51 protein-coding genes (1 of these 51 only partly in view) are annotated in these 57671 nt (G+C 39.2%); 35 read left to right on the forward strand and 16 right to left on the reverse strand.

The genetic code is table 11. From position 1 onward, the window contains the following. Positions 1-621, forward strand: the 3' portion of a protein-coding gene (locus GQR39_RS10475) for a trimeric intracellular cation channel family protein (protein WP_004334621.1). Its footprint begins 15 nt before the window's first position; 621 of the gene's 636 nt are visible here — the last part of the coding sequence; the start codon falls outside the window, past its left edge; it ends in the stop codon at positions 619-621. A gap of 221 nt (positions 622-842) precedes the next feature. On the opposite strand, the gene GQR39_RS10480 is transcribed toward GQR39_RS10475, so the two are convergent. Next, positions 843-2309: a DASS family sodium-coupled anion symporter gene (locus GQR39_RS10480; RefSeq protein WP_165735566.1), complete on the reverse strand. Its 1467-nt coding sequence runs from the start codon at positions 2307-2309 to the stop codon at positions 843-845. Between the two features lie 286 nt (positions 2310-2595). Here GQR39_RS10480 and GQR39_RS10485 point away from each other — a divergent pair, with 286 nt between their 5' ends. The 13 genes from GQR39_RS10485 (at position 2596) to GQR39_RS10545 (ending at position 12789) form a co-directional block, all read left to right on the forward strand. Further along, positions 2596-3435 carry a DUF417 family protein gene (locus tag GQR39_RS10485; protein ID WP_165735567.1) on the forward strand — a complete coding sequence of 280 codons (840 nt, stop codon included), beginning with the start codon at positions 2596-2598 and terminating at the stop codon, positions 3433-3435. 15 nt (positions 3436-3450) lie between these two features. Next, a complete protein-coding gene (locus GQR39_RS10490; protein ID WP_165735568.1) occupies positions 3451-3702 on the forward strand; it encodes a Rho-binding antiterminator in 252 nt (83 codons plus the stop codon). A 455-nt stretch (positions 3703-4157) separates the two neighbouring features. Next, positions 4158-5225 (forward strand): hypothetical protein, encoded by a 1068-nt coding sequence (locus tag GQR39_RS10495; protein ID WP_165735569.1) that lies wholly within the window; start codon positions 4158-4160, stop codon positions 5223-5225. Positions 5226-5460: 235 nt separating this feature from the next. Further along, entirely contained in the window at positions 5461-5853 is a 393-nt protein-coding gene (locus GQR39_RS10500) for a hypothetical protein (protein WP_346774497.1), read from the forward strand. Between the two features lie 109 nt (positions 5854-5962). Further along, on the forward strand, positions 5963-6475 hold the full coding sequence (locus tag GQR39_RS10505; protein WP_165735570.1) for a hypothetical protein: 513 nt from the start codon (positions 5963-5965) through the stop codon (positions 6473-6475). 99 nt (positions 6476-6574) lie between these two features. Beyond that, positions 6575-6799 (forward strand): hypothetical protein, encoded by a 225-nt coding sequence (locus GQR39_RS10510; protein ID WP_007584351.1) that lies wholly within the window; start codon positions 6575-6577, stop codon positions 6797-6799. A gap of 87 nt (positions 6800-6886) precedes the next feature. Further along, positions 6887-7204 (forward strand): hypothetical protein, encoded by a 318-nt coding sequence (locus GQR39_RS10515; protein ID WP_101163244.1) that lies wholly within the window; start codon positions 6887-6889, stop codon positions 7202-7204. A 501-nt stretch (positions 7205-7705) separates the two neighbouring features. Further along, positions 7706-8002, forward strand: coding sequence for a YcxB family protein (locus tag GQR39_RS10520; RefSeq protein WP_007584346.1), 297 nt, complete (start codon positions 7706-7708; stop codon positions 8000-8002). 469 nt (positions 8003-8471) lie between these two features. Next, on the forward strand, positions 8472-10010 hold the full coding sequence (locus GQR39_RS10525) for a glucan biosynthesis protein (protein ID WP_165735571.1): 1539 nt from the start codon (positions 8472-8474) through the stop codon (positions 10008-10010). A gap of 488 nt (positions 10011-10498) precedes the next feature. After that, positions 10499-11503 (forward strand): hypothetical protein, encoded by a 1005-nt coding sequence (locus GQR39_RS10530; protein WP_165735572.1) that lies wholly within the window; start codon positions 10499-10501, stop codon positions 11501-11503. 334 nt (positions 11504-11837) lie between these two features. After that, entirely contained in the window at positions 11838-12200 is a 363-nt protein-coding gene (locus GQR39_RS10535) for a 2OG-Fe(II) oxygenase (RefSeq protein ID WP_024607240.1), read from the forward strand. Continuing rightward, a complete protein-coding gene (locus GQR39_RS10540) occupies positions 12194-12442 on the forward strand; it encodes a DUF1272 domain-containing protein (protein ID WP_121954394.1) in 249 nt (82 codons plus the stop codon). The genes GQR39_RS10535 and GQR39_RS10540 overlap by 7 nt, the downstream gene beginning before the upstream one ends. A 44-nt stretch (positions 12443-12486) precedes the next feature. Next, positions 12487-12789, forward strand: a complete 303-nt coding sequence (locus GQR39_RS10545) for a hypothetical protein (RefSeq protein ID WP_007584337.1) — start codon at positions 12487-12489, stop codon at positions 12787-12789. A gap of 138 nt (positions 12790-12927) precedes the next feature. Here GQR39_RS10545 and GQR39_RS10550 read toward each other — a convergent pair whose 3' ends face one another. The 7 genes from GQR39_RS10550 to GQR39_RS10580 form a co-directional block, all read right to left on the reverse strand. Continuing rightward, positions 12928-14211 (reverse strand): allantoate amidohydrolase, encoded by a 1284-nt coding sequence (locus GQR39_RS10550; protein WP_165735573.1) that lies wholly within the window; start codon positions 14209-14211, stop codon positions 12928-12930. Positions 14212-14225: 14 nt separating this feature from the next. Beyond that, entirely contained in the window at positions 14226-15455 is a 1230-nt protein-coding gene (locus GQR39_RS10555) for an alanine--glyoxylate aminotransferase family protein (protein ID WP_165735574.1), read from the reverse strand. Positions 15456-15457: 2 nt separating this feature from the next. Continuing rightward, on the reverse strand, positions 15458-16282 hold the full coding sequence (locus tag GQR39_RS10560; RefSeq protein WP_165735575.1) for a sulfite exporter TauE/SafE family protein: 825 nt from the start codon (positions 16280-16282) through the stop codon (positions 15458-15460). Beyond that, the gene (locus tag GQR39_RS10565; RefSeq protein ID WP_165735576.1) at positions 16270-17871 is read right to left on the reverse strand and encodes a gamma-glutamyltransferase; all 1602 of its coding nucleotides are present in this window, start codon (positions 17869-17871) and stop codon (positions 16270-16272) included. Before GQR39_RS10565 ends, GQR39_RS10560 begins: the two co-directional genes overlap by 13 nt. Continuing rightward, complete coding sequence (locus GQR39_RS10570; RefSeq protein WP_165735577.1) at positions 17868-19073, reverse strand: amidase family protein; 1206 nt, start codon at positions 19071-19073, stop codon at positions 17868-17870. Before GQR39_RS10570 ends, GQR39_RS10565 begins: the two co-directional genes overlap by 4 nt. 337 nt (positions 19074-19410) lie before the next feature. Further along, complete coding sequence (locus tag GQR39_RS10575; protein ID WP_165735578.1) at positions 19411-19893, reverse strand: putative 4-hydroxy-4-methyl-2-oxoglutarate aldolase; 483 nt, start codon at positions 19891-19893, stop codon at positions 19411-19413. Positions 19894-19896: 3 nt separating this feature from the next. Beyond that, positions 19897-20550, reverse strand: coding sequence for a TetR/AcrR family transcriptional regulator (locus tag GQR39_RS10580; RefSeq protein WP_024597735.1), 654 nt, complete (start codon positions 20548-20550; stop codon positions 19897-19899). Between the two features lie 182 nt (positions 20551-20732). Between GQR39_RS10580 and yddG the strand changes: the two genes are divergently transcribed. Beyond that, positions 20733-21647, forward strand: a complete 915-nt coding sequence (gene yddG, locus GQR39_RS10585) for an aromatic amino acid DMT transporter YddG (protein WP_165735579.1) — start codon at positions 20733-20735, stop codon at positions 21645-21647. Positions 21648-21708: 61 nt separating this feature from the next. Here the strand turns inward: yddG and GQR39_RS10590 are convergent, their stop codons facing one another. Together GQR39_RS10590 and GQR39_RS10595 are read right to left on the reverse strand one after the other, a co-directional pair. Next, positions 21709-22389, reverse strand: coding sequence for a LytTR family DNA-binding domain-containing protein (locus GQR39_RS10590; RefSeq protein WP_165721710.1), 681 nt, complete (start codon positions 22387-22389; stop codon positions 21709-21711). Next, a complete protein-coding gene (locus tag GQR39_RS10595) occupies positions 22383-23891 on the reverse strand; it encodes a sensor histidine kinase (protein ID WP_165721709.1) in 1509 nt (502 codons plus the stop codon). The genes GQR39_RS10590 and GQR39_RS10595 overlap by 7 nt, the downstream gene beginning before the upstream one ends. A 343-nt stretch (positions 23892-24234) precedes the next feature. Between GQR39_RS10595 and GQR39_RS10600 the strand changes: the two genes are divergently transcribed. After that, positions 24235-25098, forward strand: coding sequence for an ABC transporter ATP-binding protein (locus GQR39_RS10600; RefSeq protein WP_165735580.1), 864 nt, complete (start codon positions 24235-24237; stop codon positions 25096-25098). After that, the gene (locus GQR39_RS10605; RefSeq protein WP_240918199.1) at positions 25092-28247 is read left to right on the forward strand and encodes a M1 family aminopeptidase; all 3156 of its coding nucleotides are present in this window, start codon (positions 25092-25094) and stop codon (positions 28245-28247) included. The genes GQR39_RS10600 and GQR39_RS10605 overlap by 7 nt, the downstream gene beginning before the upstream one ends. Before the next feature lie 72 nt (positions 28248-28319). On the opposite strand, the gene GQR39_RS10610 is transcribed toward GQR39_RS10605, so the two are convergent. After that, positions 28320-28820 (reverse strand): ankyrin repeat domain-containing protein, encoded by a 501-nt coding sequence (locus tag GQR39_RS10610; protein WP_165735581.1) that lies wholly within the window; start codon positions 28818-28820, stop codon positions 28320-28322. Between the two features lie 134 nt (positions 28821-28954). Next, positions 28955-30481: a catalase gene (locus GQR39_RS10615; RefSeq protein ID WP_165735582.1), complete on the reverse strand. Its 1527-nt coding sequence runs from the start codon at positions 30479-30481 to the stop codon at positions 28955-28957. A gap of 427 nt (positions 30482-30908) precedes the next feature. Here GQR39_RS10615 and GQR39_RS10620 point away from each other — a divergent pair, with 427 nt between their 5' ends. From GQR39_RS10620 to GQR39_RS10640, 5 genes are all read left to right on the forward strand, one after another. Next, on the forward strand, positions 30909-31583 hold the full coding sequence (locus tag GQR39_RS10620) for an HAD family hydrolase (protein ID WP_165735583.1): 675 nt from the start codon (positions 30909-30911) through the stop codon (positions 31581-31583). Positions 31584-31793: 210 nt separating this feature from the next. Further along, positions 31794-33515 carry a membrane protein gene (locus GQR39_RS10625; RefSeq protein WP_024591939.1) on the forward strand — a complete coding sequence of 574 codons (1722 nt, stop codon included), beginning with the start codon at positions 31794-31796 and terminating at the stop codon, positions 33513-33515. A gap of 60 nt (positions 33516-33575) precedes the next feature. Next, positions 33576-35099: a mannitol dehydrogenase family protein gene (locus GQR39_RS10630; protein WP_165735584.1), complete on the forward strand. Its 1524-nt coding sequence runs from the start codon at positions 33576-33578 to the stop codon at positions 35097-35099. Positions 35100-35101: 2 nt separating this feature from the next. Next, a complete protein-coding gene (locus tag GQR39_RS10635) occupies positions 35102-36019 on the forward strand; it encodes a carbohydrate kinase (RefSeq protein ID WP_165735585.1) in 918 nt (305 codons plus the stop codon). 270 nt (positions 36020-36289) lie between these two features. Next, positions 36290-37759, forward strand: a complete 1470-nt coding sequence (locus GQR39_RS10640; RefSeq protein ID WP_165721703.1) for a carbon starvation protein A — start codon at positions 36290-36292, stop codon at positions 37757-37759. Positions 37760-37843: 84 nt separating this feature from the next. Here GQR39_RS10640 and GQR39_RS10645 read toward each other — a convergent pair whose 3' ends face one another. Then, the gene (locus tag GQR39_RS10645) at positions 37844-38362 is read right to left on the reverse strand and encodes a TetR/AcrR family transcriptional regulator (protein ID WP_024597781.1); all 519 of its coding nucleotides are present in this window, start codon (positions 38360-38362) and stop codon (positions 37844-37846) included. A 390-nt stretch (positions 38363-38752) separates the two neighbouring features. Between GQR39_RS10645 and GQR39_RS10650 the strand changes: the two genes are divergently transcribed. From GQR39_RS10650 to GQR39_RS10665, 4 genes are all read left to right on the forward strand, one after another. Beyond that, positions 38753-39373, forward strand: a complete 621-nt coding sequence (locus GQR39_RS10650; protein ID WP_165735586.1) for a glutathione S-transferase — start codon at positions 38753-38755, stop codon at positions 39371-39373. 49 nt (positions 39374-39422) lie between these two features. Beyond that, on the forward strand, positions 39423-40115 hold the full coding sequence (locus tag GQR39_RS10655) for a cupin domain-containing protein (protein ID WP_165735587.1): 693 nt from the start codon (positions 39423-39425) through the stop codon (positions 40113-40115). Positions 40116-40213: 98 nt separating this feature from the next. Beyond that, positions 40214-40594 carry an STAS/SEC14 domain-containing protein gene (locus tag GQR39_RS10660; protein ID WP_002960091.1) on the forward strand — a complete coding sequence of 127 codons (381 nt, stop codon included), beginning with the start codon at positions 40214-40216 and terminating at the stop codon, positions 40592-40594. A 157-nt stretch (positions 40595-40751) separates the two neighbouring features. Beyond that, a complete protein-coding gene (locus GQR39_RS10665; protein ID WP_165735588.1) occupies positions 40752-41204 on the forward strand; it encodes a nuclear transport factor 2 family protein in 453 nt (150 codons plus the stop codon). A gap of 84 nt (positions 41205-41288) precedes the next feature. Here GQR39_RS10665 and GQR39_RS10670 read toward each other — a convergent pair whose 3' ends face one another. Then, entirely contained in the window at positions 41289-42182 is an 894-nt protein-coding gene (locus GQR39_RS10670) for an AraC family transcriptional regulator (RefSeq protein WP_024593261.1), read from the reverse strand. A 162-nt stretch (positions 42183-42344) separates the two neighbouring features. On the opposite strand from GQR39_RS10670, the gene GQR39_RS10675 reads away from it, so the two are divergent. The 9 genes from GQR39_RS10675 to GQR39_RS10715 all read left to right on the forward strand — a co-directional run bounded on the left by GQR39_RS10675 (position 42345) and on the right by GQR39_RS10715 (position 51658). Next, complete coding sequence (locus GQR39_RS10675) at positions 42345-43865, forward strand: aldehyde dehydrogenase family protein (RefSeq protein WP_007584266.1); 1521 nt, start codon at positions 42345-42347, stop codon at positions 43863-43865. Positions 43866-44612: 747 nt separating this feature from the next. Continuing rightward, positions 44613-44960 (forward strand): DUF2282 domain-containing protein, encoded by a 348-nt coding sequence (locus GQR39_RS10680; protein WP_024591926.1) that lies wholly within the window; start codon positions 44613-44615, stop codon positions 44958-44960. Then, the gene (locus tag GQR39_RS10685) at positions 44950-45873 is read left to right on the forward strand and encodes a DUF692 domain-containing protein (RefSeq protein WP_165735589.1); all 924 of its coding nucleotides are present in this window, start codon (positions 44950-44952) and stop codon (positions 45871-45873) included. Before GQR39_RS10680 ends, GQR39_RS10685 begins: the two co-directional genes overlap by 11 nt. Further along, positions 45873-46700, forward strand: coding sequence for a DNA-binding domain-containing protein (locus GQR39_RS10690; RefSeq protein ID WP_165735590.1), 828 nt, complete (start codon positions 45873-45875; stop codon positions 46698-46700). Before GQR39_RS10685 ends, GQR39_RS10690 begins: the two co-directional genes overlap by 1 nt. A gap of 30 nt (positions 46701-46730) precedes the next feature. Beyond that, the gene (locus GQR39_RS10695) at positions 46731-47273 is read left to right on the forward strand and encodes a DoxX family protein (RefSeq protein ID WP_231616707.1); all 543 of its coding nucleotides are present in this window, start codon (positions 46731-46733) and stop codon (positions 47271-47273) included. Positions 47274-47462: 189 nt separating this feature from the next. Further along, on the forward strand, positions 47463-48701 hold the full coding sequence (locus GQR39_RS10700; RefSeq protein WP_165735591.1) for a sodium:proton antiporter: 1239 nt from the start codon (positions 47463-47465) through the stop codon (positions 48699-48701). 98 nt (positions 48702-48799) lie between these two features. Then, on the forward strand, positions 48800-49354 hold the full coding sequence (locus tag GQR39_RS10705; RefSeq protein ID WP_165735592.1) for a GNAT family protein: 555 nt from the start codon (positions 48800-48802) through the stop codon (positions 49352-49354). Between the two features lie 63 nt (positions 49355-49417). Further along, entirely contained in the window at positions 49418-50890 is a 1473-nt protein-coding gene (locus tag GQR39_RS10710; RefSeq protein ID WP_165735593.1) for a S41 family peptidase, read from the forward strand. Between the two features lie 48 nt (positions 50891-50938). Further along, a complete protein-coding gene (locus GQR39_RS10715) occupies positions 50939-51658 on the forward strand; it encodes a hypothetical protein (RefSeq protein WP_165735594.1) in 720 nt (239 codons plus the stop codon). A 90-nt stretch (positions 51659-51748) separates the two neighbouring features. Here the strand turns inward: GQR39_RS10715 and GQR39_RS10720 are convergent, their stop codons facing one another. Together GQR39_RS10720 and GQR39_RS10725 are read right to left on the reverse strand one after the other, a co-directional pair. After that, positions 51749-54682, reverse strand: a complete 2934-nt coding sequence (locus GQR39_RS10720; protein ID WP_076924249.1) for a TonB-dependent receptor — start codon at positions 54680-54682, stop codon at positions 51749-51751. Positions 54683-54747: 65 nt separating this feature from the next. Then, positions 54748-57408: a glycoside hydrolase family 16 protein gene (locus tag GQR39_RS10725; protein WP_165735595.1), complete on the reverse strand. Its 2661-nt coding sequence runs from the start codon at positions 57406-57408 to the stop codon at positions 54748-54750. Between the last annotated feature and the right edge of the window lie 263 nt (positions 57409-57671).

The following is a 57671-nucleotide window of genomic DNA, read 5'->3' on the forward strand; positions in this document are numbered from 1 at the left end:
TTTATGGTACTAGGGTTACTCGGTGTCGCATTTTTTGCTGTTGCAGGGGCATTGCTTGGGTATGAAAAAAACATTAGTGGCTTTGGCGTAGTAGTGGTGGCAACCGTTACAGCATTAGGGGGCGGTACCCTCAGAGATATACTTTTAAACAAACCGGTATTTTGGATTGCTACCCCGGAGTATTTATATTCGACCTATGGGGCCGTTATAGCAACAATTGCATTTATTCGATACTTACCGCGCGTTAATAATTACTACTTTTTATTGGTAGACGCTGTTGGTATGGCGCTATTTAATATTATGGGGATAGAAAAAGCACTCATTAATGGCTCTGGCATGGTGGTCGCAATTACCATGGGTATCACTACAGGTATATTTGGTGGTTTAATACGTGACGTAATTTGCCGTGAAGTACCAACTGTTATGCGCAGCGAACCTTACGCCTCTGCGTGTTTAGCGGGTGGTGCAGTTTATGCTGCTTTATTTAGCCTTAATGTAGATTACATTTGGTGTATTTTAGGATCATTTTTCACGACTATCTTTTTAAGATTAGGCTCTTTGCATTGGGGTTGGCATTTAACTATTTTCAGAAAAAAAGACTTCAGAGATCAAAGCGATTAATTTTAGCTAAGAGTAGCCCGCGTTTGCATGTGGTACTCGTAATTATCTTTATCAATAATGGTAATTACGAGTCGTTTCTAAAGCTTTAATGCTTCCTTATTATAGCCCTAAAGTTTATATTTTTAGGGCTATAGCGCTTTTAATTAGGTACGACTAAAACAAGCGCATAGAGTTAAACATGCTGGTTAAGCTAACAAAGACATTACTACCTATACACAGCACTACCAATACCCTAGTGCTTTCCACCAAAGCCCGCCAATAATTCCCCATACACTTAAATTAATAACGCTCATTATAAGGCCCATTACCCACCAGTCTTTTAACGATACATAGCCTGAGCCAAACACTATGGGTGATGTGCCTGTTGCGTAATGCGTTAACGACATCATGAGTGATGAAGCGCCAGCTAACAGTAAACCTAAAAATAAAGGCGGAGCGCCAAGCGCCAAACCTGCGGCGTAAAATGCGGCAAACATAGCAGTAATATGTGCTGTGGTACTGGCAAAAAAGTAATGAGCGTAAAAATACACAGCTACCAATATAATAGCCGATACAATCCAGTCAAAGCCCAGTTGCGCAATGTTGCTCTCAACAAGTGTTGAAAACCACGTTACCAAACCTAGTTTATTTAAAAAAGTGGCCATCATTACTAATGCTGAAAACCAAACAACGGTATCCCACGCAGACTTTTCTTTAAGTACATCGTCCCAACTTAATACACCAGTCACTAATAAAACCGATAAACCTAAAAAAGCCACTGCGGTTGTGTTAACTGCGTAGTCAGCCCCTAAAATCATTGCGGGTACGCCGGCCCATAAAACAAGCAGCATAGCAAAAACACCCACCATTATTTTTTCGCCGTAACTCATTGGGCCCATTTCAGTTAATTTAGATTCTGCATATTTTTTAGCGTCGGGCGTACTTTTAACTTCAGGTGGGTAAATGGCATAAACAACCAAAGGCACAAGGGCAATACATAGCAAACCAGGAACAAGCGCTGCGAGCGCCCACGTACCCCAAGTAATACTAATATTTGCACCGGTAGCATCAGCAATCAGCTTTACAATTAGAGGGTTTGGCGCAGTTGCCGTAATAAACATAGCTGATGTAATAGGGTTTATATGGTAGCTCACTAAAGCAAGGTAGTGCCCAATTTTACGAGATGTACCTTCCTCAGGGGACGAGCCAAAACTTGTTGCTATCGACTTCATTATTGGGTGAATAATAGCGCCGCCTCGTGCGGTATTACTTGGCGTTACAGGCGCTATAACAAGCTCAGAAAGTGCGAGTGCATAGCCAATACCAATAGTTTTTTTACCAAAAAAAGAAATAAAATTATAGCCAATACGATTACCTAAACCGGTTTTAGCTAAACCCCGAGATATGATAATAGCAATACCAATCAACCAAATTAATGAATTAGAAAAGCCACTTAATGCATCTTTAATAGCGCCAGATGGGCTGTCATTAGTTACGCCGGTTAACGCAACAGAAGTAATAGCTAAAATAGCAATGGCGCCGATAGGCATTGCTTTACCAATAATGGCAACTACAGTACCAATAAATAAAGCTAATAAATGCCATGCGTTTTCGGTAACACCTTGCGGAGGCGGTACAGCAAACCAAAGTAGTAAAACAATGGCTATAGAAATCAGTCCAGAGGTAACTCGAATATCAGTACCCTTCATTAAAAATGTCCCTAAGTTTTAGAAATGCATGCATTCTGTGTATTGAAAAGGCGACGTTATTCTACTTCATTTTATAATAAAAAAAATGACGCACATCATATGAATATTAGACTTATTTAATTTTATTAATAAAGAGGTAATAAACCATAAACTAAAGTGATTGATTACATTACCCTATGAGAGCTTACGTTGTGCTTAATCAACTCTTATATTTTTAAGAGTTAGCTTGAATTGTTTTATCGACTAGCAAGGTCTTTGTAAGTCTTAACGAATACTTGGAAATACAATGAACTTAAAATTAACCAACAACGTGATTACTTTTTTATTAGCGAGTAGCTTTTTGTTACTTGGCTTATCGTTTGCGTTAGGAGCAAACCCTAATACGTTAATGGCTACGTTTAGTTTTTATGGCGTTGATTCGCTAATGTCTGTATCTGCATTAGGTTTGATTAGTGGCTCATTTATGATTGCCTTAGCGTTTGCCACCGTGCTCGCTCGCCTTAAATTAATGAAACCTACACCAGCACTTTTACTTGCAGCAATTATAAGTTTAGTTGCATTACTTACCTTGTTTGCCAGTAACCGTTGGATGGCTCAACTTGGCGGCTTTCCAATCATTGGTAGTGGGCAGGGCATAATTAAATACTTTGCTGTAGTGCCTTTGTATTTGTTTTTATTTTATAAAGACAAACTTACCGACAAACAACACGTACTTTTAAACTTTATACCGGTTGCCATGGTTTTATTGTGGATTGGCGGCATGAAGTTTTATGAGTTTGAAGCAAAAGGCATTGTAAGTTTAGTAGAAACCTCACCGTTTATGTCGTGGTTATACACGGTATTTAGCGTACAAGGCGCGTCTAACGTGATTGGCGGGTTTGATGTATTATTTGCTGTGTTATTGGGCTTAGGGCTATTTTTAAATAATAAAAAGCTAATTATTGTAAGTGGCTTAGCGTGTTTAAGCGTATTTATGATGACCCAAACATTCTTAATTACTGCAACCGGTGCATTTAGCTCTTCCACTTTACTGGAACGCTTAGGGCAGTTTGTAATTAAAGATCTTTGGTATATAGCCAACCTTGTTGTTATTGCTTTTTTAATGATTTTTAAACCGACTAAATAATATAAAGAGGACGTTATGATCAGTTGCAACCAATACGACTACATCGAAATTGCCTGTATGCACCATTTAAGCATTGAGCTTATATTAAAAAATGGTGATGGTGTATGTGGCGTAGCAACTGACACAAAACGCAATTCTAATAGAGACGAATGCATAGTTGTTAACGTAAATAGCGAGCTGCAACTCATTGTGCTTACTACAATCAGCGTACTTAAAGCGCGTGAGAAAAATCCATACTTTGACCACGTGAAATTTGATGTAAAGTAAACACCTCACTCATTCGTTTTTATCATAAATATCTCTAGCGAGTCTGTATCATTAATATGTTAAGGCTCGCTTATCTCACCAATGCTTTAGCTAATTACGCGCTAAATACATAAAGCCAAAATTTTCCTACAACTTTCTTTTGTTCTTAACTCGAGTTTTTCACCGAACAAGGCTAAACGCCAACTATTGAAGCGTATAAAGCCCCTAACAAGTAGTAAGTAAACCTTCAAAGCGAGCTGTTTATATAAACAGCTATTTTAGTTTGTCCAATAACATTATTAAAAGTCGTTTTGGTGCAAAATAACAAAGGCTTTTCATTACATGCCTAATTACTTGTTTACATTGAAGTTACTTAGTGGAATTATTGAACAATGTAATATACGCCGTTTTGGGGTGTTATAAACCCCCAGAGTGGTGTTCAATAAGATGTTAGGCTTAAAATCAAAGTGGGTAACATGGAAGAAGTTAAAGATTTTATTTATTTGGATATGAGTAAGGTAAGCTCCCTTTATAGTCAAGTTTCAGGAGGGATTTTGCAAACGTATGAAGTATCGTCAAACTCTTCTGAAAATAGTAAAAATCTACGCAATTATAATTTTAAAATATTCAAACATGAAGCTGGTGGAACAGAGACAGAATCACAAGGTCTGAAAGAAGTCAGAGTGAGTCATCATGAGGTATATACGGAATTAGAACGAGAACTATTTAAGCATGGCTACATTGCTGAAATTGGAACGGATGTTACTAAAGAACATGTTGAGTCAGGTACTGCTACTGATATATTTGAAAGTGCTTTATGTGTAAAAGCTGAAGGACATATCGTTTTAGAAGATTATGAAAGAATAACTCGAATAGCTGATAATTATGAGGATGTCACTGGCTTTATTAATAATAGTATCAAGTCAAGTTTAAAAGAGGCTCCTGAGTTAGAGGGCTTTTTTGATAATATAAAAGTCATGAAAGAAGACATCAGCAAAATTAAAAATGGTTCACAAAAAAATAAGAAAATAAATGAGTTAAAAGAACTTGAAAACTCACTAGATACTTTAATCAGCACTAAGTTGGTTGGTAAAGTCGATGAGTGGATTATCGAAGGGCTTAAAACTTGGGTAAACGTATTTTTGCCAAATATATTTAATGTACGTCTTTACCCGTTTTCTGATTTTATGAACTTCCATGTCATGTCAAATGTTAAAAGGGAGTTTTTCCTCGATGATGATACTGAATCAGTACACTTTTTATTTGGCTCAAAGCCAACCATTAAAGTGACAATGTTAGGGGTAATCACTTCAATTCCTAAAAGAGATGACGAAGGTTTTGATCCTATGGAGGAATTTGATAGTGAAGACCTTGAGCAAGAAGGTAATGAGCATTTGTCAGTAGAAAGTGCTTTTCGAGGAATGTTTAGAGGATTTGACGGTTTAGAAGCAATGATTCGAACCTGTAGATATCCGAGGATTATGCTTCAGCCAATAGCTATATATCGCGCAATTAAGCCCAACAAGTTGCTTAAACGGACTTAAAACAGTTGGCTTGCGTTCATGCCTCACTAATTTTAGCCAACAATTTTACGCCGCTTAGCAAGGCGTTGAGGCTGTAGAATTACTCTTTTTTAAGAAAAACAGCTTGTTTTATGGGTTCCAAATGCATTACCTAATGCTATAAAAACGCTTAGAGTTAATTACAGGAACTCGTTTTTTAATTGAATCTGGCTGTTAGAGCTATTCTACAGCCTCGTTGTATTACTAAAGGATTATCGTGAAATACTCTAGGATTATACTCTTTTCAGTAGGGTTGTATTTATTGCTAGTTGCTTTATCAACAATAGCAACAAAGATTGTTGGCTTTGATGAGATGACTCAAAGTACCTCATTAGCTTTTACTTATTACGTCCTCGGATTTGTAACCCCTTTAATCGTGTATTGTTACTTAGGCTATAAGCAAACAGTGGGTCCCTATAAACAAGCCTTTTTAGTTTCGGCGGTTTATTGGTTTATTGATCTAAGTGTCGGTGCCTTACTATACATTTTATTAGAAATATCAATGGATCCTCTGATATATTTAATTCCAGCTTTTCTGCATGTTGTTGCTGTTTTATTAGGGACATTACTTGGTATTCAATTACGTCGTAAAAGAGTTGAGCGTAAATAAATAAACCGTAAAGCAGAACAAAAACAGCTGGTTTTTGCTTTTTCACCCTAACCTTAGATAACAACCTTACGGCCTATTTATTGGGCATAAGTAAAAAAGGAATTTGAATTTGCTATTCGATTGGTTTAGCTCTGAAAAACCCAATGTTTATTTAGGGTCGTTAGCTGTGGCTAATAACAGCCATTTTTCTAAAATAGAGTCGTTTTTTTATATAACGGGCGATTCCCTACAAGATCATATGCACAAGAAGCTTGAAGATATTTTTTGTCTTCACAGTATTTCGTCTATTAAAGAGCCTAAAAAATCAGATATTGGTTTAGATGTTGTTATAGTTACTTTGCATGGTGGTGATGCATTCACTATAGATTTTGATACAGCTGTTATTCCGCTATTTTGGCGACCAAAAGTTAAATTAGTGTCGCGCTTTTATAACATTAAACACAATAAGACGATTAAAACGTTCAGCGTTTCTAAATCTGTTACGTGGCGCGAATTCATAGCTAAAAAATTTAGCTTAAGAGGCTTTTTTCGTTGGGGTCCTTTGTACCATAACGAAGACATGGAAATACTGTTGTATAAAGCATGCTACGAGTTATTAAATAAAATGCGAAAGGTTATTTAACCAGTAGCCAATAAGAATAATTAAAATAAGATAAAAATACATTTTGCTCTTGGTGAGCATCATTACAAACAAAATTACTAATCATAAAAGGATTGAAGAATGAAAAAATTTATATACGCAGCTGCAGCTATTTTATTGCCTACCATTCTTGGGGTTTTATTTGGTGGCATTATAAGCGAGAAAAGTGGTTTTTTAGAAAGCTTTAAAGCATACGGTTTTATTTGCTTACCTATAGCTGCTGTAACCTATTTTGCAGGTTTACGTGCAAACCAAGGTAAAGCTAAATATGAAGTTAGCAATAAATTAACCAAGAACAAAAAGTAGTTCGCTTTGCTGCCACAATGCTTATTTTTACAAATATATTTTGCCTATTTAAGGCAGCACTAGATATAAAAATACAAGGATGCATAATTGAATTATTTAAATTGGTTACAAAATACATACCCAGAGCTAAATGAGATATCAAATGAAACTATTAACTCTCATATCGACAAAGCAAAGTCTGATACAGAGCTTTTTAGGGAATTCATTAAAGTATTAGGTAGCTTATTTTTTATTATCCCGTTCAACTTATACCTTTATATTTCGGGTATTCAGGCATCTAACAGCCCTTTATATTGGTTTTTGGTTGTGGCTTCAATTGCTGTTGGTGGTTTTATCGGGCTTTATTGCGAGCAAAAGGTCATTAAAAAACGTCTTAAAAAAATAATACAGTTAAAGGCGTTTTAAATGACTAATGATGAAGGGCAGTTAGGGTGACCTTATTCTAACCGTTACGGAAATTATCAATTATAGAATGGTAAACAACTTGGCTTTATTAAGCCTGATTCTCTTTAAAATAAAAAGCGGAATATTACGGTCAATAAATGCATGGGTAAATTGATTTTAAGTTGATAGGAACTCAGCTATGGTTTGTTTATCAATAAAAAATAAAAAACGAGTTAATCTACAGGCTAATTATACGTATCTCAGATTATGGAGAATCTTTTGAATCTTAAAATTAAAACATCTAAAGCCGACTATGACGCTTTTTACGCTCACACAGCATCTAAGGTGTTGAAATCCTATACATGGATACCCATGCTTAAAAATGTGTGTCTTTGGTTGGTGCTAACTTTTAGTTTTATGTCCTTCTTTCAGTTTCAGTCTGGCGGAATAGAAAATAAGTTGTTCTTTTCTGTTTTCACATTATCCATTTTATTTTTTATTTACGTCGCTCTCAGTAAATTTATGGAAGTGAAAATTGCACAATGTTTTACACCAAATGAAAATGGAATAATGATTGGTCCTAAAGAGTTTGAAATAAGCGCTGATGGTATAAAAGAAATCCACCAATATGGTTATAACTTTTATGACTGGGATGTTGTAGAGCATATCGAAGAAGTTAATGGTTCAATCTATGTATATGTTGATAAAGTACTTGCCATAATTTTCAACCCTGAGTCGTTGAAACCTGATAAATGTAAAGAAGATCTTTTAGCTACGATGAACAAACACGTAACAACACGCCCTGAGGTGGACGACTAGTCAAATTTAGCTATTAATTGCAAATTTTAAAAGTGGTGAGCCTCTTTGTTTTTCAACACCTAAATGTAATCCTTATCGATTTAAATACCAGAGTTCTATATAGGCTTACCCTTCACTTTTTACTGCTTATAATACGCTTTAGCCCAAATCAACTATGTAACTACAACGAATAGAAAAACCAGCCACTCTACAAATATTTGCCTTGGAATAGTGGGCAACTAAAACCTAAATATATCCATACCTCTTGACGGCTTCGTCCAATAAACAGCGCTATCCCACTTATTTTCACTTCAGCGATATCATCAAACGCGCCGCCCCAAAAACAAATTAACTAAGAGTCAAATAACAATACTTTAGTAAACGCTAGTTCATATTGCGTGACGTAATATCCATACAGAACTTTAAGTTAAACATACGTTCGTGCAGCGTTCCCATTTTTATTTGACTCAATTTATTGGACATTCTTTTTATGAAATTAAAGTTATTTATCGCAATTATTTTTAGCACTTCGATGTCGTCTTACGCGACAGAAGCAGTAGATAAAACGGAGTTTTCATTCGAAGACTTAAAAGCGCTGGCAAAAGCCTCAGCCGAAAAGCCCTATACGGCAACCAAGGTTCCAGCGCCGGAGTTAATCGATAAAATTACGTATGACGAACACTGGAAAATACGCTTTAAAGAAGATGAAACTTTATACCCAAGTGGAAAAAAGGCGCCTGTACAATTATTTTATCCTGGCCGATATTTCCCTGAGCCAGTAAGTATTTACATCAGAGACGATAAAAATCAGGTTCAAAATGTACCTTTTAGTAATGATGTTTTTGATATGCCTGATGACAGCCCAGCTCACGATCTCCCAGAAGGGCTTGGATTTGCAGGCTTTAGAATAATGCGCCCAGATATGAAACCAGATTGGATATCTTTTTTAGGCGCGTCTTATTTTCGTACCGATGGGCCAGAGGGGCAATATGGACTGTCGGCTCGAGGTATCGCGATTAATACGGGCATGAATCAACCAGAAGAATTTCCGCGCTTTTCTGCATTTTGGATTGGCCCCGCAGAGAAAAAAGGTGAAAGTGTGTCTGTTTGGGCATTGCTTGAAGGACCTTCTATCACTGGGGCTTATCGATTTGGTTTAAGCAAAGATAACAAAGAAGCTAAAGGCCATATTACCTCTGTAACGGCTAATTTGTATATGCGCGCCGATGTTGAACGCTTAGGCGTAGCACCGTTAACCAGTATGTATTGGTACTCACAAAAAGATAAAACAGAAGCTAAAGACTGGCGCCCTGAAATTCACGATAGCGATGGCCTAGCTATTCACACAGGATCGGGTCAATATGTTTGGCGTCCATTAAATAATCCTCAGTCGGTTTCGACCAATAGTTTTATTGATGAGAACCCAAAAGGGTTTGGTTTAATCCAAAGAGACCGTGACTTTAATAACTACCAAGACGACGGTGTATTTTACAATAAGCGTTCATCAGCGTGGATAAAACCTACTGACGATTGGGGCAAAGGCGCAGTTCAGTTAATCGAAATTCCAACAAAAGATGAAACGTTTGACAACATTGTTGCCTACTGGGTGCCTGAAAAAGAGGCGCGCAAAGGTGATGAGTTTACCTTTTCTTATGATATTGAATGGCGTCCACTCGATCCAAAATCAAAAACGCTTGCAAGCGTTGTAAATACTCGACAAGGCTTAGGCGGGATTCCCGGCCAGCCAATCCCTGAAGGTGTTAACAAGATGGTGATTGATTTTGAAGGCCCAGTGTTTAAAGGCTTAGATAACAAAAGTGGTATAAAGCCGATTGTTGAAGCCAGCAACGGTGAAATACTAGAACCTATTGGGGTTTATCCGGTAGTTGGTACAAACCAATGGCGATTAGCGTTTGACTACAAACAAGCTAACAATAATCCGGTGAACATACGCGCGTATTTAGTTGATAAAAATGATGAAGCTATAACTGAAACATGGGTAAGTGATGCAAAGGTAACGATTAAATAAGCCTTTAAATAGGCATTAAAGTAAAACGGGTGGCTATATTTTGATTTGCTAGGCAATTATAGCCACCATAATATTTACTTAATCGAACGTTACGAGTAAATATTAGTTAAAGTAACTGTTTAGCATATTGTTCTTAAATGAACTCAGGCGCTTTTTATCCTTATTCTTTTTATTGACCTAAAGCATTAAATAATTGTTTAGTTACTTTTTTAATGCTTGGCTTTATGTATGCTTTAATTAAATTTATAATTAAAGCATACAAATTACGTGCATAAAAAGTAATGGATACAAATTTTAGTGGAACTTAATATGACATTTTTAAAAAATGTAAAGCAACAAGCGGCGACTAAAACGCCTTCTGAATTGGAGCGTTTATGGCAGCGAATTGAAAACATACTAAGCGTAACGCAAACTTTGATATTAAAAAGCAGACCCTGTTTTCTCAATTTCAAGAACAAGTAGAGCATCATGAGCAACTTCAAGCTCAAATGATTGCAGAACAAATTATTCATTTTAGTAAGTTTATCCAACGTAAAAGTTTAACTATTGAACAGCGTAATGAACTTGTGGATTGGATAAATGAAGATTTAGATTATTTGTCAGAACATCCATTCATTGGCGAGTTGAATGTTGAGGAAGTGTCTCAAGTTTTTCAATCTTACCTAAATAAGTATAACCAAGATAAGGTTAGTACAATCCCTTCTTCAGAGTTAAATATATTACGTAATATGTTACAGCAAGATTTCCTCGGTTTAGAATTAACAGATGACGAACTAAGAGAAATAACAGCTGATCCTTCATTGCTTTATAAGCACCTTGACGAGCAAGGTTTTGGTGAGGAGAAAGATGATGAAGCGTTTAGTGCAGATAATATGCACTATGAACAAGATGAAGATTGGGATGACTTTTTTGACCAACACGAACGATTTGATCGCGATGAAATTAAACAACAAAAAAACAACTCAAAATTAGAAAAGTTATTTAAAGGCTCGCAGCTAAACAAAATGTATAAACGTTTAGCATCTAAGTTGCATCCAGATAAAGAATCTGATCTTGCAAAAAAAGCAGAAAAACACGAACTAATGCAACAGTTAGTACAAGCTCGAAAAGAGAAAGACGGTTTTACTTTATTACAACTTTACATAAGCCATTTTGACGACGATGTCGATTTTGATGAAGAAACCAAAGCAAACTTAATACCGTTACTGCAAAATAAAATAATCGAGCTAAATGAACAGCATCGCCAACAAAAAGAAAGTAATGACCAATATACAATTGTGTGGCGTAAGTTTAATGGTCGTAGTAAAGCGCAAATTAAAGATAATTTTGTAAACCATTTAGCGGCGCTAAATAATGAATGTGATGAAATTGCTAAACGTTTAGAGTATTGCACTACGGTTAAATCACTTAAAGAAGAGCTTAACAACCGAATTATGAATAAACGTCATATGCCCATGTCTTTAGAGGCGGCTCTCGAAAACATGTTCAATTGACGCCAGCCTAAGTTTTTTCATTAAGTTAGAATGGCTGTCCTGTTTAGCTGTTTCTTTACGCTGCGGCAACTGTATTGTCTTGTTCATAATGTAGAAAAACTGCAAAACGCGATGTATTAAGAAAGATAAGCCCTTAGTTCCTCAATAAAGTCACTCAAACACCAGTGTTCCCTTCTAAAATACTAATTAAAACAACACCGAACACTTTTTTGTATTTTACGTAAAAATACAGTAAACGATTGAATCAAAATATGAACTCGGCTATGGTTTGTTTATCAATAAAAATAAAAAAAACGAGTTAACTTACTGTTTGTTAGCTGTTTTGAGGGATTGTATGTTTTTTTTGAGTAAATTATTTTGTTGGGAGCGAGGCCGACAAAAATCAGGCTACGATAAAATGTTGATTTGTGGTGCTACGTGGCCAATTAAATTTGATACATATTTGCTTAAATTCCCACAAGGAAGTGAAATAGCACCACACACAGACAAAGTTGAATCTGGTAAACACTATCGATTGAATATAGTGCTTAAAAAAGCAGATTTGGGTGGTGAGTTTATTTGTAGTAATCCGATATTTGAAACAAAGCGGGTTAAGCTATTCCGCCCTGATGTAAGTGAGCATCAGGTATCAAAAGTTATAAAAGGTAATAGATATTTACTCAGTATCGGGTGGATAAAAAGGAGCTCTAAATGCTAGATTTAAGACCTAATTGTGAATGTTGTGATAAGAATCTACCTGCACAGTCCAGTGAGGCTTTTATTTGTTCATTTGAATGCACATTTTGTTCTGGCTGTGCTCAAACGGTGTTAAATAACGTGTGCCCAAACTGCTCAGGTAATTTGGTTCAGCGGCCAATTCGCCCTTTGGCTGCACTAAAAAATTACCCAGCATCGACTAAGCGGGTATTAAAAGAAAGTGGTTGTACGCCAAACACATAAAAACATAAAGTATAATAATTACATTTTCTGAATATGGAGATCTGATGAGAAAATCCTTTGAATTTACCGTTAAATCAATCAAAGTTAAAATAATTAACTCTTGGTTTAGTGGTGCTAAATTATATGTGAATGGTGACTTACGAGATACTGACAAAACTTTGTTAGCTATTAGGAATAATACTTTACTATCTGCAAATTTAGGTGAGTTGGGTGTTCTAGAAATCAAGCCATTATCGGGGCTAATTACCGTTGAAATGGATGCATATTTGGTCAATGGTACAAACATTCAACATGTATATAGCTCACATAAACGCCTTAGCCTAAAAGAGCAAAGGGCAGCTCGATAAAGCTACTTTAAATAACGTATATTCCTGCGTTTTCCTGCATTTACCTGCCTTCAGTAATAACCTCCAAATGACTTTGAGGAGGTTTAAATTCCTAAGCATACCAAGTTAATATATTTGGTTTACTCGATTCCTTTAAAATCACTCAAGCTCTTTCACATACAGTAAAAGCGCGCTGTACATTACACTGAGTGCCTTTGTTACATCGCTGTCGATAACCGCTTCTGCTGGGTGATGGCTTATACCGCCAGGGCTGCGTATAAACAACATGCCAACGGGGCAAATTGGAGCGATTGCCATTGCATCGTGCCCTGCGCCTGAGGCAAGTGAAGGCGATGCTTGGTTATTGAGTTTGCATGCATTGGTAAATAAATGCTGAATAGTGGTGTCGCACGCAACGGCACCGGCGGCATGAGTCCATTGCCAATCGAGTGTTAAATTGCGTTTGCTTGCTATAGATTGAGCGCTGCTTTGTATGGCGCTTAGTAAGTTAGCGAGATCGGTGTCGCTTTGTGCGCGTGCATCTAGGCTTATGGTCGTTTTGCCTGCAATCACGTTTGTAGCGCCGGGGCGCGACTGTATTTGCCCTACGGTGGCAACTTCGCCATTTTTAGCATTGTTTGCTAGTTTTTCGATTTCGGTTACTAATTCAGCGCAACCCGCTAGTGAGTCCTGCCTCAAGTTCATTGGCGTTGTACCCGCATGACCGCTTTGCCCTGTTAGGGTAAGCATAGCGCGTTTAGCACCTGCTATAGCCGTTACTACTCCGAGCGCCTGATTAACCGATTCGAGTACAGGGCCTTGTTCAATATGAGTTTCCCAGTAACCTAGTAATTCGTTTTTGTTTAGTGCGGCCTTTGCATAGTCGTTAGGGTTTAAGCCAAAGTCGAGCATGGCTTGGCGCATAGTTATACCGCTTGTATCTTGTATATTTAGCCACTGTGGGTCAAACTCGTTAGCGAGTGCTTTTGAGCCAATTAAAGTTGTGGCAAAGCGAGTGCCTTCTTCATCGCAAAAGCCCACTACATCTAAATGAAAGGGCAGGTCGAGCTTTAGCTTATTTGCAAGCGCTGCAATCTCTATCCCCAGTAGTACACCTAAAATACCATCAAATGCACCTGCGTTTGGTACTGTGTCGAGGTGCGATCCTATAATTAAACGTTTAGCATGTGGGTTTGATGATTTAAGCCGCCCCCAAAGGTTGCCCACTTCGTCTTGCCACGATTGCATGCCTGCCTCAACCATCCACGATGCAGTAACGTCGTTACACTCTTTGTGCTCTTTTGATAAGTACACTCGGTGAATGCCGCCTTGCATTTGCGATAGTGCGCTGAGAGTTTTACAGCGAGATAAAGCGCGTGCTGCGTGGGTATTGGCACGTTCTTTACCTAATAAAGGGCTGTGTTGTGGGCTTACAATCGTCATGCTAAATCCTTTTTTTATTTATAGTGAGCAAGGGCTGCAATGGCGGCCTCGCCTTTAGGGCCTTTGTAACCGTTGGCATGTAGGCAAGCGTCTAAACTTGCCAATGTTTGTAGTACGGTGTCTTTTCGGGCGTTGTAGCCCATAGTGCCAATACGCCAAATTTTGCCATGAAGTGGTCCAAACGAGGTGCCAATTTCTATTCCAAAATCGGTTAGCATTTGCCCGCGTACGTGATCGGCATTAATGCCCTCGGGTATATACACTCCTAGTACGTTGTTCATTTTATGTGTTAAATCGCCAAATACATTTAAGCCTAATGCTTGAATGCCTGTTAGCATTGCATCGCCGTGTAGTTTGTGACGCGCTACGCAGTTATCTACGCCTTCTTCAATGACTATGCGGGCGCATTCTGAGGCGCAATACAACATGCTGGTGGCTTCGGTATGATGATTTAGGCGCTCCTCGCCCCAGTAATTCATTATCATGCCTAAATCAAAGTAGTTTGAGCGTACAAATGGCTCTGTGCCGTCGGTATGATCGGCAGTGCGAATACCTGCTTCTACTTTCTTACGTTTTTGGATCCACTCGGCGCATTTGTCGCTGAGTGTTAAAGGTGCTGAACCAGACGGTCCGCCTAAACATTTTTGCAGGCCAACCGAAAGTGCATCGAGTTTCCATTCATCGGCAGGAAGTTCGTTACCCACAATAGATGCGGTGGCGTCGCAATAAAATAGTACATCATGCTTTTGGCAAATATCGCCAATATGCTCAAGAGGTTGGTTCATGGTGGTCGATGTATCGCCTTGTACCATGGCAAGTACATGAGGTTTTACATCAACAATGGCTTTTTCGATTTGTTCTGGCGTAAACACTTCGCCCCACGGTACTTCTATTGTGTGCACCTTTGCGCCAACGCGTTCTGCAATTTCAGCCAGTAAATGCCCAAAACGCCCCATAATTGGCACCAATACTTTATCGCCTGGGCGCAAAATAGAGCACAATACGGCTTCAATCCCTGCGCGCGATGTGCCATCTATTAGCATGGTCCATTCGTTTTTGGTTTTAAAAATTTCGCGATAGCGCGCCATGGTTTCGTTCATAAAGCCGGTCATTACTGGGTCGTATTGACCTATAAGCTGCGCCGACATAGCACGTAAAACACGAGGATCTGCATTAATAGGACCTGGTCCCATTAATAAACGCTGTGGTGGGTTTAAGGTTTGAACTTGCGTGTTATTAAACATGTTTAGGCTCCCAGAGTCTGAATAAGCATGCGTATGCCGGTTATCATTAAGACAACGGCAAAAGCGCGTTTTAGTTGTTTTTGATCCAGCTTGCTACCAATTTTTACGCCAATAGGTGCAAATAAAATAGTCAGCGGAATAATAAGAAAAAAGGCAGGGAGGTTAACTAACCCCCACGTACCTAGGGGAGCATCGGTTGGCGTTGCGCCAATACTTAATAAGGTAATAACACCTGGTAGCGCAATCAATAAACCAAAAACGGCCGCAGTACCTACTGCAACATGGGCGCGTACATTAAATGCGTTTAGCATAGGTACGCCAATAGTACCGCCGCCTATGCCAATCATTACTGACAAACCACCTACAATACTTGCCATAACGCCTTGACCAAATTTACCTGGCAGTTGTTTTACAAGCGCGGGTGCGCCGGCTCTAAATAACATGTTTAAACTGACTAAAATAGCAATGCAGGCAAACATGAGCACTAATGCGTTACCGCGAACGGTATGAGCAATAATACTACCGACTACCGCCATAACTAATATAAACGGTGCCCAGTATTTTATTAGCGCAAGGTCAATATTCCCTTTGCTATGATGCGAGCGAATAGATGAAAGCGAAGTAGGTACTATGGTTGCAAGTGATGTGGCGGTGGCTATCATCATTGCCGACTCTGGGCTTACGCCAAAACCTTGCAGTAAAAAATACAGCACAGGTACGATAACAATACCGCCGCCTACACCAAAAAGTCCTGCTAAAATTCCGGCAAAAATACCGGTTGCTATTAAGGCCGCTACTATTGGCCATTGGTTTATCATTTCTGACATTGTGTTCCTGCTGTAGTTACTGTTGCACGTCCATCTGAACGAGGATCTGTTGCAGCTTCAAGGCTTGTAGGTGTATCTAAAATCGCCCCAGCGTGCCCCATCATTTCGTTATTATTATCAACGCTTACCCAATCGTGGTCACGTTGATTTAATTCATGTTCTATATGAAAAACTAACCCTTTTTCAATTTTTAAATTTGTACTTGTATCGCCCCATGTACGTCCAAGTAACCACCGAGGGTCGCTAATTGCTTGTTTTATTGATTTATTTCGCCATGCGTAGCCTGCAAAAACAGCGGCTTGGGTTTGTGGTTGCCCTTCACCGCCCATTGTTCCGTAAGCAAGGCGACGACCATCGCTAAACTTTGCCATTGCTGGGTTAAGTGTATGAGCCGGCTTTTTATTTGGCGCAAGGGCGTTAATATTGTTACTCGCATCAATATCTTCATTGTTTAAACTAAAGCTTAAACCTCGGTTATTCCACACAAAGCCGCCTTCGCTCATTAGTATTCCGCTGCCAAATTCCCAGTAAATACTTTGAATAAAGCTTACTAATTGCCCGTTTTTATCTCTTGCAGCCATCCACACAGTATCGCCAGGCTCTGCGCTAAAAGGCCATTTTTTGGCTTTGGTCATATCAATATTGTTAGCAAGTTGGCTTAAGCAATCATCGGTTAGTGCGTTTTTATAATCATCTCCTAATACTTCAGGGTCAGCCCAAAGAGTAGGGCGATGGGTAAAGCTTTGTTTGGTTGCCTCAACAATTAAATGCATCCAGTCGGCATCGGTTTTAGCTTTGTGTTTTAGTTTATTTACGGCACCAATTATTTGCAGTGAATGCACGCCTTGTGTTGGTGCGGGTAAGTTATAGCAATCAATACCTGATAAGTTTGCATTTAGCGCAGTAACGACCTCGGCTTTAGTATTTGCAATATCACTTACGGTAATTGAGCTACCTGCTTTTGCTAAGTCGGCGGCAAATGAGTTAGCAAGTGCACCTTCATAAAATGCGTTTAAACCCTGTTTTGCTAAGTGTTCAAATGTTGCTGCAAGTTTAGGGTTTTTAAAATGCTGACCTGCTTGCAAGGGCTTACCATTGGATATATAGAGGCTTTTAAACGCGTCATTGGTATTATTGGCAGCAGCTAGCTTTTCGCAGCCTGCTTGCAAGCTTTTTGTAACGGTAAAGCCCTCGCGAGCAAGTGCAATGGCGGGCGCTAAAATTTTTGACAGAGGTAGTGCTGCGTGCTCATCTAGCTCAAGGGCTTTTTGCCAACCGCGTATTGTACCCGCTTGAGTCAATGCGCTTAGTCCGCCGCGCTCTGGTATTTGTGTGAGCGTGTTATAAGCACTTGTATTACTTGCAGCTCGGCCGCAGGCGTCAATAGCGATGGGCGTTTTTTGGTTTGGTTTATCGATAAGCCAAAAGCTATCGCCACCAATTGAGTTCATATGTGGATATACAACGCTGATAGCAGCGGCCGCGGCTACCATAGCCTCGGTAGCTGTACCGCCTTGTTTTAGTATATTTATACCCGCCTCTGTTGCCGAAAAATGAGACGCGGTAAATGCAATATTGTGTGTGGTCATGCCGGTGTGTCCTGTTTAAAGTGTGCAGCTAGGTGTTTAACGCAAGCAAGTAGGCTTTTATCGTTACCGTGGGTCATCATTAATGAAAAACCATACGGATGATCATTTGCTAAATCAGCCAGCGGTAAATGCACTTGCGCTGAGCCACTAAGCCCTGCAATTGCCGAAAGTGTAATAATTTGCATGCGTAAGGCGCTTGTGTCGGCGCCTAATTTAGGTGCGGTTGTGGGGGTGGTGGGTAAAAATAAACTGCTGTGCTTATCTAAATTATTAGCCACGATTGCTTGCCATTGGATTTGTACTTTTAGTGCTTCTTGTTCTTCTTGATCAGTTAGGGCAAGCGCCATATTAAAACGTGCCGCAATTGCTGGAGCAAACTGGGGAAGTTGCCCCTGCAATTGAAGCCAATCTTTATGCGTTTTTGCGATTGCTCGCCCTTGGAGTACTCTAAAACTATCAGCAAGTTCGTTTAATAAGCTGCTGTTAGGTAGTTCAAATTCTTTATGGTGCTTAAAATTAGGTTTGGTTTTTTCAAGCAATTGTTTAAGTGGAGCTTTTAAAGCAGGGTCAACGAGTTCAAATAACGGCTCACAAATAACTAAGGTATTAACGTTATTAATAGCTTGATTTGGTAGCAGTACATTACCTACATCGCTTAATAGCTCTGCGCTTTGGGTAAGCCAACCTATGGTATCAAAAGGCGGAGCCAAGGGTATTAGGCCATCTTTTTCAATCACGTTATGGCTTGGCCTTATGCCATATAAACCACAATAGCTGGCGGGTATTCTAATTGAGCCACCAGTGTCGGTGCCCAAGCCAATATCGGCTAAGTTAGCAGCAACTGCAGCCGCCGACCCCATACTTGAGCCACCGCAAGCATGCCCTTTTAATTTAGGGTTTTGAGCAGCGCCATAGTGAATGTTATTTCCCTCTAGGCTGTACGCCAGCTCATCGGTATGGGTAAAGCTTGTAAAATTACAGCCTTCACTCATTAATTTGTTTATGGCGCTGGATGTTTGCTGTGCCGGTTTAGCTGTTTTAAACCAGCTAGGGTTACCTGCGCTGTTACGCTCGCCTTTAATTGCAAATACATCTTTAATTGCAAGACGCTTATTAATAAGCGTGCCTTGGTAATGTGTTTGCCATGCTTTAGGACCATGGTCACAAAAAATACCGGTCGTATTATTATTTTTGGTACTCATATCACCACTCGTTATAAAAAATCTGACCAAGCAGTCCAGATTTAGGGTGATTAAAAAGACGGATTAATTTTTATTATTTTTCAGCTCACTGCGTAACAACTTGTTTTTATTTTACAGAGCCTGATCCGCTTTTTAATCGGTTAGCTTATTATATTGCTTAAAACCTAAGCAAGAGGAATGCCACAAATTAAAATCCTGTCCAATTGGTCAGGATTTGGTGGGTTGTATGAGGTTAGTAAATATGGGCTGTAAAAATAGTGGTATTAAAATGAGCTAAAACAAACCAATTTGGTGCGCAGGTGCACCAAATTGGTCTTTATTTATATGGTTGTGAGCGCTAAATAAGGGACGTTTTACTGATGATTAAACCGTTAATATCGGCGTAAACCCAATCGTTAGGTTCTATGGTGGTGCCAAGCATGGTAACAGCTTGGTTTTTGTCGCCAAAGCCGCGCTTTAAGGTACTACGCGGTGTTGAGCCTAGCGCCATAACCGGTAAGTCCATAGTGGCGAGTATTTCTATATCTCGGCAACAGCCATTTATTATTACCCCTTCCCAGCCATTATTTAGGGCACGCTCAGCCATAATATCGCCAATAAACGCAAAGCGTTTGCTCGCAAACCCGTTTATAACTAATACTTTACCTTCACCATTTTCATGCAATATATCGGCAGCAAATGAGTTGTCTTCTGGGCAGGTAACGGTAACGACTTGACCGTAAAACGTGGTTTTTTTACCAAAGTGATAAAGGCCACTGTCGGCTACTTGTACGCTATCGCGATGATCGTCAAATAAATCGGGTGTAGTAAAGAGTGTCATGGGTTAAGTCTCGCTTTGCTCAGGTATTTTAAGTCCAATACCTTTTAAAATTATGTGGGCAATTGATTGCGTAATTTGTGCCACATCGGTTTTGTCGTACTCTAATTTGTTCATTACGAGTAAAACCTCAGCCTGAAAGTCGGCGTAATACTGCGTGGTAGACCAAATAGTAAAGAGCAAATGGTAGGGGTCAACCTTATCCATTTTATCTGCGTCCATCCACGCTTGAAGTACATCAACTTTTTGCTTAACCCAAGGGCGGGTATTGGTTCTAAAGTAGTTTTGTAAATAAGGGGCACCGCGCAGTATTTCACTGGCAAATAAGCGAGATTGCATTGGCTGATTTACGGCGAGTATTACTTTACTTTTAATATAGTTATAAAGCACGGTAGCTGGATCGTCGTTAATTGTGACGTTATCGAGCCCTAAGTTCCAATTAGCTATTATGCGGTCGATCACAGACTCGTACAGACCATCTTTACTTTTAAAGTAATACAAAATATTAGCTTTTGGCACCTGCGCTTCTTTAGCAACCATGCTCATACTTGCTCCGTCGTAACCTAATTGCGAAAACAATTGCTCGGCGGCATCTAAAATTAGTTTTTGGTTTTTTTCGCGTGTTACTTCTTTTTTATTTGGTTTTATTTGTGTGGTCATTGTTGAGTTTGCGTGTTTAACGTATTGATTGATTGTAGCTTTACTGACCAGAAGGTCAATTACTAAAAAGTGTGAATGTAAAAAACAGGGGAAGAGGTTCAAGCTATAAACCTTGATTGTTTAATTAAATAATTACTGTTAGTTTAGTTTCAAATTTACGAGTAGTACTTTTGGATTGGCAAATGGAGTTTTTAAGCAAAAATAAATACACGCTTTATGGAGTTGCTGCAATATTACTGTGGAGTTGCTTAGTTGCATTACTACGGGATATTTCTGAGTTGTTTAGCCCCATCGGTGGTGCTGCGGCTATGTACTCTGTCAGTGCGATATTTTTAATTTTGGTTATGGGAGTGCCTAAGTTTAGTGGGTTTTCAAGACGCTACTTGGTAGTAGGTACTTTATTATTTGTATCGTACGAAATTTGCTTGGCGCTTTCTATTGGTATGGCAAATAGCCGTCATCAGGCAATGGAAATGGCGGTTATTAATTATTTATGGCCCACGCTAACTATATTGCTCTCTATTATTATCGGTCGCAAAAAAGTAAGTTACTGGGTTTACCCAAGCATGATTATTGCTTTTTTAGGGGTTGCTTGGTGTATTACGGGCGATCAAGAAATGTCACTCGATACGCTTGTAGCTAACTTTGCTGATAATCCTGCTACTTATTTAATGGCATTAACTGCAGCGTTTATATGGGCTATTTATTGCGTGGTTACGCAAAAGCTGAGTAATGGCAAAAATGCCATTACGTTATTCTTTACTGTTACGACAATGAGTTTATGGGCGCAATATGGTTTTAGTAATGAAGCGCCATTAACGTTTTCACTCAGCTCAAGCATAACATTGCTATTAGCAGGAGTAGTGGTAGGGAGCGGGTATGCACTGTGGAACCAAGCTATTATTGGCGGTAACTTAATGCTGCTTGGCACACTTTCGTACTTTACACCGGTGTTTTCTACTATTATTTCAGCGCTGTATTTATCTATTACGCTGAGTGCTTCGTTTTGGCAAGGTGTTGTGCTGGTAACGGTTGGCTCGCTAATTTGCTACTTTGTAACGCGAGAAAAGCCGCAAAGGTTAAGTGCTAAATTTTAGGTCCGGTGTTAGGGAAAAGCTTAAAGTTATGTTTTAGATAAACATAAAATAAGATCTCAGGTTAAATAATGTCGCGCACTTGTTGTTTAAATGACTTGCCAATTTTAACTGACACGCCTGATGCTAGTTGAACGCTTTCATTACTTAACGCAACAACTTTATTTTTGTTAATCACGTAAGATTTGTGGACTTGAATAAATGAAGTATCAAGTTCCTGCAATATGTATTTGAGAGTACTGCTTGCAAGTAATGATTTTTCACCTTGCCATACTCTTACGTAATTACCATACGCTTCAAACATGTCTATATCGCTTAATTGAATTTTATGTTTTTCACGATCGATTTTAAGCGTAATAGTCAGAGGTGCCTTGGGATTTAGCGTTATGTGTTTTCTTTTTTTCCGTACTTTATTGAGTGCTTGTTCAAGGCGTTGCGCAGAGACTGGTTTTAGTAGGTAGTCAGTTACGTCTAGTTCAAAACCGGCTAAAGCATATTCTTGATACGCACTAATAATAATCACTTGTGGTCGATTCGCGAGCACTTTTAGTAATGCAATCCCTGATAGTTCGGGCATGTTTATGTCTAAAAATAACAAATCAATAGATGATGTGGCTAAAGCACATAATGCATCTTTAGCGTTAAGGTATTGTCCGCTTATATTAATATCTTTATGGGCACTTAAATGATGCAGTATAACGTCATGCGCGAGCGGCTCGTCATCAACAATTATTGTGTTTAGCATGCAGCCAGCTCCAATTTAAGTGTGGTTTGCCAAAGGTTTTTATTTTCATTAATAATTAATGTGTGCTTATTTGGATATAAAAGAGTTAGCCTACGGCGTAAATTGTTAAGTCCCATCCCATGCTCTGAATTGTTATTAGGTAGAATAGGGTTAGAGGAAAATAGCGTTAGTATGTTATCGGCCATGGTGATTTTAAACACAACCGTTACTTTTTGTGACGTGGGCTCTACACCATGCTTTATCGCGTTTTCTAAAATCATTATTAACAGTAGCGGCGAAATTAAATAGTGTTGTTGATGTTCAGGCCATTGCACATCAAAGTTGCAGCGCTCAGCGCTTCGCAAACGCTGTAATGCAATAAAACCTTTTAAGTAATTGATTTCTTTTTCTAAACTCACCTGTGCTTTTTGGCCTTCATAAACACTGTAACGCAGTAAATTAGCTAATTGCATAACAAGATCTGGTGCATTATCTGCTTTTTTTAATGTCAGCGCGTAAAGGTTGTTTAATGTATTAAATAAAAAATGAGGGTTAATTTGCTGCTGAAGTAGCATTAGCTCTGTTTTTGTTTGTTGCTGGGCAATGTTGCTAATTTGAACGTGTTGTTGCTGTCGTTCAAACGCTAAAATAATCGGTGTGCTTATAGCTAAAAACAAAAATACGAACTGATAATTTTCAGGGCTGAAAATATTATCATTACCGCCTGGTGTTAAGTTAGCAATGCCTGAGGGTAAATCGTTAATAGGTAACAGTAGCAAGCACGATGTTAATATAGGTGTAAGTACAACGAGGCTTATTAAACTTGCAAACAAAAATATTAATACGCCATGATAGGTTAATACGTAGCGTATTAATAAATATCTATTTAATAAATACACTCCATATACTAATCCGGCACAAACAGTAATTTGCCAAAGGTAACCCAAAAAAGTATCAAACTGTGTGAATACTTTATAAACATCAATAACAGGCTCAATAGGCTGGTTTAACATAGGATCAGTGTGCGTATTGAGTATGCTTGATGTAACTATTGCCCAACCTAAAAGTACTATAAACACGACTGTATCAAGTGAAAACAAGGATTTAAGCCATTTATTACTCAACACATTGTTATTTTTATTAGTGCGTTTAGTAATAAGCCATATACCACTTGCAGATGCGCACAGTGTCCAACATTGTGCATCAAGGTATTGCCATTGCGAAAAGTTAAGAAGTTGGTTATTAAATACTAGCAAGAGAGATGGATAGGCTAAAAAGCCTAACAGCCAAACTATGATTGCGGGTGTAAGTAATAAACGATATGCAAACGCATGGGCAATAAAAAAGGGAATACACTGTAAAAAAAGTTGAATATTAATAGTCAGATATTGGCTAGTTGAATCCATATGTGATGACAAAAAGCGTATATGAGAGTCGAGCATAATAGCGGCTATTAGCGGTAAAAAAATTATTAGCTGGGTAATGCTAAAGCGTTGCCATATTGGTGTATTGGCTTGCTGCATATGTGACTCCGTTTTTATTATAGTTTCTGAGCAGATATGCTTAGATAAAATTGTCTTTTTATTTTAAACATTACCTTTGCACAATTCACTACGCTGAGCGCGCTAGTTTATCCATAAAATTGTTTCAATCATAATTTATTTTTAAAATAATTATTTTATTTCATAGGGTTAGTAACCGTTTTAAGCATACTAGGCCGTTTATTTAAATGATGAAAGGTCATATTTAAATGACCAATGTTACTTTTTTATGTTCATCATTTATTTCAATACGTTAACCATTATTTTCTCGCTTGTATTGACTTGCTTTCTTAAGCTGGTGCTATACCAATTAAGGATGAAACTAATGCTTACACTGAAAAATATCAACAAAAAATACGCAGATGGTACGCAGGCTTTGAATGATGTGACGATCACTCTACCCGCCGGTATGGTCGGTCTACTTGGCCCTAATGGAGCGGGTAAATCAACACTTATGCGCACACTCGCGTGTTTACAAAATGCCGACTCCGGACATATTAATTTTAATGGCCTTGATGTGATTAGCCAACCAGATGCGCTTAGATCGCAGCTAGGCTATTTACCACAATATTTTGGCGTGTACCCCAACATGAGTTGTCGGGCGTTACTTGAGCATATTGCCGTATTAAAAGGCATAGATGGTAATGCACGCAAAAACCAAATTAATAGTTTACTTAAGCTAACCAATTTGACTCAGTTTGCTAATAAAAAGGTCGTTAATTTTTCGGGAGGAATGAAGCAGCGTTTTGGTGTGGCTCAGGCTTTGTTAGGTAACCCAAAGCTAATTATTATGGATGAACCCACTGCTGGGCTCGATCCTGTGGAACGAGAAAGTTTAAATAATTTACTCGTTAGTATTAGTCAAAATAGGTTGGTATTGTTATCGACCCATATTGTTGAAGATGTAGAAAATTTATGTCACTACGTGGCCATTATAGATCAAGGAGCACTCATACAAAGCGGTGACGTAAAAGAGTTACTAGTTCCTTTAGAAGGTAAGATTTGGCAGCTCGAAAGTTTACCTACGGGCATACCAAATCAGCATGTATTAAGTAAGAGCCATCGCTATGGTAGAGCGTCATTTCGTGTCTATGCAGACACAGCGCCTGCACAAAATGCAATAAACTCGCCCGCTACGCTTCAAGACAAGTACTTTTTTGCACTCAATGAAGGAAGTCAAACATGTTAATTTTTAATGAGTGGCGATATGCAGTGCGCCAACCACTTGTTTGGCTGTGCATTATTATCCCTTTGGTATTTGCGGTTATGTTGTCCTCTGGGCTTGCAGCAGTTGAAGTTGATTCGTTAAAACAATTTAAGTTAAATATTACAATGCTACAAATGATGCAGTTACCTGTGCTTGTAGGAGTATTGGCGCCCGTTATATTTTTACGAGATCAGCACGCGTCTATGCAGGAGCTTATTTATGCTACGCAAACTAGCCTATTTAAGCGCAGTTTAGCAAGAGTATGTTTACTGATTTGCTTGGTTTTTATTATTAGCTTAATCAGTGTTTTAGTAATGATATACATGCATGTAAGGCAATTTGGCTATATACCAAATATGGTTTCTTTTACTGTATTTAATAGCTTTTTAGTGTTGTTACCAAATAGCTGCTTTTTAGTTGTTGTTGCCTTTTTTGTTTGCCATAAATCAACTACTTCATTACCCAATTATGTTGTTTTTGCGGTGTTGTGGATAGGCTACATAATGCTTGCAAGTATTACCGGAAATCCATTACTTGCTGGAAGTAGTATTATAAGCCATCGCTTTTATACATTATTTGTTTGGCTTGACCCTTTTGCATACACAGCCGTAATAAACAGTTTAACCAATTCATTAGGAGCTTCATTTGCTATTAATCGCGTTGTTGTGAGTATGCTTGCTGTTGGTATTTTTTATATTACTTTTAGTAAAAATAAAAAACACACATTATTAAAGAGTGAAAATGGTAAAAATACTAACGAATACATTCGTTACAACACGTTAGAACCCGCTGAATATAAAACAGCGAAAGTCACAAAAAAACCATTTTTGATGATGGCCAGTTTATACAAAATTACGCTGGTTAATTTGGTTTCACACCCTGTTACTTTACTGATTATTTTTGTTTGGCCGGTGATAGTTTTTAATAGTGTTGCCTCGTCGTCTGGTTATGTTGAACCAATGAGTGTTATGAGCACCACAAGCCTTGATGCGATCAGTTATTATGCATTTGATATGCAATTGTTGTTTGGCACTTTATTAATGGCTTTGTGGAGCTGGCAAGTAAGCTGCTTTGCTAAATACTATAATATAGCTGAGCTGATTGCTGCTACACCGCTCAAAACATATTACTTTTTAAACAGTCAGTTATTGGTCCTAGGCACTATGATATTGGTTTTTTTAACAATGAGCTTATTAGGGGCAAGTGCAGCTCAATGGGTTTTACACAGTGCATATCAATTTGAAGTACATTTAACCATTTTATTTTTGATGGCAATTGTGCTTGCCATTATTGCGTGTGTATTTTTGTGTGTATTTAATTTGTGTCGTTCGCAGCTTATTGCGGGTTTGCTAATTGCTGTCATTTTACTGATCAAATTTACACCGATAATGACTTATCTTGGCCTCACGCATACATTGTGGGGTGTTGGTTGGACGCCTTTGCAGGCACCTGATAACTTTTGGGGTTATCGTGCAAGTATCAGTAGTTATTGGCCTTATATATCAGTTTGGTTAGTGGCGTGTATAAGTTTAGTTATAATTACGGTGATTTTTAATCACCGAGGTGCCGGGTTGAGCCAAAGAGTAATGGGGGTTAAACATTTTTGGTTACTTATACCTTTACTTATTACTGTGGCACTATTTACTCAATTACATTTAAGACTGGTTGAGGAGAAGCCTTTAACCAACTCGCATAAACGCGAGGCATTTAAAGCACAATACGAAAAAGCATTCTCACAATGGCGCAATGTAGCACAGCCAAACATTGTGCACATTGATGCTAATGTAGACTTTTATCCGCATCAGCAGCAAGCTCATTTTTCCTTAATATATACCTTAAAAAACACCCATCAAGCCCCTATTAAAGAGATATTGGTTGGGCGCTCTGGTTTTTATGAATGGGCCGATATTGAAATCGATGGCGCGCAAAGGGCTAAAAGCTTTCCCTTGCTTAATCAAGCTGTGTTTAAGTTTGAGAATGAAATGCAGCCAGGAGAAATTCGTAAACTAGTTACGCGGTTTGATGTTCATCAAGCTAAGCTTTGGCCAGTAAGAGGCCATCAGATAATAACCCCTGAATTTAGCTATATACGATCAGTGCCTTTATTGCCGACTGTTGGCTATCAAGATAATTATGAATTAACCGATCCTATACTTCGTCAGCAACACGCACTTAAAGTGAAGTCGGTGATTAGACCCACGAAGCTATTTGCTAAAACGGCGAAAGCAAGTACTCATTACCAGTGGCTTACTATGTCGAGTAAAGTGAGTACAACAAGGGGTTATCAGGTTATAACCCAAGGAGAGGAAATATCACGTACCAGCAAAGGTGACCGCGACATATTTCATTTTGAGACTCGTACCCCCATAAATGCAATCCCAGCTTGGGTGACGGTGCCTTATTCCCCTGTTACCAAACAGCAAAATGGCGTGATGTTAAACGTGTTTGCTAAAGATAAAAACGAGCCAGCACGAGCGGAGTCTATAGCTGTAAACCTTAGCGCAATGGGCGATACAATAAAATGGCTTAATAATATAAGCCCTTATAGAGCAAAACAATTGAATTTAATAGGCTCGCCTAGTGTTGGTGCTACAGGTTATGCATTGCCGCAACTTATACTTATTGAAGACAGTGTTGGTTTTAGATCAAAGCCAAGCGCTAATGCAGGCTTTGATCAACGCTATCGCCGTGCAGTTCACGAAACCGCGCATCAATGGTTTGGCCATGATATTGGTAATGGGGTATTTTCAGATAGCGCTTTTTTAGTGGAGTCTATGGCAAAGTATATTGAGCTTGTTGTTATAGAGCAGCGTTATGGTAAAGCGACAATGCAAGCGCTGGTTGAGTATGAAACAACACGCTATGAGCAAAGTATGCTGATGAACATAAAGGAGCGATCAGCCTTAGTTGATGCTACACAAAGCTTTGACCAATATTCGCGAGCAACCATTGTCTTTGCTAAGCTACGCGCTGCTATTGGGGATGAACCCATTATTAATGCGCTCAAGTTGGTTTGGAAAAATCATGGTTATCCAAACAGTCCCGCCAATTCTATGGATTTTATACGAGCATTAAAACATGAAGCTGGAAAAGAACAAGAAAGCTTAATAAACACACTGTTTTTAGAGTAAGTACGTTTAATTTGAACATATATTTAGTAAATCAAAAGCCCTATTATTTTAGGGCTTTTTGTTGCGTGCAGATTATTTTGCATTATTTACCTGCGCTAGTAACTCTATAACTTTTTGTTGACCAAATGTTTGTGCAAATTGCTCTGCCGTTTGACCTGCTTTGTTTTGATGCGCGTTGTCGCAATCAAGTGATACAAGTGTTTTAGCTATACTAAATTCACCTCTAAAAATAGCGGCCATTAGCGCTGTGTTGCCTCGGTTATCTTCTAAACAGGCATTAGCGCCTAAGTGCAAAAGCGTGTTTACCGTGTTTTTATTGCCATGGTAAGTGGCAATCATTAATGCGGTGTAGCCTTTATTGTTGTAGCTGTCGATAGGAATACCGGCATCTACAAATTGCTCTATTATAGCGGTGTCGTTTGTACGTGCTGCGGCAAAGTAATAAGCAAATAAGCTTTGGTATTGTGTTTTTGCAGAATGTTGGCTTTCAATTTGTGTACTTGGGGTATTTTGAGCGTAAACGCTACTGGTAAAGCTCAGTAGTAGAGCGACTATAATTAATAAATTACGCATAACAATTGTCTCTTATAAAAAGAGGAAGGGGGTTATCCCTTCCTCATAATTGTGGTTGCTTATATAGCTGCTTGCTTAGTTGGGACTAATTTTTACAACTGATTACTTACAGCTAGTTAATTACAACTAGCTACTTACAAGTTAGCGGCTAGTTGTTTAACCATTTTAAGGTCGCCGTTTACAGCTTTAGTTAAGCGTGTACCGTATTCAGTATCAGCTTTGTAAAAGTGGCTAAGCATTTTGTGTTTAACATTGATGTTTTGCACTTTACCTAAATCGCCTGCTAGGTTATTAATTAGGTTTGTACGTTCTTGTTTGCTAAAACCACGGTATATAACACCTGCTTGCGCGAAGTTTTGCTGCTTTTTAATCGCGGCTTGTTGTACAAAGCCTTTAAGCTCTGTGTTACTTCTACGTGCAATTGGGTTTTCAGCTACGTTTTCTTGGCTTGGCTGGTAGTTCACATTGCTTGTCGTGTTACCAATATTCATTGCGCCGTCTTGGTTGTAATTAACCACTTCAACTTTTGCACGGTTAATTGGCAATTGCTGGTGGTTAGCACCTAGGCGGTACATTTGTGTATCAGCGTAAGAAAACATACGACCTTGTAATAAACGGTCTTCTGAAGGCTCAATACCTGGAATAATGTTTGCCGGTGCCATTGCTACTTGTTCCGTAGATTGGAAGAAGTTAGTTGGCATACGGTTTAAGGTCATTGTTCCTACTTTAGTTTCTTTAATGTCTAACCACATTTTTGTTGCATCTAACGGGTTGTAATCAAAGTCATCAAGTTGCGATGGATCAAGCGTTTTAATGTACAGATCCCATTTAGGGAAATTGCCTCTGTTTATTTCAGTGTATAAATCTTGTGTTAAATGCTGAAAGTTTTGGCTTTGTACTTTTGCCACTTCTTTTGAGTCAAGGTTATCAATGCCTTGCTGGCTTACCCAATGAAACTTAACGTATTTAACATCGCCCGATTTATTAATCATTTTGTATGCATGTACACCCCAACCGTCCATTTTACGAAGACTTGCTGGTGTACCGTAGTCGCTGTAAACCCACGTTAGCATTTGTGTAGAACCTGGTTCATGCGAGAAAAAGTCAAATACACGGTTAGGATCTTGAATGTTATCTACCGGAGATGGTTTTAAAGAGTGAACCATGTCTGGAAATTTGATTGCATCACGAATAAAGAACACAGGTAAGTTATTACCGACTAAATCCCAGTTACCTTGGTCTGTGTAAAACTTAGTTGCAAAGCCACGTGGGTCGCGCAGTGTTTCTGGGCTACCTTTAGAGTGAATTACAGATGAAAAGCGAACAAATACGTCTGTTTCTTTACCTGCTTGTGCAAACGGTGCTGCAATTGTTAAATCGTCTAGCTCTTTTGATGCTACAAACACACCGTGTGCGCCAGTACCACGAGCATGCACAACACGCTCAGGAATACGCTCACGTGCAAAGCGTTGTAGTTTTTGAATTAGTTGTACGTCTTCTAGTAATACGCTGCCACGTTCGCCAGCCGTAATTGAATTTTGGTTGTCGCCAACAGCTGCGCCGTTGTCTTTAGTTAACGTAGTCGCTGCGCTTGCCGGTAATGCCATTGCAAGTGCTAGTGCACTTAGTGTTAATTTTGTTTTGTTTATTTGAGTATTCATTGTCGACCTCATCTATTTAAAAGTGCCGGCAGTGGTGCAGGCTGTTAATCTGTTAACGATAGTATTGATTTTATTAACTTCGGTAAAACTGATTAATTAGATTGATGTGATTTGTAAAACAGATGAAATAAATTAATAGGAGCACTTTTTACGTTAACGGAATTTTTTTACTACGACCTTGGTCGCAATATGCTTTTATAAAGTTGATTAAATACAAAGGTTTTTAGTTTTATCTGAGTGTATTTTCACCAAGCTGGTGCGTTTTATACTTACAGTGTGTTGACATATTCGTGCAATAAAGGGAATATGCTCAATCGGTGGGCTTATGCTCATTATTGAGTTGCACTAAAAAGCTGCACAATATTAATCGCGCTTAACTCGTTATACTTAAATTAGCTAAACCAAACAGTTTTAATAAGGTGACAAGATGAATACTAACATTGAGCTAGTAATATTTGATTGTGATGGCGTTGTTATTGATAGCGAAATTTTAAGCGCACAAGTACTCATTAATATGCTTGTTGAAAAAGGCGTTGATATTGATCGTGCTTATGTACAGCAACACTTTTTAGGCTGCAACTTTAAAACAGTAAGCCAAAAAATAGCGGATGCATTTAATGTCACTCTTCCTGAAAGCTTTGAAGGTGACTACCGCGAAGCACTGTTAAACGAATTTGAAACAGGACTAACCACGACTGACGGTATAAAAGACGTACTTAACAATTTAGCTGTGCCTATTTGTATAGCTACTAGCAGCAGCCCAGCACGCACCGCAAAAGCGTTGAGCGTAGTGAGTTTAAGTAAGTACTTTAGCGATACGGTTTTTACCAGCAGCGAAGTTAAGCGTGGCAAACCAGCACCCGATTTATTTTTACATGCAGCTAAACAAATGGGTATAAAGCCAGAGCATTGTTTAGTGATTGAAGACAGTAAAGCCGGCGTAAATGCAGGAATTGACGCTAACATGCAAGTACTGCATTACAGCGGTGGGCAACATATGCAAGGCTCTGTTAATCATGTGCACAGTGCTTACCCAAATGTTGATCATTTAACGCATTGGCAAGATTTTTTTAGTGCATACCCTGCACTTAAAAAGCAGTAAACACGCAGCTTTTTAAATACACAAAGTTTTAAACGCGATTTGCTCGCCTTACTCACTGACAGGCAAGCAAACGCAAAATATAAATGTAGATGGTTTTGCTTTACTAAAAATAAAACAAAACATGGCGAAACACCATGCGTTTATAAGCCAAATTATAAAAGGCAAAGTATTTAGGTATTAAATCTTTTGCTGTTAACAATAGGAAATACCATGGCAACGAGTCCACACACACAAACATTTAAAGATGTAAACGAAGAGCAACTTCCTGTTGCTAATAATAAGCTTCACGGCTGGAAACATTTTGCAGGGCTATACGCTGGCGAACATGTTGCGGCTACTGAATTTGTTATTGGTGCAACGTTTGTTGCATTAGGCGCTTCAACCATCGACATTCTACTGGGTTTATTAATAGGTAACCTGCTAGCAATGTGTTCTTGGTGGCTGATTACTGCACCCATTGCAGTAGAAACCCGCTTAAGTTTATATAACTACTTAAACAAAATTGCTGGTAACTCAATGACCAAGCTCTATAACTGGGCTAACGTGGTTATTTTTAGTGTTATATCGGCCGCGATGATCACGGTATCCTCCACCGCCGTGCGGTTTTTGTTTGATATACCTGCACAACTTGATTGGTATCCAAATAGCTTTTGGTTTGTAGCCATTGTTTTAGCTGTTGGCTCTATTGTTGTGTTTGTTGCGATGTATGGCTTTTCTACGGTTGCTGACTTTTCGAAACTGTGTGCGCCGTGGCTATTTGTTATATTTATTGCAGGTTCGTTCGCGTTATTCCCTGAGCTTTCAAATCACGTATTAGGTTCTACCTCTTTAACTAGCTTTAGCGACTTTATGACCATAGGCGACTCCTCCATATGGACGGGCACCAATGCCGATGGTGAAAAAGGCATTGGCCTATTAGAAGTTATTGGCTTTGCATGGGCTGCTAACTCAATTACTCACTTTGGTTTAATCGACATGGCTATTTTTAGATTTGCTAAACGCAAAAGCTATGGCTTGTTTTCTGGCGTGGGCATGTTTTTTGGTCATTACTTAGCGTGGATCTCTGCCGGTATTATGGGCGCAGGCGTTGCGGTATTACTTAAAACAACTATTTCATCACTTGATCCGGGCGATGTTGCATACCATGCATTAGGTTGGACCGGCTTTGTTATTGTAATTATTGCCGGTTGGACTACAGCTAACGCAAACCTTTACCGTGCAGGTCTTGCAGCACAATCTATATTTGTTAATCAATCACGTGAACGCACAACCGCTATTGTAGGTGTTGTAACCGTGATTATTGCGTGTTTCCCGTTTGTATTTTCACAAATGCTTCCGCTACTTACCTACGCAGGTTTATTAGTTGTACCAGTAGGCGGCATTGTGTTTGCTGAGCATGTGTTATTTCCTAAAATTGGCCTAACACGTTACTGGGCTAAATATAAAAACATTACTCGCAGCGTACCGGCTATAGCATCTTGGGCGTTAGCACTTGTGTTTGGGTTTGGTTTAAATGCTATTGATGTAATGTCGTTTTACTACTTGTTTATTCCTACGTGGATTTTCACAATCGTTATTTATACGCTTTTAGCTAAAAAATACGGCGCCGGTGAAGATTACACACAAGAGATTGAAGCAGAAGAGCAAGAGCAACGTGATATCAAAGAATATCAAGCTGCTGAAGCTAAAGACATTCCAAAGCCAGTAATTGACAGCTCTGTATTTACCAAAGTACTTAATGCGGTTTCTACGGTTTCACTGGTTATTATTTTTATATTTGCCAGCCAGGTGATGTTTTTCAGTGAAACTATGAGTATGTACAGCGCTAATAAATCGCAATTCGAAATAGCCTGTTTTATTTGTACTGTTATTTATTTTGTTACTGCGTACTGGTCGTTAAAACGCCATAAAGTACTCAATACAGCATCGTAATTACTTATCGTAATACAGTATCGTAATTTATATTTTATTTTTGTTTAGTAAGGTCGCACCATGACGCAACATCAACACACTGACGCTCTAGTTACAGGGCTAAACCAACAAAGCTTGGCTCAATTACCAAGCCATGTTGATACACCAACCTACGACCGTAGCGCAGTTAAAGCCGGTATTGTTCATATTGGCGTGGGCGGTTTTCATCGTGCTCATCAAGCGGTATATGTTAACGAGCTTTTAAAAACTCCAGGCTCTGAACAATGGGGCATATGTGGTGTTGGCCTTTTAGAGGGTAACCGTGGTCTGCGTGATATTTTAAAGCAGCAAGATTACCTTTATACGCTTACTGTTAGACACCCAGACGGTACAATAGATAACAAAGTAATTGGCTCAATGATCGACTTTTTGTTTGCTCCAGAGGACAAACAAGCGGTAATTAATAAGTTAGCGCACAGCGATACTAAAATTGTGTCGCTTACTATTACCGAAGGCGGCTACAACTTTAATCCTGCAACGGGCGAGTTTGACACCAGTAATCCAGATATTATTAACGACATTAATAACCCGAACGACCCAATTACAGCGTTTGGTTACATTACTGCTGCGTTAAAACTGCGTAAAGAGCAAGGCTTAGGCGCATTTACAGTGCAGTCGTGCGATAACATTCAGCACAACGGTAACGTAACACGCAAAATGCTTTTAGCCTTTGCTACAGAGCAAGACAAAGACCTAAGTGAGTGGATTGAGCAAAACGTATCGTTTCCAAATGCGATGGTTGACCGTATTACACCGGTATCTAAAAAGAGTGATATTGATTACGTGGTTGATGCATATGGTGTTAGCGACGAGTGGCCAATTACCTGTGAGTCGTTTACACAATGGGTAATAGAGGACACATTTAGTGACTCTCGCCCAAATTGGGACGTTGTTGGTGCACAGTTTGTTACTGATGTAACGCCTTATGAAACCATGAAAATACGCTTACTTAATGCAGGGCATTCTGTGCTTGGTTTATTAGGTTCAATCCATGGCTATGGCACTATTGACGAAACGGTATCTGATGAATTATTTGCCACATACCTGCGTGCTTTTATGGATAAAGAAGTAACGCCAAATCTTGAACCACTTGAAGGCATTGACCTTGAAAGCTACAAAGATACGTTAATAGAGCGTTTTGCTAATCCTAATATTAAAGACAGCCTAGCGCGTATCTGTAGTGAAAGCTCAGCTAAACTGCCTAAGTTTTTAATTGCTACAATTAACGAAAACCTAGTACAAGGTCGCGATGTATCACTGGCAACGCTTGTTATTGCTACTTGGTGCTTATACAGCGATAAGGGTTTAAGTGAAAACGGCGAAAAGCTTGAAATTCAAGATGCGATGCACAAAGAGCTTAATTCTTACGCGCAAGAGACTCAAACTAGCCCGTCTGCATTTTTAAAGTTAACGAGCTTGTTTGGTAAGCTTGAGCATAACGAAACGTTTACTGCTGAATATAAAAAGTCGATTGCTGCGTTGTATGCACCTAATAGTAAAATTAAAGCCATTATGCAGGCTGTACTTGATCAAAAGAGTAACTAATTATGAGCATTTTAATTAATCATAAATCAGGCGAAAACGTAAGTGTTAGCTGCTTTGGCGAAGTGCTGTGGGATTGTTTTGATTCAGGTAAACGCTTAGGTGGCGCGCCACTTAATATGTGTGTGCGTATCAACTCACTAGGCATTAAAGCCGACATGATAAGTGCAGTAGGTAACGACGAGTTAGGCGCTGAGTTACTTGGCGAAATTACTAGCAAAGGCGTAAGCTGCGAATACATTGCTATTAATAGTGACAAAAAAACTAGCACGGTTGAGGTAACACTCGACAGTGGTGGCTCAGCAAGTTATGAAATAGTGGCAGACACTGCGTGGGATAATATAGCGCTTACTGATGAGTTACTTAGTAAAGTTAAAAGTAGCGATGTATTTGTATTTGGCAGCCTAATTGGCCGAAGCGAAGCGTCTTTAGCAACATTAAATCAACTAGTTGATGTAGCAAACTTTAAAGTATTTGACGTAAATCTACGTGCACCGCATTACAAGCTAGAAACACTTGTAGATTTAATGAATAAAGCAGACTTTATTAAGTTAAACGATGAAGAGCTATACGAAATAGCAAAAGCGATGGGTTGTAAGTTTCATTCGCTTGAACAAAATTTAGCGTTTATAGCACAGCAAACAAATACCGATTACTTATGTGTAACTAAAGGCAGCCACGGTGCTTTATTAACAATCAAAGGCGAGAATTTTTATAATTCAGGTTATTTAATTAGCGTAATTGACACTGTTGGCGCAGGGGATTCATTTTTAGGTTCGTTAATTTATCAGCTTTGTAGCAACGACGACGCGCAATATGCCGTTGACTTTGCATGTGCCGTTGGAGCAATGGTCGCCGAAAGTTCTGGCGCAACACCTACTTTAACGCATCAACAAATTAGTGAGTTTATGAACCCACGTTAAAAAAACATTGTGTGTGAAAGCGGTTATAACGTAAAAGTTTAACCGCTTTTTTTGTGCCCAAAATAAGACGTGTGTAATAAATATTCAATGTGGAGCGTTAAGTGTGCAGGTTGCGTAAATAGTGGCTTATATCGATTATTGTATTAGCTAAACGTCTTATTGTTTGAGGGTTGAACCTTTGTTATTGTTCGTCGATTATTCACGGATTGAAAAGGCGGGGCGACACACAATGCGCTCTATAACTAAAATACAAAAAGAGAAACGTGCTTTATGATCATCTTTTTTATCTGCCTCACTATTTTAATACTGGGCTATAAGTTTTACAGCCCATTTGTTGAAAAACAAGCCGGTTTGGATTCAACTGCTGACACACCACAAAAACGCTTTAGCGAAGGTGTTGATTACGTAGCTATTCACCCTGTACGAGCATTTTTAATTCAGTTTTTAAACATTGCTGGCGTAGGTCCAATATTTGGCCCAATTTTAGGTGCTTTATACGGACCAGTTGCACTAGTATGGATTGTACTTGGTAATGTTTTAGGTGGCGCTGTACACGACTTTTTCTCAGGTGTAATGAGTATAAAAGAAGACGGTAAAAGCCTACCAGAAATCGCAGGCCATTATTACAACGTCGTATTTAAAGGCTTTATGCTTGTATTTACTGCCATGCTACTGTTTTTTGTAGGTGTAGTATTTATTATGAGCCCTGCAGGTTTGCTAAGTAACCTTGATTTCTTTGAAGGTACAATACTGGCAAATAATACCTTTTGGGTACTCGCTATTTTAGCGTATTACTTTTTAGCTACCTTGCTACCAATTGATAAAATTATCACGAAGTTTTACCCAATTTTTGGTGCGCTAATGATTGTAATGACAGTGGCAATTGCTATTTCATTACTAATTAATGCGCCGCACTTACCGGTACCAAGTGACTTTTTAGCTTACTTTGAAGCTGACCACGCACATGACTTTTTAGAACCAAACCCAGATGGGTTACCAACGTGGCCATTGCTATTTATAACAATTACCTGTGGTGCTATTAGTGGTTTTCACTCTACTCAAGCGCCAATTATTGCGCGCTGTTTAACTAACGAAAAATACGTACGCCCAGTTTATTACGGCGCTATGATGTGTGAAGGTATTGTTGGTTGTGTATGGGCACTTGCAGGTATTGCAGCGTTCCCAGATGGTTACGCTGGCTTAAAAGCATTGCTTGATCAAGGTGGTCCAGGTTTAGTTGTAAACCATGTAGCTAACAGTTACTTAGGTGTATTTGGCGGTATAATGGCAATTATTGCAGTAGCCGTTTTCCCGATTACTTCTGGCGATACAGCGTTCCGCTCACTACGTTTAACCGTTGTTGATGCGTTTAATATTCCGCAAAGTTTACGTAACCGCTTATTGGTAGCGGTACCTATACTTGCTATTGCATACTTTATGACGAAACTCGATTTCTCGTTAATTTGGCGCTACTTTGCATTTTCAAACATGCTGCTTTCTACAAGCGTATTATGGCTTGCCACTAAGTACCTGTTTGACCGTGGAGCATTCCACTGGATTGCGAGTGTTCCTGCTGTTATAGCAACAGCGGTAACGGTTTCTTATATTGGCACTGCAGCAATTGGTCTTAACTTATCAAGCGATTTAGGTAAACCTATTGGCGCTGTAGTGACAGTGATTGGCTTAATTGTTTTAGCTATTGTGCACTCTAAGCATAAAGTTAAACCAACAGCGGTTTAATAATCACATAAGTTATTTCAAGCATTAAAAAAGCGAGCTATTCATTATGAATAGCTCGCTTTTTTTGTGTACTAAATTTAGGTATTACTGAGTTGCAAGTTCAAAGTAACTGTTATCGTCGAGCGTTTTGCTTATCATCATAGCGCCCTCAAGCAAGCTCACTGTTTGAATAGCCGCTTTAGTAGGGTTGAGTTCACCATTAGCTAAATGTGCAGCGCTAAGCCATGTTAAATTTTGATTAAAAAAGCGTTTTACTTCAAGGCGTACTTTATCTGGAAGGCTATCGCTTTCGGCTCCTAGCAAACCACATAAACACATTTTACGATCGGTTACTAATGCACTTCTAAAAAGCTGAGTGTACACATCAATAGGATTTTTACCGCTTGCTTTAAGCTCGCTTGGCTCGCCTAACGCAGCTAAAAAAGAATTAGTATATTGATGAGCAAGCTCAGCACCTAAATCGGCCTTAGTCGGAAAGTGATAGTGCACACTGGCGCTCTTAATTCCAACTTCGCTTGCGAGCTCTCTAAAACTAAAATTACTGTACCCGCCAAGGCGCACCTTGTTTTCAGCTGCTTTTAATAACGCTTCTTTTTTACTCACTTTTAATATTTTCCTATCTGCAGTAATACCAATTTTATTAAAACATGATCATTGTATCGCATTAAACAACTCACTAACTGCGTTAAAAATTATTCATATAGAATAATTAGATGTCATAATTTTCGCCTTGTTATTGCGCTATTTTCTTAGCGCAATAATAGATCACTTATTTAATGCAATTGGTATAGCAAAATTATCGACCAGTAGGTAGTTATTTACAAGCGTTTTTATTTTTAAGCAACCCCCTAATTTTATTATGAATTAAGTTAAATCCTATAAATCAGAAAAATTTAAACGTTGACTTAAATTTAGTTTAATATTATAAATTACCTATCGGTAGGTAGGTTGCTGCCATTAATTCACTTTTAAACAATAAAGGTAGAGATTGCTATGAAAATTTATGATGTAGAAAACTTTCCAAACCCGCTTCGTGTTCGTATCGCTTTAGCTGAAAAAAATGCCACTGCAAATGTTGAGTTTGTACCTGTTGATTTATTAAATGGTGAGCACAGAACAGAAGCCTTCTTAGCTAAAAATCCATTAGCAGGTGTGCCCGTATTAGAGCTAGATGACGGCACGTTTATATCAGAAAGTACCGCTATTACTGAGTATATTGATACCGCATTTGAAGGCCCATCTTTAATGGGTGAAACCGCAAAAGAGCGTGCAGTAATTAACATGATGCAAAAACGCGCAGAATCTATGGTGCTTGACGCTGTGGCAACTTACTTTCATCATGCAACTGATGGCTTAGGTCCAGAGCTTGAAACGTATCAAAATGTGGCTTGGGGGGAAAAACAAGGCGAAAAAGCACGCCAAGGGTTTAGCTATTTTAATGATGTACTAGCGCAATCGGCGTTTGTTGCTGGTGAGCAGTTTAGTATTGCTGATATTACATTGTATGCTGGGTTGGTATTTGCTGGATTTGCACAAATAGCAATCCCGAATGAGTTAACTCATTTATTAGCATGGCAAGAAAAAGTAGCAAAACGCCCAAGTGTTGCGGCTTAATTAGGTTGTTAGTTTAAAATTTAAGTGGAGTTACGGTTAGGAGCCAAATATGAAAATTGCTGCCGATTTTAGTAAACGAGTTGTGGTACATAGCGAAACGCTCCCGTGGGTTGCATCGCCAATGGCGGGCGTTGATAGACGAGCACTGGACCGTGTGGGCGACGAAGTTGCTCGCGCCACGACCATTGTTCGTTATGCACCTGGCAGTGAATTTTCGCCGCATGTACATACAGGCGGTGAAGAGTTTGTTGTGCTTGAAGGGGTATTTCAAGATGAGCACGGTGACTTTGTGGCAGGTTCTTATATCCGTAATCCACCGCAATCAAAGCACAAACCGGGGTCTGAAAATGGCTGCGTTATATTTGTAAAGTTATGGCAGTTTCAGCCAGATGATCGAACCCACGTGCGTTTACAAACAGACTTGATGCAAAGTACGGCGCACCCTAGTTTTAAAAATGTAGCCGTAACCCCTTTATACCAAGACGACTTTGAAGACGTAAGCTTGTTGGACTTTAAGCCCAGCGCCTGCATGGTTATAAACGCAAAAGGTGGAGCAGAGCTGCTAGTACTTGAAGGCTCATTTGATGAACAAGCCGATACCCTTGTAAAAAATAGTTGGTTAAGAGTGCCTATTAACAGCTCTGTTAACGTTAAAGCGGGAAGTAATGGTGCAAAAGTATGGCTTAAAACGGGCCATTTAACTGATGTAGAAAACCAGATATCTCGCGTACAAAATGCGTAATTGAGTCGTTTATTTGAGATTATTTATTGATTTAGTTCAGGACTAATTAATTTTAGAAGGTGTACTTTTACCACTCAGCCTATTTAAGGAGAGCAGTAATGGTACACACAACACATGGTTTATCGATTGGTCTTGAACGTGCAGGAAGAGAGTTTTTTTTAAAACTTAAAGCCGTTGGTACGCTTACTCACGACGATTATAAAATAATTACCCCAATGATAAATTCAGCTCTTGGCGAAGTTAAGCACCCAGTTGTCAATGCTTTAATAGATGGTAGCGAACTTGAAGGTTGGGAACTACGCGCAGCGTGGGATGACTTAAAGTTAGGTGTTAAACACTCTAAAGAATTTAAAAAAGTAGCTATTTACGGTAATAAAGAGTGGCAAGCTCGAATGGCAAAAATAGGTAACTGGTTCATATCGGGTGAGGTTCAATACTTTGAAAATGCTACCGCAGCCATAGATTGGCTAGACGAATAGCTTGATTGAAAAAATTAAATTAAAGCACTCTTATAGAGTGCTTTTTAGCTCTATGGGTAACATTGTTAGGTAGTTACATTCGGTTTATTTCAATTGTTAATACTGCTCTATTAAAATACACTCATTATTATTGAGCAAACTACACATTATAAAAACAATGAAACAAGTACTTACCTTTATTACATTCCTGATATTTTCGGCATCGATACATGCAAAAGATAACAATATATTCACGCCGGTGAGCGATCTTTTTTTGGCTGTTTCTAACGTTGATCACACGCAAATGCGTGCAGCCGTTGATGATTCATTTTTACTTTTAGAGCACGGTGAAGTGTGGACTATTAATGACTTTATAAATGTTGTTAAGCCTTCTGACTTTATAAGAACTAATTATTTTAGTGTTATAAATTCGCGTGTAGTGGGTGATGTTGCTTTTATTAATTACTGGAATAAAGCCAATATTAAAAACACCGAAAGAAGTATTGATATTTATTGGTTAGAAAGTGCCGTTGTATCAAAAGTGGGCGATAAATGGTTGTTATCGCAAATGCACTCTACTCGATTACCCCAAGATGAAATACCTAAAGGTGTCACCTTTATAAAGCAATAGATATGACTCTAATTTAAAGCCCCGTAATATGGGGTTTTAATCGTTTAAATTATATCAGCCAACTCAGGTAATGCCCCTTTAGAGCTAATGTCGACACTCTTTAGGCGCAATGCCAAACGTTTGTTTAAATAAACGACTAAAGTGGCTCGCGCTATTAAATCCAACATCAAAGCAAACTTTACTAATTGCATGGCCTTGTAGCAATTGAGCACGCGCTTTTTTAAGTCTTAATTGTTGCTGCCAAAGGGCTGGGCTAGTGCCAAATGCAAGTTTAAACTGCTGATAAAACTTACTGCGGCTCATGCAGGCTATTTTGCATAAGGTATTTATGTCGAGCGTTTCACTTAAGTGTTCTTCAATATAAAGCAGGGCATCGCTGACTTTTGTTTTAAGGCGTGGCTTATCGCAGCTAGCCAGCAATAGCTCGCGGCTTTGTTGTTGTAGTAAACGGGTGATTAATTCGTTTAACGACAAATCAATCAAGTAATGTCGCTGTGCGCCTTGCTCGCTAAATAAATGCACCATGCGCTCTAATAATTGCTGCGTTTGAATATTATGTTGGGTATGCACTAACTGCGGTACATATTCAAATAAGCCATCGTGTGCAAAGTTTTGCTGCATGTTAAGTGCATTCGCCACGCTAGTTATTTTGTCGGTGCTAATTTCAATCGCTAAACAAGTAGTTGGGGCGTGCATTGATGCTTGTGGAAAATCAATTAAAACACCTTGCTCTGGCGCTAATACAAACGACTCGTGTGGTAAAAATGCTTTATGGTATTGGCTGCTTTCTACGTGCATTACCTTTTTGCCGCTAAGCATGGCACAAAACAGCAGCTCGTTTGAGTGCAGTGCCACCTTTTGCGCGCTTTGATACGTGTCGTAAATACTCAACTCACTGCTATCTGCAGCGAATGTGACTTTATTTTCTATTAATACATCAAGTTGTTGGCGTTTTTTGTTTAACTGAGATGTGTGCATATCAATCCTTTAGGTTTTTATTAGTTTGGACTCACAGACAACTTTTGTGGACAGCTAATCAAGTTTTTAGGCGCTTGTTAGTTTAATGTCGATTAAATATAAAGCATTTTGTTTTATATAAATGTTCGACCTTTAGCTAACAACAATAAAGAGAGCACACACATGATATATGCAAATCCAGGTAGCGACGGCGCACTCGTAAACTTTAAACAACAATACGGAAACTACATTGGCGGAGAGTGGGTAAAGCCTGTAAATGGCCAATACTTTGATAATATAAGCCCAGTAAACGGTAAGGTATTTTGCCAAATACCGCGTTCAGACAAAGACGACATAGAGCTGGCTCTCGACAAAGCGCATGCAGTGCGAGAGCAATGGGGCACAACGTCGGTGACCGACCGAAGTAACATACTGCTAAAAATAGCCGACCGAATTGAGCAAAACCTAGAGTTACTAGCTGTTGCCGAAACATGGGATAACGGTAAAGCAATTCGTGAAACACTCGCTGCTGATATTCCGCTAGCGGCAGATCACTTTCGCTACTTTGCGGGGTGCCTACGATCGCAAGACGGCACTATAGGTGAAATAGACGCAACCACCGTTGCGTATCATTTTCATGAGCCACTAGGGGTTGTTGGGCAAATTATTCCGTGGAACTTCCCTATTTTAATGGCCGCCTGGAAACTAGCGCCAGCACTTGCTGCAGGTAACTGTGTAATTTTAAAACCGGCTGAGCAAACACCAGCTTCTATTTTAGTTTTAATGGAGATAATTGGCGATTTACTCCCTGCAGGCGTATTAAATATAGTAAACGGCTTTGGTAAAGAAGCGGGTGAAGCACTGGCAACAAGCAAGCGTATCGCTAAAATTGCATTTACAGGTTCAACGCCTGTGGGCTCACATATTTTGAAATGCGCTGCTGAAAATATTATTCCTTCAACGGTCGAGCTCGGTGGTAAATCACCTAATATATTTTTTAATGATGTAATGGAAAAAGACGATGCGTTTTTATCCAAAGCTATTGAAGGCGCCGTGCTTGCTTACTTTAACCAAGGTGAGGTGTGTACGTGCCCATCAAGGCTGTTTATTCAAGAAGACATTTACGAGCAGTTTATTGAGCGAATACTCGAACGTACCTTAAAAATTAAACGCGGAAACCCGCTAGATAGCGAAACTATGGTTGGCGCACAAGCTTCAAAAGCGCAATTTGATAAAATACTGAGCTACATTGAAATAGGCAAAAAAGAAGGCGCTGAAGTACTCACTGGCGGTAATGTAGAGCAGCTAAGTGATGACTTAAACGGTGGTTACTACATACAACCTACGTTATTAAAGGGCACAAACGATATGCGTGTGTTCCAAGAAGAAATTTTTGGCCCTGTTATTTCAATGTCGACCTTTAAAGATGAGGCCGAAGCACTCGAGCTTGCCAACAGCTCTGAGTTTGGTTTAGGTGCAGGTGTGTGGAGCAGAAACATGAATCGTGCTTATCGTATGGGTCGCAAAATAGAAGCAGGGCGAGTGTGGACTAACTGTTATCACATGTACCCAGCACACGCTGCGTTTGGTGGTTATAAAAAATCAGGAATAGGGCGCGAAACGCACAAACTGGCACTGGAGCACTACCAACAAACTAAAAACCTATTAGTGAGCTACAGCGAAGATCCGCTCGGCTTCTTTTAAATAAAGAGCCTAAGCTTTAAATAAACAACCATTAAGTAATAATGCCAGCGCTACCTATTTGTAGCGCTTTTTTTATAGGCAATCAACCGTTGATAATGGCCATGTAGTCCAACATTTTAGCGTTGCAGAAAATAACATTATAATGACGGTGTTTACGAGTCCTACTTAAAAAACGCTAATTTAGCGAGTATAGAGTGGTGTAAATATAAGGAACCTTTAAATAATATTTTTATCCTTCCTCAGTTAAGTAAATTTCTATTTGTAGATCATTACCAAAACAAAGTGCCTCAATGCATCTAATCCACTAAATATGAACTTTTCCAAGCTTATTCATTATCAAAACAATTAGGTTAGCTTTTCTAATGTTTGTATTAACTGCTTAGTCCACTATATTTACTTCTTGTTTACAGTTGTTTTTCATTGTAAGCAAATAATCTGAAAGTTTTTATAACAACGATAGGTCTATTAAATTGATAAAACGGCGATATTGCTTATCTCCATTGTGCTTGTTTATCAAAATATGAATGTTTTTATACCAATTCGCTTAATTAAGTGATTTATTTTGAGGATGGAAAAACGTGTTGATAGCTAGGCAAAAAATTCGCTATTTAGTTGTTCTAAATGAGAATTTTTTAACGCAAGTAGCGACACGTTTAGCCCCGCAAAATGATTAAGTATTATTGCGGATTGGTATTATTAACAATCATTGATAAAACAAGAAAAAATATTTTAATCCGGAGCATAAAAATGAAAAAAGTAAATTTAACTAAGGCTTTATTAATCGGTGCATCAGCAGCAGTTTTAAGCGCGGGTGCTGTGGCAGGTCCAAACAGTCAATTAACCGTTGCAGAAGGTGCTTCAGCAAAAGTACAAGAGCAATTTAAAGGCTGGGTAGCTGGTGATAAAGTTCGCGGTCGTAAAGATAAATGTTTTGGTATTGCTTTAGCGGGTGAAAATGATTGTAAAGCAGGTGCAGGAACGAGTTGTGAAGGCACTTCAACTACAGACTTCCAAGCTAACGCATGGACATATGCACCTAAAGGCGTATGTGAATCAGTTGTAACTCCTAATGGTAAAGGCTCGCTTGAAGGTTAATAAAGCAGGTTTTCCCCAGTGCATTGTTGCTGGGGAGCAATTAGGTGCAGGTCTTAGTTTAAAACCAGAACATCTTGACGACATTTTAGCTTTACAGGTAGAGCTGCCATCTACAAATAATAATCTTTGGTTTGAAGTGCATACAGAAAATTATTTTGTGGCAGGTGGTCCTCGATTAAATTATTTGAGAGCTGTACGTGAAAATTTTGATATTAGTTTTCATGGTGTTGGCGGTTCGTTAGGCTCTGATCATAAAGCCATGCTTGCTCATACTAAACGAGTTAAAGCGTTGATTGATGAGTTTCAACCAGCACTGGTATCTGAACACGCTGTATGGTCTAAGTCGGATGGAAAATATTTTGCAGACTTAATGCCTTTACCTCGCACCCAAGATGCACTTGAGTCTTTAATTAATGGGATTGATTGTTACCAGACGGGCATAGGTCGGTCAATTTTAGTAGAAAACCCAAGTAACTATTTAGATTTTATAAGTGATATGGAAGAACCTCAATTTTTAGTTGAGGCAGCTAAGCGTTCTGGTTGTGGCTTACTTATCGATATTAATAACTTATACATCAGTAGTAAAAATACGGGTATTGATGCGCTTGATTATTTAAAGCAGATCCCCGCTGAGCTTGTTGGAGAAATTCATATTGCAGGGCACGATCCGGATCCAGCTCTTGGTCAGTCATTATTGATAGACAGCCATGCAGCACCGGTAGCAACGCCTGTATGGGATTTGCTGGAACAAGCAATTGAGATATTTGGTCAGCGACCAGTGCTTGTTGAGCGAGATGCGAATATTCCATCGTTTGAAGAGCTTATGAGCGAGCGAGAAACTGCGCAAAGCTATTTAAATCAAAGTGAGTTACAAAGTCGCTTAAATATACCTCATAAAGAAGTGGTTCGCTGATGAGTACCAATCAATATATTGATGCTTTTACTCGCTATTTGCGAACGGGCGATCCAAGTGCAATGGAGCATTTTTGCGAAAATCCATCGCACATTAAAAGACTAGCTGTGTATCGTAACGGGTTTTATAAAGGCTGTGTTGATGCATTAATAGCTAATTTTCCTATGTGTGAAAAAAAAGTAGGTAGTGAGAACTTTCGAAAAATGGCACGACTTTATGTTGACCGTTTTCCGCCAGAGCAGGGCACTTTGGTCGGATACGGATTAAGCTTTCCAGACTTTGTTGCAGGCTTGATTAAAGATAGTGAAATTGAAAATCAGCATATTTTTGAAGTCACTGTAAATCAGCTAAGTACACTAAGTTTATATACGAACTTAGTTGATATTGCGCATTTAGATTACGCGTGGCTAATGAGTTTGATGAGCGCTGATTCAACTGAAACTTTAACTATAGAATATGTTACTCAACTAATGGAACAAGGTACTGAGCTTACTGAACTTAATGTAAAGCTTAACCCCAGTGTACTGCTACTTAGTGTGAGTGAAGGCGCATTTTTTGAATGGATTTCGCTAAAAACAAATAATAATGATGTCGCTGTAACTAAATCCTCTACTGAGGATTTTATTATGTTATGGCGCTTGCAAGGTGCGGTGCAAGCCCGTTCCCTTTGCGCTGCTGAAGTTAAACTTATGCAGGCCCTACAAGGTACAGGTAGGTCGTTGGGTGAAGCTTTTGATGCAGCAATAACAGTAGATGAAAACTTTGAAGTGAGCGAAGCTTTTACAGCATGCTTACAAAATGAATTATTAGAAATCCAAATCAATTAGTACATTACAAGAGTAGGAACAAATATGGGCATGATAAAAAAAATACAACAACTGTACGTGCAGATGGGAGAGCAGTTATCGCGGTTCTTAGAGCCCATAGCGCTGTTTTTTCTTCGCTTTATGGTCGCTAAAGTATTCCTAGACTCTGGTTTGAGCAAATGGGATGGCTTTTTACAATTTAATGTTGATAAATACGACCTATTTAAATACGAATTTTTCTGTCCTGATCCAGTTAGAGAAGGTGCTTTGCAGCTTTGTAATCCTCAAACCTTAGATTATGTTGATGGCTCATTTCTTGTAAAAGTAATTGAAACGCTTGCTGTGGTTGCTGGTGTTGTTGAGGTACTGCTTCCAATATTACTGATTATCGGTTTGTTTTCTCGCTTTGCAGCACTGGGCCTTATTGGTATGACATTGTTTATTCAGCTTGCAGTTTTTCCTACACTGGATCATTGGATTAATCCGGCATCGTGGTGGGCTGTTTCATTATTAGTGATTTTTGCTCGTGGGCCTGGCTTTTTGTCTATTGATAAGTTACTTGGTTTAGACGCAAAACGTGCAGCTGCTAAATAAGCTTTTGCATATTAAAAGTTAAAAGTAACCGGCAGGCTAATATCATTTAGGTGCCGGTTATTATTTAGACTAGAGTTAAAAATAAGCTTATACAAATTAATTCAATAAATTGTGCTGATTTAATATAACTAACCTCAACCCTGATATTTTCTAATAAAAATACCAAGCCATGCCTAATAGGATTTCCCAATGGAAATAGGATTACTCATTCTTCTGTTCTCAGTTAGTGCTTACTCTATGCTAGCTAAAAAGCTGTCCACAACCATTATTACCGCACCAATGGTATTTTTGGGTATTGGTTTTGCCGTATCACAGGCTGGACTTATTAATATAGGCGATGCACATGAAACCGTGTATTTAATAGCAGAAATATCGCTAGTTGTATTATTATTTTTAGATGCTTCACAAATAAACCTACGAAGATTAAAAAGGCAAAATACATGGCCTTTAAGAATGCTATTGATAGGTTTGCCGTTGAGTATTTTGATTGGTACAGGCTTTGCTTATTTGTTTTTCCCACAGTGGCCTTGGGCCATGCTAGCCCTAGTTGCGGCAATTTTAGCACCGACTGATGCGGCTTTAGGGCAAGCTGTTGTTAGCAATGAGAGCGTACCTTTAAACGAGCGACAAAGTTTATCAGTTGAGAGCGGTTTAAATGACGGACTAGCATTACCTGTTATTTTATTTTTTGCCAGTATAGTTGCTATGGAAACCGGCTCTCAAGAAAATGAAATGTCATGGTTAGTGTTTGGATTTAGCCAAATATTTATAGGTATTTTGGTTGGCGCATTAATGGGGTTCTCGAGCGGACGTTTATTTTTATACTCTGAGTCAAAAAAAATATCATCGACTATATATGAAGGCATTGGTGTTTTAGCACTTACCGGCACATCATACCTAATGGCAAGTTTACTGGGCGGAAATGGATTTATATCAGCGTTTGTTGCAGGTTTAGCTTTTGGCAATAGTGTAAAAGGGCATTGCCGATTTATATACCAATTTACTGAAAGCGAAGGGCAAATGTTAATATGGTCTTCGTTTGTTATTATTGGGCTTGGTTTACTGCCTTCAGCTATAGAGCACTTAACCTTCCCCGTAGTTGGTTATATTTTAGTGAGTATATTTATTGTACGCCCTCTTGCTATTTACCTATCGCTAATTGGTACAAAAGCAAAGACATTAACAAAAGTGTTTATGGGTTTCTTTGGACCTCGAGGTCTTGCCACAGCGCTTTTTGCACTTATTATTTCTAAAGATATTTTAGGCCAGTACGGTCACTCAGTTTTAATTATTGCGATTAACGCTGTATGGATGAGTACTTTAATACACGGTATTGCAGCAGCACCTATGGCTAATTGGTATGGCGCTAAAATTAAAGTGCTAAAAATTAAATCAAGAGAGCTCGCTAGGTTAAAAAACAGAAAGTAGCAATTGAACCAAAATAGGAACTCAGCTATGGTTTGTGCACAAATAGAATGAATTTAACGCGGGTGTTTTTGTAAACTCGGTTATGGCACGGAGAGCTTATGAATTTCCCAGAGCTAGAAACAGCACGTCTGATACTTACTAGCTTATCAGCAAGCGATAGTGAAGCACTTCTAAATATCTATTCAGATGCAGAAGTTGTTAAATTTTACGATATAGAGGCTTATAAGTCAGAAGCTCAATCAGCTAAATTAATTGATTTTTTCAATGCTCGCTTCACTGAGAATATTGGTATTCGATGGGCTATTCGTCTAAAGACTACAGGTAAGTTAATTGGCACTTGCGGCTTTAATACATGGAACCAAAAGATGAAAAATGCCAGCATAGGGTACGAAATAGCTTCTGAGTATTGGGGGTGTGGGTTTGCCTCTGAAGCATTACATGAGGTTATTAATGCTGCATTCTCAAATCAACTTGTATTCGGTGAACTATACCGAATTCAAGGAGATACTATGATTGGCAATCTTGCCTCAGAGTCGGTCTTGAAAAAGCTAGGCTTCAAAGAAGAAGGTATTCGCCGTGCAAGTGGTTACTGGAAAAATGAGTTTCATGACTTGAGGTGCTATGGGTTATTAAAGCCTGAATTTAAACAATAATTACAAAGTATAAAAGTTACTCCTACCGCAGCTCTATTTTGGTAAATAATTAAATGGATTTTTATGACTATAAAAAAAACAACAACCAACTATGTATTACTCGCTGCTTTTCTAATATCACCTATTGTTAATGCAGCTAAAAACCAAGCATTACCAGCCACGCCTGAGCAGTGGCGCAGCATAACAGAGCGCGATATTAACGCGGCTTATAGTATTACCGCACATAATCACCCTGGTATGTTTGATAGTAATAACCCAACTTTCCCTGATTTATTAAATCAAGCAAAAGCGGAGGCACTTACATTGTCGGCTCAAGCGAGTGGGCCGCAGGCGCATGTAGCGGCAATTGCGCGCTTTAGCACTATTTTACAAGATGGTCACGCTGGTGCGTTTTCAAGTGTAGATAGACCCGCGCGCCGCTGGCCGGGCTTTAGAGCTGTATGGCGAGGTGACGCGCTAAAAGTGTATTACAGCGAAACCAAAAATATTAGCAAAGGCGACGTTGTAAGCCAATGTGATGGGCAAAGCACTGATACCTTAATGCGTGAGAGAATATTTAAGTTTCATGGTGAAGTTGCACAACCTGGGCATTGGTGGCAGCAAGGTTGGCGGTTACTAATTGACGAGGGCAATCCATTTTTAACCCCTCTAAAAAAATGTGAATTTGTTAAAGCCAATAGCGATACCTATACACACGTATTAAATTGGTCAGTAAGGCCTAAGTCAGCAAGCAAGTATTTAGAAAATGCTTATAACGGTGATGAGCTTCCCATTGATTTAACGTGGCCTGAAAAAAACATTGCTTGGATTGCTATGCCTAGCTTTTCATCAACAGATAAACAAACTGCTGCATACAATAAAGTGTTTGAAAAAATAAAACAGCAGCGTAGCAAGTTACTTACTGCAAAAGCCGTGGTATTAGATTTGCGTCATAACCAAGGTGGCTCATCTTATTGGAGCTCACAAATAGCCAAAGAATTATGGGGTGAAAAGGTAGTAGAACAAAAAGTAAATGATAAATCTCAAAACACGCAAGTGTGGTGGAGAGCATCAAAAGATAATACCGACCATGTAGTGTCTTTATTAGAGATTGTAAAAGATCAGCCTGAATTATTGAAAATAGTTAAAACCGTAGCAGCTGGTATGGCTTTATCACTTAAAAATGATGCCCCATTTTATGTAGAACAAGAAACTAATACGCTAAATAATATGCCACAAAATCCTTTAACTAGTGACTTTAAAACCAAGGTGTTTGTTATTGTTCCGCCGCAGTGCGCCAGTGCTTGTTTAGATGCGCTTGATAAGTTTAAGCTTTTTGAAAATACAACGTTATTCGGTGCGCCAAGCAGTGCTGATTCTATGTATATGGAAGTACGCTTAGCTGATTTACCTTCAGGCTTCGGTAAAGTTGTAGTGCCAAATAAAGTATATGTAAATAGAGCTCGTGGAGCAGGAGATTTTTATAAGCCGGATGTTGCGTATAACGGCATTGATTGGACAACTAATGTGTTGCTTGAGCAGATTAAAAAATACTAGTTGATAATTATCTACTTTAAAATTAAGTAGTTTAGAAGTTGGAATAACATGAAATCAGATAAATTTTTTAAATGGGTATGGCATCTTAATGGGCTGGTTTTATTTAGTGGGCTTATAATTGCGATGTTGTTTGTTTTATTTCAACTTGCTTCTGTTATTTTTAAAGATCAAAACCTCATAAAACAAACAACATTAAATTTAGCTCAAGACGACAACAAAGAAGAAAACTGGCGCTTAGGTTATCCACATAAAATAAGTGGCACCGATTTTTATTTTATTGCACTTGAGTCCGAAAAACTGTTTGTAGAAAAAAGTGAAGTACTGGGGATGTATAGTGAGTTTGGCGGAAGTAGCTATAAACCAACTAGATCAAGAAACGTTCTCTTCATTAATAGCATTACTAATAACTCTGTTTGGTTATTTAAATCTATAGATCAGTTGATTATAGATATAATGCCACTTGTAGATGATGAGTTTAATGAAAGATCAGCCACCCGTATTATCTCTTATGAGGTAATAAATAGTGATACTAATTTAGATAATAAACTGGATAATACCGACAATCGGACCTTTGCTTTAAGTAAAGTTGATGGCTCTAATTACACTGAAATTATTACAGATTATAATCGTATAATTGAATCAGGTTTAAATTCTGACGGTGAGCTTTTTGTTATTTTTATTAATAATAATGTGGTTTATTCAATGCTTGTGGATTTAATTACATTTGAGATATTAAGTAAGAAACCTTTACCAAAGGTCGGAGGTTAACTGCTCATTACTGGTAAATAGCTAAGAGTTAAGACAATAAAAAACCGCTCAGTGAGCGGTTTTTTGCATTTTTTACTAAAGGAAATTTAGTTAGAACGTGTAACGGGCACCAATTGAGTAACGTGGACCGTACTGATTAGCAAATAAGAACTGCTCTTCGTAACGTCCGTAACCCTCTTCGGTGGCATTGTTTAAGTTTATGCCATCAAAAAATACCGTTACGTTTTCGTTTACATCGTAGTTAACGCTCATATCCCATTGGCCGTAGGCTTTAGCATATTGCGGAGGCGCATCGGCTGAACCTTGCGCTTGGCCTACACCAATTAGGTATGAGTCGCGCCATGCGTAAGTAATTTTAACTGATAGGCCGTCTTTTTCGTAAAAGCCTTGGAAGTTAGCTGAGTCACTTAAGCCTGTAAGCGGTGCTTGTTGATCAAGGCTTTCGCTATCAAATTCTACGTCGCCATCTACAAATGTTGCGTTAACACCAATACCAAAACCGGTTTCACCAATTAGATGTTGAACTGCAACTTCAAAACCATCTACCGATTTACTGTCGGTGTTTTGTGGCTGGCTAATATTCCATGTAATTAGCGGATCGTCGCTGTTTGGTTCAATAACGCCATTTGCATTGCCGTAACCGCTGGCAATCATTTGTGCAAAAATAGCGTCGGTTGTTGCTTGCTCACCACGTGATTCAATATCGCTTACGGCTTGTAAGTAACGAGGGCCGTTTAAAATATCGTGCAAGCCATCAATAGTGGTTTGCGTAATGGTGGTTTGAATAAAGTTATCAACGTCTTTTTTAAAGTAACCAACAGACGCGTAGCTACCTTCTGCGTAGTAATACTCAAGTGATAAATCAAGGTTTGTTGATTCAAACGGCAATAAGTTTGTATTACCTTGGCTACCTGTACGAGAACCCGGTTTTGGGCTGCCTGTTAAACTACGGCCACCGGCTAAATTACCTAGTGGTGCACGCGACATTGTTTTACCCCAAGATACGCGAGCTACTACGTCTTCAGTTAAATCAACACTTACGTCGATTGAAGGTAGTAAAACATCGTAATCACCTTGTTGTTCTAAGAAGTTATCATCGCCGCCCGCAGCGTATTGCATGATCCACTCTGAAGCGCTGATCCAGTTAACTTGATCTTCAACGCGTTGACGTACAGTACTGGTTACGTCTGTTTGCTCATAGCGTAGGCCTGCATTTACTTTTACGTAGTAGTTACTTACGTCAAACTCCCAGCTTGATTGAACATAAAAGCTATTAGTGATTTCTTCTACGTAGCTCTCGCTATCTATTCCGTCTGCGTATGCATTAGCGGCATATGCATCGCCACCTGTAACATCTGCCGTTAAGTAAGCAATTTGGCGTGCAACAGCTTCGTCAAAGTCATAGGTATAGTAGTAACCAGGTTGTAAGTCACTGCCGCCGCCATCAAACTGATCTAAAAGGCCTGATGTATCATTACGGGTAAACATGCCGTCTGGGAATATTTCTGTATATGATGGGTTAAAACCTGGGCCACCTACTAAACCACTCCACGCGGTGTAACCACCTGTGTTTTGTTCTGTACGTGATGCGCCAAATTTAACTTTAACTAAACCAATGTCATAGCTTTCGTTATACCATGTTGTGTGCAGCTGTAATTGTTCAATGTTTGATTCACCCGGCGAGTGAGTAAACTGACTAAAGTTTGAATCAATTTCGCCAGGCGTTAATTCACTTGTGCCATTTAACCAATTAACTTGTGCACTAGGTACTTCGCCCGTGCGGTAATCATAAATTTTATTAGCTAGCTGATCAGACCCTAAAATTACTTGGCCTGCACTTCCCAGCCCGTTGTCGGCGCCGTTATCGGTTTCGTTTTTAGAGTCGTGGTAATCAAGCTCTACGTGCCACGTGTCGCTAATTTCCCAATCTAGGTTTAAACCAAGAGAGCGGGCTTTTACTTCTGTAGTGCCTTTATTAGCTGTGAATGACGCGTCATTACCGCTAATGTCTGCATATACTGCAGTGCCATTTTCATCTAGTTCGTAGCCATTTATATTGCTACCAAAGTCGTTCCAAATACCCCAACCAATGCTTTGAGAGCCAGTTACAGCTTTACTTGCTGTGTAATCAAGTGTTGCTACAAAGCCATCGACCGGTGCGTATTGAAAAGTAACTTGCCCATTTGTACGTTCACGCTCTACATCTTCAATAGAGTAGTTCATGTCTTTAGGGAAGTAGTAGTTACCTGCAGAATCTGTGCGGTTATCAACTACGTTGCTGCTATCTAATTCAGGTAAGTCTACGTTTGCCTGCCAGCCTTGAATATTGGCACTTTGTTTTTGAAAGTCACGCTCTTGGTGCGAAAATGAAAAACCGAAACCAAAAGTGTCATCTACAAAGGTATTGCTGTAAACAGTAGAAAACTCTGGTGTTACGTCATCGCCAGCTTCGTTCGACGAGTCGTGGTTTGCTTTAACGGTTGCCGAAAAATTTTGACCTGGCTTTTGAAAAGGTCGCGCAGTAGAAATATTAACCGTTGCACCTAAGCCACCGCTTGGCACGTCTGCACGAGCTGTTTTAAACACTTCAAGCGCACTTACGCCTTCAGAGGCAACGTTTTCAAGGTTATACGAGCGTGTATAACCTGTGCCCGGCATTTGGCGGCCATTTAAGGTAATCAAGTTAAACTCTGGACCAAAACCACGTACTGTAATTTGGCTACCTTCACCGTTAGCGCGGCTTACCGATACACCGGTAATACGCTGTAATGATTCTGCTAAGTTTGTATCTGGGAATTTACCCATTTCTTCAGACGAGATAGCATCTACAATACCCGAAGAGTCGCGTTTCATATCCATAGAACGAATAAGTGAACCACGAATACCTTTTACTTCAATAATTTCTACATCAGGCTTTGCTGATATGTCTGCTTCTGCAGCGATAGCTGTGTTTAATGTGCTCGCAGCAATGATGAGAGACACAGAAGCCGCAAGTTGGCTCTTTTTAAAATTGAATGTGTTCATAATAGCTCTGCTTTATAAAATGTTGTTGTGTAGCAATAGGCGCTAAGCGCCCATTGGTGTGTGTTTTATGGATTTGCAATAATCACGTTATCTATACGGTAAAGCGCGCCATCGCCCATGTCCCAGCTAGGAAAAACCATAATTACGTTTAATGCGCTAATGTCTAAGCCTGCATCAAACAATTGCTGAAGAGGGAAGGTGTATGTTTGCCATTCGCCCGTTACAGGTGCTTGGCCTTCAACACTGCTTGATAAAGCAAGCTCTACTGCGCTTGATGTACCAATTGATTCAATTTTAAATAGCCACTGAGCATCAATATTTGAAGGCGCAGAGACTAGTTTCATATCAAATTGAACTACACCATTTTCAAGTATTGCAGAGGCATCAAACGATACGTCTTCATCAGCTATAAAGCCCATTACTGTAGCAGTAGAACCAATGCTAAATTGCGCTACTGCGCCATGCGCGTCATCATCGGTTTCTGTTGTTGGTGTAGAGCCACCACAACAATCCCAAATACTCCATTGCTCGGCCGCTGCATCTTTAAATACAGTAAGCTCACCCGTTGCAGCTGGCGCTGCATTTGGATTATAAATCTTAACGTTATCTACACGGTAAACAGAGCCTTCACCTGCACCCCACGCTGGGAAAATCATTAGTACATCTATAGTACTTACATCTAAGCCAGCAGCTGCAAGATCAGACAGCTTAAACGTATATGTTTGCCACTCGCCAGTAACTGGCGCTACGCCTTCAACACTTGCCGTTAATTCAAGCTCTACTGCAGAGTCACCTTCGTTTGACTCAACTTTAAACAACCACGGTGTAGTTGGGTCACTCGGTGCAGACGTTACTTTTAAATCAAATTGAATAACGCCTTCATCTAAAATGCTACTAGCATCAAACGATTCACCTGCGCCGCCTGACGATGTGCGGCTATTAAAGCCCATTACAGTAGGCTCTGCACCAATGCTAAATTCTGCGGTTAAACCATGCTCTTCATCATCCATAGCTTCAACAGGCGTTGAGCCACCACAACAATCCCACATTGGCCATGCTAGGTTTTGCTCATCAGTAAAAATAGTAAGCTCAGGTGATACGCCTAAGTTATCTTGAGTAATCTCAACATCGTCAATTAAATAAACAGCGCCTTCACCTGCGCCCCATGCTGGAAACACCATGATCACATCAATTGCACTAATATCTAAATTTGCAGCATCTAGATCTTTTAATAAAAATGTATAAGTTTGCCATTGGCCAACAACAGGACTTACGCCTTCAATGCTATCTGTAATCGGCATTTCTAATGCGCTAGAACCTTCATTACTTTCAAGTTTTACAAGCCAAGCTGCATCAGCAGTGCCTGGTGCATTTGTTACTTTCATTTTAAAACGAACGTAACCTTCATCCAGCATTGGAGATGCATCAAACGGGCTGGCTTTTCCTGCTTCGTCAGTAATAAAAATCTCACGGCTAATAAAGCCCATTACAGTGGGTTCTGCACCTACTACAAATTCAACTACATTACCTTGGGTTTCATCTGCAACAATAGCGGGAGTAGATCCTCCACAACAATCCCATGCAGGCCAATTTGGATTAAATGACTCACCAAAAATAGTCAGTGGTGTTGCAATGCCTGTCGAAGGTGGGCTAGGAATTGGTGCATCGCCTTCAAGCAAAGCATCGTCTAGGCTATTGTAACCCGGGCGAATAGTTTCACAGCCTTTACCTGTTTCAGGGTTTGATGCACATTGATAAACGCGTACGTAATCAATAGCAAAGGTTTGGCCGTTTTCAAATGCGCTAGCATCTACACCTAAATCATTTACGTTTTCAGGCCAGTCACCGCCTACTGCTAGGTTTAGCAATAAGTGAAAATCTTTATCAAATGGTGCGCTATCCCAGTGAGTTTCAAGCTCGCCAGAACCTTGCTCAAAATATTCTGCAAACCAGCCACGGTGTTTTAGACCTACAGCCTCGTCACTTGCATTAGTACGAACTTCTGATTGACGCTGAGTTGCATAAAGGTAACCGTCTACGTACCAGCGAATTTCACCTTCTTGCCATTCAACAGCATACGTGTGGAAATCATCTGCCGGGTTAGTATTTTCAGGGAATTTAAATTCTTTGCCCGTAGAGCTGTTATCTGGCCACGCGCGTCCGTAATGAAGTGTGCCGTGGATGCTTGACTCTATTCCACCGTCTTCATCCGGTGTTTTAAGATTTACTGATTCTAAAACATCTATTTCGCCAGAACGAGGCCAAGTGCCGTAAACTTCATCTGTTGGCAGCATCCAAAATGCTGGCCAGCTACCTTGTCCTGATGGAAGTTTGGCGCGCACTTCAAAGCGACCATACGTAAAGTCAGCGTTGTAACGCGTATTTAAGCGCGCTGAAGTGTAAGGTTTTTCTGCACCTTCTTCAGCGGGTAGGGCAACAATGTTTAACACACCGTCTGCAATAAATGCATTTTGCTCGCTGTCGGTGTAACACTGTTTCTCGTTGTTACCACCGCCATTGCAGTTTAATTCATAGTTCCATTTGTTTGTATCAATGGCTGAGCCTTCAAACTCGTCGCTCCAAACCATTTGCCAATCTGATACTGGTTCAGAGGCATCTACATTTTCAAAATTTGATTTAGTGGCAGAGTCGCCACCACAGCCAGCTAACGTAACTAAAGAGATAGCGGCAAGTAAACGTGTAATGTGCGTTGTTTCAATGTTCATAACTGAACCCCGGTTTCAACAGATTATTGTCAGATTAATTGTTTTTTGAGCTTTGTTTTTTCGTGCTGTAAGCGCTTACATTTTGATATGTGTTTTGTAAGCGCTTACAAATGATATTGTGGAGTACGCAAATGGTCAACATATTTGTTTATTTTATTTACAATTAGTTTACGGTAAGACCAGTTTACCAATTTGAGACTGTACATAAATTGCATTTTATACAAATGGTTACGTTGTTTGTGTTTTTTGATGGGAGCAAGAAC

The organism is Pseudoalteromonas sp. C8 (assembly GCF_011378685.1).
Taxonomy (GTDB): Bacteria; Pseudomonadota; Gammaproteobacteria; order Enterobacterales; family Alteromonadaceae; genus Pseudoalteromonas; species Pseudoalteromonas arctica.

Excerpts from the sequence above, each read along its gene's own strand:
- GQR39_RS10480 (WP_165735566.1), bottom strand. The coding sequence starts at position 2,309 with ATGAAGGGTACTGATATTCGAGTTACCTCTGGACTGATTTCTATAGCC.
- GQR39_RS10485 (WP_165735567.1), top strand. The coding sequence starts at position 2,596 with ATGAACTTAAAATTAACCAACAACGTGATTACTTTTTTATTAGCGAGT.
- GQR39_RS10490 (WP_165735568.1), top strand. The coding sequence starts at position 3,451 with ATGATCAGTTGCAACCAATACGACTACATCGAAATTGCCTGTATGCAC.
- GQR39_RS10495 (WP_165735569.1), top strand. The coding sequence starts at position 4,158 with ATGGAAGAAGTTAAAGATTTTATTTATTTGGATATGAGTAAGGTAAGC.
- GQR39_RS10510 (WP_007584351.1), top strand. The coding sequence starts at position 6,575 with ATGAAAAAATTTATATACGCAGCTGCAGCTATTTTATTGCCTACCATT.
- GQR39_RS10520 (WP_007584346.1), top strand. The coding sequence starts at position 7,706 with ATGGAAGTGAAAATTGCACAATGTTTTACACCAAATGAAAATGGAATA.
- GQR39_RS10525 (WP_165735571.1), top strand. The coding sequence starts at position 8,472 with ATGAAATTAAAGTTATTTATCGCAATTATTTTTAGCACTTCGATGTCG.
- GQR39_RS10530 (WP_165735572.1), top strand. The coding sequence starts at position 10,499 with ATGATTGCAGAACAAATTATTCATTTTAGTAAGTTTATCCAACGTAAA.
- GQR39_RS10535 (WP_024607240.1), top strand. The coding sequence starts at position 11,838 with ATGTTTTTTTTGAGTAAATTATTTTGTTGGGAGCGAGGCCGACAAAAA.
- GQR39_RS10540 (WP_121954394.1), top strand. The coding sequence starts at position 12,194 with ATGCTAGATTTAAGACCTAATTGTGAATGTTGTGATAAGAATCTACCT.
- GQR39_RS10545 (WP_007584337.1), top strand. The coding sequence starts at position 12,487 with ATGAGAAAATCCTTTGAATTTACCGTTAAATCAATCAAAGTTAAAATA.
- GQR39_RS10550 (WP_165735573.1), bottom strand. The coding sequence starts at position 14,211 with ATGACGATTGTAAGCCCACAACACAGCCCTTTATTAGGTAAAGAACGT.
- GQR39_RS10555 (WP_165735574.1), bottom strand. The coding sequence starts at position 15,455 with ATGTTTAATAACACGCAAGTTCAAACCTTAAACCCACCACAGCGTTTA.
- GQR39_RS10560 (WP_165735575.1), bottom strand. The coding sequence starts at position 16,282 with ATGTCAGAAATGATAAACCAATGGCCAATAGTAGCGGCCTTAATAGCA.
- GQR39_RS10565 (WP_165735576.1), bottom strand. The coding sequence starts at position 17,871 with ATGACCACACACAATATTGCATTTACCGCGTCTCATTTTTCGGCAACA.
- GQR39_RS10570 (WP_165735577.1), bottom strand. The coding sequence starts at position 19,073 with ATGAGTACCAAAAATAATAATACGACCGGTATTTTTTGTGACCATGGT.
- GQR39_RS10575 (WP_165735578.1), bottom strand. The coding sequence starts at position 19,893 with ATGACACTCTTTACTACACCCGATTTATTTGACGATCATCGCGATAGC.
- GQR39_RS10580 (WP_024597735.1), bottom strand. The coding sequence starts at position 20,550 with ATGACCACACAAATAAAACCAAATAAAAAAGAAGTAACACGCGAAAAA.
- yddG (WP_165735579.1), top strand. The coding sequence starts at position 20,733 with ATGGAGTTTTTAAGCAAAAATAAATACACGCTTTATGGAGTTGCTGCA.
- GQR39_RS10590 (WP_165721710.1), bottom strand. The coding sequence starts at position 22,389 with ATGCTAAACACAATAATTGTTGATGACGAGCCGCTCGCGCATGACGTT.
- GQR39_RS10595 (WP_165721709.1), bottom strand. The coding sequence starts at position 23,891 with ATGCAGCAAGCCAATACACCAATATGGCAACGCTTTAGCATTACCCAG.
- GQR39_RS10600 (WP_165735580.1), top strand. The coding sequence starts at position 24,235 with ATGCTTACACTGAAAAATATCAACAAAAAATACGCAGATGGTACGCAG.
- GQR39_RS10605 (WP_240918199.1), top strand. The coding sequence starts at position 25,092 with ATGTTAATTTTTAATGAGTGGCGATATGCAGTGCGCCAACCACTTGTT.
- GQR39_RS10610 (WP_165735581.1), bottom strand. The coding sequence starts at position 28,820 with ATGCGTAATTTATTAATTATAGTCGCTCTACTACTGAGCTTTACCAGT.
- GQR39_RS10615 (WP_165735582.1), bottom strand. The coding sequence starts at position 30,481 with ATGAATACTCAAATAAACAAAACAAAATTAACACTAAGTGCACTAGCA.
- GQR39_RS10620 (WP_165735583.1), top strand. The coding sequence starts at position 30,909 with ATGAATACTAACATTGAGCTAGTAATATTTGATTGTGATGGCGTTGTT.
- GQR39_RS10625 (WP_024591939.1), top strand. The coding sequence starts at position 31,794 with ATGGCAACGAGTCCACACACACAAACATTTAAAGATGTAAACGAAGAG.
- GQR39_RS10630 (WP_165735584.1), top strand. The coding sequence starts at position 33,576 with ATGACGCAACATCAACACACTGACGCTCTAGTTACAGGGCTAAACCAA.
- GQR39_RS10635 (WP_165735585.1), top strand. The coding sequence starts at position 35,102 with ATGAGCATTTTAATTAATCATAAATCAGGCGAAAACGTAAGTGTTAGC.
- GQR39_RS10640 (WP_165721703.1), top strand. The coding sequence starts at position 36,290 with ATGATCATCTTTTTTATCTGCCTCACTATTTTAATACTGGGCTATAAG.
- GQR39_RS10650 (WP_165735586.1), top strand. The coding sequence starts at position 38,753 with ATGAAAATTTATGATGTAGAAAACTTTCCAAACCCGCTTCGTGTTCGT.
- GQR39_RS10655 (WP_165735587.1), top strand. The coding sequence starts at position 39,423 with ATGAAAATTGCTGCCGATTTTAGTAAACGAGTTGTGGTACATAGCGAA.
- GQR39_RS10660 (WP_002960091.1), top strand. The coding sequence starts at position 40,214 with ATGGTACACACAACACATGGTTTATCGATTGGTCTTGAACGTGCAGGA.
- GQR39_RS10665 (WP_165735588.1), top strand. The coding sequence starts at position 40,752 with ATGAAACAAGTACTTACCTTTATTACATTCCTGATATTTTCGGCATCG.
- GQR39_RS10670 (WP_024593261.1), bottom strand. The coding sequence starts at position 42,182 with ATGCACACATCTCAGTTAAACAAAAAACGCCAACAACTTGATGTATTA.
- GQR39_RS10675 (WP_007584266.1), top strand. The coding sequence starts at position 42,345 with ATGATATATGCAAATCCAGGTAGCGACGGCGCACTCGTAAACTTTAAA.
- GQR39_RS10680 (WP_024591926.1), top strand. The coding sequence starts at position 44,613 with ATGAAAAAAGTAAATTTAACTAAGGCTTTATTAATCGGTGCATCAGCA.
- GQR39_RS10690 (WP_165735590.1), top strand. The coding sequence starts at position 45,873 with ATGAGTACCAATCAATATATTGATGCTTTTACTCGCTATTTGCGAACG.
- GQR39_RS10695 (WP_231616707.1), top strand. The coding sequence starts at position 46,731 with ATGATAAAAAAAATACAACAACTGTACGTGCAGATGGGAGAGCAGTTA.
- GQR39_RS10700 (WP_165735591.1), top strand. The coding sequence starts at position 47,463 with ATGGAAATAGGATTACTCATTCTTCTGTTCTCAGTTAGTGCTTACTCT.
- GQR39_RS10705 (WP_165735592.1), top strand. The coding sequence starts at position 48,800 with ATGAATTTCCCAGAGCTAGAAACAGCACGTCTGATACTTACTAGCTTA.
- GQR39_RS10710 (WP_165735593.1), top strand. The coding sequence starts at position 49,418 with ATGACTATAAAAAAAACAACAACCAACTATGTATTACTCGCTGCTTTT.
- GQR39_RS10715 (WP_165735594.1), top strand. The coding sequence starts at position 50,939 with ATGAAATCAGATAAATTTTTTAAATGGGTATGGCATCTTAATGGGCTG.
- GQR39_RS10720 (WP_076924249.1), bottom strand. The coding sequence starts at position 54,682 with ATGAACACATTCAATTTTAAAAAGAGCCAACTTGCGGCTTCTGTGTCT.
- GQR39_RS10725 (WP_165735595.1), bottom strand. The coding sequence starts at position 57,408 with ATGAACATTGAAACAACGCACATTACACGTTTACTTGCCGCTATCTCT.